We start from the raw sequence: 54,821 nt of genomic DNA on the forward strand, positions 1-54,821 counted from the left end.
CTCGCGCTCTTTCCGCCGGTCAGCGGCGGGGCGAGATAACCGCCCCTGCGTGGATTCTCCGGACGCGTCGAATAAAAACGGGTGACGGCGCCGCGCCGATCAGTCGTCTGCGGGCGCGGCCGAGTCGCCGCTGGAGACGCCCGTCCCCGGGCCGACGTCGATGTCCAACTCGTCGAGTTTCTCGTCGGGAACGACCCCGTCGACCCAGCCGCGGACGTCGTAGTACTCCGCTTTCATCTCGTCGAGTTCGACCAGGCTGCCCTCGATGCCGCCCTGTCCGGGCACCGCGCCGTCGGCGCCCTCGACGAACCGCTCGGGCAGGTCGTCGTCGGCGCCGTCGAACCCACAGAGGTTGTTGTAGTACCGCTCGAGCGCGTAGATCCGCTCACCGGCGGTCATGAGTTCCTCCTCCGTCACGTCCCGGCCGGTCATGCCGTTGTACTGGAGGACGTACTCCTCGACGCCCTCGGCGAAGGCGTTGAACTTGCAGATGTCGAAGCTATCGGAGATCGCGTGCATGTCCTGGAAGGTCGCCGTGAGCTCGCCTTTGCCCTCCCATTCGACGGGGTCGACCTTCTCGGGGATGCCGAGGATCTCGGCGGCCGGCGTGTACCCGCGGAGGTGACACGCGCCGCGGTTCGACGTCGCGAAGGCGATGCCCATCCCCTTCATGCACCGGGGGTCGTAGGCCGCGATCGTCTGGCCCTTCACGTCGAGGGAGTTGTCGTGGGCGTCCATCCGGTCGGCGACGCGGCGCGGGCCCTCCGCGAGGAGGTCGGCCAACTCGCCGTCGCGGTTGGCGACCCGCGAGAGCATCTCGATCATCTCCTCGGAGTCGCCCCAGTCGATCCCGCCGCCGAGATCGTCCAGTTTGCCCTCCTCGCTCATCTCCATGGCCATCGCGAGCATGTTGCCGGCCTCGATGGTGTCCATGCCGTGGTCGTTACAGCGCTGGAGCATCAACGCGATCTCGTCGCGGTCCGTGTGCCCCGAGTTCGGGCCGAGCGCCCACGCGGACTCGTACTCGTAGGACTCCGTGCGGACGTTCATCTCCTCGCCTTTGTGCATCACGTCGACCTCGACTTCCTTCTTGCAGGCGACCGGACAGGAGTGACACGTCGGCTCGTCGACGAGGATGTTCTCCCGGACGTTCTCCCCGGAGACGGCCTCGGCGTCGAAGTCCTCGTCCCCGAAGCCGCCGTCGCGGGCGTCGCCCGTCGAGGTGAACTTCCCGTTCCGCGTCGGAAGCCCCGACATCTCCTCGGTCGCGTTCATGAGGACGTTCGTCCCGTACAGCGACAGTCCGCCCTCGTTGGGGGCGGTGACGTCCGACTCCTGGATGAGCTCCATCGCCTGCTTGTGGCCCTTCCTGAACGTCTCGGGGTCGGCGGGTTTCGGCATCTTCGTCGAGGACTTGACAACGACCGCCTTGAGCTTTTTCGACCCCATGACGCAGCCGGTGCCGCCCCGACCCGAGGCCCGGTCGTCCTCGTTCATGATGCAGGCGTACCTGACGCCGTTCTCGCCGGCCTCGCCGATGCCCATCACAGAGAGGTTCTTGCCGTACGAGCCCTCTACCTCCTCCTCGAGGGCGTCGCGGGCGTTGTGGAAGCCCTCGCCCCAGAGGTGCGAGGCGTCCCGGAGTTCGACCTCGCCGTCCTCGACGACGGCGTAGACGGGCGAGTCGGCCTCGCCCTCGAACAACAGCCCGTCGAAGCCGGCCCACTTGAGGCGCGCGCCGGACCAGCCGCCGTGGTGTGAGTCCGTCACCGTCCCCGTCAACGGCGACTTGGTGCAGACGGCGATCCGGCCGCTCATCGTGACCTGCGACCCCGTCAGCGGGCCGTTCATGAACGCGAGCAGGTTCTCCGGTCCGGTCGGATCGACGTCGGGGCCCTGATCGAAGACGTACTTCACGCCGAGGCCGCGCGCGCCGATGTACTTCTCGGCGTCGTCGTCGTCGATCGGCTCGTACTGTACCTCCTCGCTCGAGAGATCGACCCGAGCGACGCGGTCCTGGAATCCTCCTAAGTCTGTCATGATAATTCCTGCTATCGACTAGGTAGGGCCCGAGAATAGTAGTTTTTATCCAGGCGGCGTAACGGGTATCAGTTACGACCCACGGTACCGTGGCGCTTCATTCCCGACCGCACGGTTCATCACCGACGCCCTCGAGGTCCGGCTGTGCCCGCCGCGCCCGCACCCTTGCTCCGGTACGCCGCCGCGTGTCTCTGTGCGATCGCCGTCCTCTACGCCTCGGTGATCCCCGTCTCCGAGGGGGTCCCGCGGACGGCGTTCGGCGTCGAGACGACCATCCTCGTACACGTGGCGGCCTACGGGCTCCTGTGCGGTCTCTTCGGGTTCGCCCTCCTCGCCGCCGACCGCCGCGCGCTCGCCGCCGCGATCGCTCTCGCGGCGCTGTACGGGGCGTGCATCGAACTCCTCCAGGGGCTCATCGCCCACCGGACGGCCGAGGCCGCGGACGCGCTGTCGAACGCCGGCGGCGCGGTCGTCGGCGCGGTGCTTTGGCGCGTCCTCGCGCCGTCGTTCGGCGTCGGCCGAACGGACGACACGACCTGACCGGTGCGCCGGAAAAGTGGGGTATTTACGCCTCGGTCGGCTACCGTGGACAATGAGCCAGCCGACGCCGGAGGTCTACGAGACGGGACGGGGGATGGACGCCCACAACGAGGTGATGCGGGAGATACGGGGGCGCAACGACGAGAGCTACGACCCCGCGGAACCGACGCGGGTGTGGCTCGACGAGGACAACACCCCGGACGGCGTCCGGCGGTCGCTGACGATCATCCTCAACACCGGCGGGTGCCGCTGGGCGCGCGCCGGCGGCTGTACGATGTGCGGGTACGTCGCCGAGTCCGTCGAGGGCGGCACCGTCAGCCACGAACACCTCATGACCCAGATCGAGCGCTGTCTGGACCACGAGGCCGCCGCGGCCGAGGCCCCGGCCGAACTCATCAAGATCTACACCTCCGGGTCCTTCCTCGATGAGCGGGAGGTCCCCGCCGAGACCCGGCGGGCGATCGCCGACGCCTTCGCCGAGCGCGAGCGGATCGTCGTCGAGTCGCTGCCCGACTTCGTCGAGCGCTCGAAGCTCGCCGACTTCCTCGAGCGGGGGCTCTCGACCGACGTCGCGGTCGGCCTCGAGACGGCGACCGACCGGGTCCGACACGACGCCGTCAACAAGTACTTCGACTTCGCGGACTTCGAGGACGCCTGCGCCGAGGTCCGGGCGACCGGCGCTGACGCCGACGCGGAAGGGGCCGCCGCCGGCGTGAAGGCGTACCTCCTGATGAAGCCGCCGTTCCTCGCCGAACCCGACGCGGTCGCCGACATGAAGCGTTCCGTCCGGCGCTGTGCCGCCGTCGAGGGCTGTCACACCGTCTCGATGAACCCGTGTAACGTCCAGCGACACACCATGGTCGAGGAGCTGTACCACGACGGCGGCTACCGCCCGCCGTGGCTGTGGTCGGTCTGTGACGTGCTCGGATCGACGGCCGGCGTCGACGCGCTCGTCGTCTCCGACCCCGTCGGACACGGCTCGGACCGCGGCCCGCACAACTGCGGGGAGTGCGACGACCGCGTCCAGCGTGCGATCAAGGACTTCGATCTCCGGCAGGACCCCGACGTGTTCGACGAGGTGTCCTGCGACTGTGCGGCGACCTGGGAGTACGTCATGGACGCGGAGACGGCGTACAACCAGCCGCTGGTGCGCTGAGTTGTCGGTGCCGCGGCGTTCCCGGCGGCGAACGGAAACCGTTTTCTTCCTGACTGAACATTCATTCAACGTGCGTCCCTCCGAGCCCCGCCGGTCCCACCGCCCCGACGAACGACGCCGACCGGCGGGCGCCGGATGAGCCGGCCGTCGGCGCGGGACCGGGCGATCAACGTCACCGACGGCGCGCTGCTCAAACCGCTCGTCGTCCTCTCGGTCCCGATCGTCCTCACGAACACGCTGCAGGTCGGCTACAACCTGGCGGACACGTTCTGGGTCGGCCGCCTCGGCCAGCCGGCGGTCGCGGCGCTGTCGTTCTCGTGGGCGATCGTCTTTCTCGTCATCGCGCTCTCGCTCGGGTTCTCGGTCGCGGGGACGGTGCTCGTCGCACAGCACAAGGGGGCCGGCAACCTCGATCGCGTCAGCCGCGTCGCCGGTCAGACCGTCTCCGTCGTGTTGGGCGTCTCGGTGCTGTTTTCGATCGTCGGGTTCGCCCTCGCGCCGACGCTTCTGGGACTCGTCGGGGCCACCCCCGGCTCCGAGGCGTTCGGTCTGGCCGTCGCGTACACCCGGACGATGTTCGTCGGGATCCCCTTCGTGTTCGGCTTTTTCATCTTCCAGTCGCTGTTGCAGGGCTGGGGCGACACCCGAACGCCGCTGTATCTCATGGCCTTCGGTGTCGGGCTGAACGTCCTTCTCGACCCGTTTTTGATCCTCGGCTTCCAGGACAACGTCCTCCTCTCGTGGGTCGGCCTCGAGGGCGTTCAGGCGGCCCTCTACGCAGCGACCGGCTTTGAGGGGTTCGGCGTCCAGGGCGCGGCGTACGCGACGATCCTCTCGCGGGGGATCGGGGCGATCGTCGGGATCCACCTGTTGCTCTCGGGGGCCGTCGGGATCGAACTGTCGCTCGCCGACTTCCGGCCGGAGGTGAAAACGGTCCGCTCGCTCGTCCGGATCGGCGCGCCCGCGAGCGTCGAGATCTCGACGAGCGCGCTGAGCGTGACGATCCTGACCGCCCTCGTCGCCATCGCCGGCTCCGACGCCGTCGCCGCCTACGGCATCGGCTCTCGGATCACCTCGATGGTCGTCCTGCCGGCGCTGGGAGTTGCCCGTGGCGTCGAGACCGTCGTCGGACAGAACCTCGGCGCCGGGCAACCGGACCGCGCCAGACGCGGCGTCGCCGCGGCCGTCGGCATCATCGCCGTCGCGCTCGCGGGTTTCAGCGTCGCCATCTACCTCTCGGCGGACCCGATCGTCGGCGCGTTCATCTCCGGGGCCGGCGCGTCCCGCGTCACCGCGATCGGCAGCGAGTACCTCCGGATCGTGGGGGCGTCCTACGTCTTTTTGGGCGCGTTCTACGTCGTCCAGGGCGGCTTTCGCGGCAGCGGCAGCACCCGCACGGCGATGGCGTTCGCCTTCGTCGGGTTCATTATCCTCCGGTCGGCGGCCGCCTACGCGTTGGCCGTCCCCGTCGGGTGGGGCGCGACCGGCGTCTGGTACGGCGAGGCCGTTTCGAACCTGCTGATGGCGCTTCTGGTCGGCGCGTACTTTCTCCGGGGGCCCTGGCTCGGTCGCGTCATCGACGCCCCCGACGCGGAGGGACGATCGAGTTGACCTCTCCGGGCCCGCTCTGATCCGCCCCGGCCGCGCGTCGGCTCAGGCCCGCAGCGGCTGTCGCTCGCCGTAGGTCAGCGTCCGCCAGAGCCACTCCACCGGACCGAACCGGAACCGACGGAGCCACGCGACCGAGAGGACCACCTGCAGCACCCAAAAGGCGAGGACCATCCCGAGCGCCTCGGCGCGGCTCACGGAGCCGAACAGGCCGATCCCGTGGCCGTAAAACACCGTGGTCGCAACGACCGTCTGGAGTAGGTAGTTCGTGAACGCGGTCCGGCCGACCGCGGCGAACGCCCGCGTGAGGGGACCGTCGGGCCGCCGCCGAACGTACAGGGTCACGACGCCGACGTACCCCCCGGCGACGAGGAAGCTCCCCCAGTAGTTGAACTGCCGCCAAAACAGCGCCACCCCGGCCCCCCAATCGGCGCTCTCGATGTAGTACACGCCGAGGAGGACGACCCCGACGCCGACGACGCCACCCCCCACGAGGCGGTAGTACAGCCGATCGGACCGCTCGCCGGTCAGCACGCCCCACCGGTACAGCGCCATCCCGACGAGCATCGTCCCGCCGACCCGCCAAAAGGCCTGCCCGATGAAGCCGCTCGTCTGTCTGGTGAACGCGGTCGGCACCCGGTGGCTCAGCTGCTCGATCCAGCCGCCGCGGTACGTCGAGACCTCGCTTCGGATCGCGGCCTCCGCCGGCGCCCACTGCCCGCCGATCGCCTCCGGTCCGACCGCGAGCCCGACGGAGACCTCGATCGCCGAGAGCACGAACAGGAGCACGAACCCGATCCCGGCCTGCTTCGAGGGCTCCCAGTCCCAACACGCGACGAGCACGAGCGCGCACAGCCCGTAGGGAACGAGGACGTCGCCGTACCAAAGGAGGTAGGCGTGTCCCAGCCCGATCGCGATGAGAAGCCCCGTCCGGCGGTAGTGGAGCCACATCGCCGACCGCCCCGAGCCGCGTTTGCTCTCGATGAACAGCACGATCCCCGCCCCGAACAGCGCCGAGAACAGCGTGATGAACTTCAACTCGGCGAGTACGTGCCCGGCGAGCCAACTCCAGTAGTTCAGGCCGCTGAAATCGCCGTACGCCGTCGGGTTGAGAAGCGTCACCTCCGGCATCGAGAACAGCCGGACGTTGATAACGAGGATGCCGAGCACGGCGACGCCGCGCAGCGCGTCCAGACTCGCGATCCGCTCGGAGGGCGGGGTCGGCCCCGGTTCGTCGGTCACGGAGTTGCTACACTGTCGGGTCGGCGCGTCGAATAGCTTTCCGTTCCGGCCGACCAACACGCCGCCGGGACGCGTCGGGGCCGTCTCAGTGGAACCCGATGTTCGCGGGATCGTCGTCGCGGTCGAGCGTGACCTCGAGAACGCCGTTGTTGAACGCCGTCTCCGCCGAGTCGTCGTCGACGTAGCCGGGCAGGTCGACCCGCACCCGCGAGCGCCGGGATCCGTCCGCGACGCGGATCGCGAGCGTCCGACCGTCGCAGTTGAGGCTGATGTCGTCGCGGTCGACGCCCGGGACGTCCGCGACGACCGCGATCGAGTCGTCGTACTCGTGGATGTCGACGGCCTCCGTCCCGCCGTCGACGCTGACCGCCCGACCGATCCCGCCGAACGCGCCGTCGAAGGGGGTCCCGTCGTCGGGGTTTCGTCTCATTGCTTTCTGTAGGGTCGTCGGACGAATAAGCCCTCGGTGTCCGGCCGTCTCGGCCGTTTCGGGTCGCTCCGGCGCGCTCACTCGAACGCCCGGAGGATCCCCTGGCCGTCGGTCGGCCCGATGTCGGGCAGCGAGGCCCGCTCGGGGTGCGGCATCAACACGGCGACGTTGTCGCTCTCGCCGAGAACGCCCGCGACGTTGTCCTTCGACCCGTTGGGGTTGGCCGCGTCGGTCGCCTCCCCGTCGGCGTCGCAGTACCGAAAGAGGACCCGGTCGTCGGCCCGCAGCGCCTCGAGGCCGTCGTCGCCGATCTCGAACCGCCCCTCGCCGTGGGCGATCGGAAGCTCGATCACGTCCCCGGGCTCGAAGGCCGCCGTCCAGGGCGTCTCGGCGTTCTCGACGCGGAGCCGAACCGGCTCGCACTGAAACCGGGCGCTGCGGTTCGTCGTGAACGCCCCCGGCGCGAGCCCGCTCTCGGAGCCGATCTGCGCGCCGTTGCAGACCCCGAGGACGGGCGTTCCGGCCTCGGCCGCCGCCCGCACCTCGGCGAGGATCGGCGTCCTGGCGGCCATCGCGCCGGCGCGGAGGTAATCGCCGTAGGAGAACCCACCCGGGATGACGACGCCGGTCGGATCGTCCGGGAGGCCGTCGGCGTGCCAGACGATCTCGCAGTCGATCCCGAGGTGTTCGAGCGCGCGAACGGCGTCGCGATCGCAGTTCGACCCGCCGAAGCGAACGACCGCGACGGTCACGAGGTGGCCTCCGTGTGCGGGTCGACCGCCGGGACGCCGAACCCGGAGGCGGTCACGATGGAGCCTCCGTGACCTCGATCTCGTAGTCGTGGATGGTCGGGTTCGCGAGCAGCCGATCGGCCATCTCGGCGGCCCGGGACTCGGCCGCGGCGGCGTCGTCGGCCCGCATGTCGAGTTCGAACCGATCGGCCGAGCGGAGGTCGTTGAGCTCGAACCCGAGCCGTTCGAGCGCCCGTTGGGTGGTCTCGGCCTCGGGGTCGAGGACGCCCCGCTTGAGACGGACGGTGACGGTCGCGGTGTAGGCGGCCATACGTTCCGAGGCGTGTTCGTCGGTAAAAACCGTTGTGGGACTCGCTCGGCCGTCGGCGCTCCGGTGCGAGACGCGGCGTTCGGCGTTTCAGCCGCCGTACTCCTCGAGGTACGCCGACCGGCAGTTCGGACAGAGGTCCCCCGGGATCAGCGAGGAGCCCTCCGGGTTCCACGCCCGCGAGCAGCCGTCACAGCGGAGCGTTGCGGCGCCGCCCTCGCCGGTGTCGGTGTCGTCCCGTCCGTCGCGGTCGGGAGATGTCTCGTCGCCGGCGCGAAACTCCGGCCACTCGGTCGGCGCCCGGCCGTCGGCCTCTTCGGAGTCCTCGGAGTCGTCGGTGAGGATCACCGCGTCGTGCGTGACCGCCGCGTCCGACCCGGATTCCGGTCCGGGCCCGTGCTCGGACTCCTCGGGCGGATCGGGGTCGCCCCCCGACGGCCGATCGATCACCGCCGTCGTCCACCCGCTCGCGCCGTCGGCGTCCGCCTCCGCTGGCTCGGTTTCGCCCTCCGCTTTGTCGCCTTCGGCGTCGGCTCCCTCGGCGTCGCGGGACGCCGCCGCGCGCCCCTTTATCGCCGTGTTCTCGGCGAGTATCTGTCGCGCCCCGCAGTCCAGACACGTCTTGACCTCCCTCGTCGTCACGATCACCTCGCTGCCGCGTTGCTCGCGCTCGCGCTCGCGTTCGGGCGCGCCGAAATCGTGGCTGAACAGACAGCCGAATCCCATCACCGTCCTATTGGCGGACTCGTATAAAAAGCCCTTCCCCGGGCCCGTTTTGTCCCCGCCCGCCCCGCGACGGGCCTCCGGGGGCGGAACGTCGGCCTTTTTTAGTGCCCTCCCTCAGGGACGGGTATGACGATCCGGTCGATCCGACGGAGGCACCGCCAGTGAGCAGACAGTACACCGAACTCACCGTCGTCGGCGAGGACGACACCGGCCTCATCGCCCGCGTGACGACGCTGCTTTTCGAACGCGACATCAACATCGAGGACCTCGATCAGGCGGTCCGCGACCGGGTCTTCCGGATGACGATGACCGTCGACACCGCCGAGATGACCTGCACGCCCGAGGAACTCAGAGGGGCCCTCTCGGAACTCGGCGCGGAGCTCGGCGTCGACATCCAGGTCCGGTTTCCCGCCGACCGCGAGACGAAGACCATCGCCGTCCTCGTCACCAAGGAATCGCACTGCCTGGAGGCGCTGTTCGAGGCGTGGGCCGACGGGGACCTCGGAGCGGAGATAAGCGTCATCATCGGCAACCACGACGACCTCGAGCCGCTCGCAGAGCACTACGGCGTCGATTTCCACGACATCGGCGACGACACCGGCACACCCGACGAGGAGCGACTGCTCGGCCTGCTCGAGGAGTACGGGACGGACCTCATCGTTTTGGCCCGGTACATGCGGATCCTCAGCCCGAACGTCGTCTTCCGGTACGAGGACCGCATCATCAACGTCCACCCCTCGCTTCTGCCCGCGTTCCCGGGGGCGGAGGCGTACCGCCAGGCCAGAGAGGAGGGCGTCCGCATCGCCGGCGTGACCGCCCACTACGTGACGACCGATCTCGACCAGGGGCCGATCATCACCCAGCGGGCGTTCGACCTGCCGCCCGGGGCGTCCGTCGAGGAGATCGAACGCCGCGGCCAGCCCCTTGAGGCCGGGGCGCTGCTCGAGGCCGTCCGTCTCCATCTCGACGACGCCGTGTCGGTGTACCACGGTCGGACGGAGCTACGCGACGACGCCGACCCCGAGCGCTACCAGTTCGGGCTCCCGGACTCGCTCGAGGGGTCGCTTCCGGACCGCCCGGTCGACGGGCTCGGCGAGGTCGCCGCCGACGCCGAGGAGTAGACGCGGCCGCTCGACCGTCTGCGGCCGCGCCGCCGGACCGACCCGTTCGGATCCGGTCGCCTCAGGCCCCGCTACCGTTGTGGTCGTCGTCGCGTTCCTCCGGCGGCTCCCGGATCTTGCCGAACGCCCAGATGAAGCTGAACAGGATGGCGAACGTCAGGAGGATGCTCAACACGACCACAGCCATCGCCGGGTCCGAAAGCGCCTGTGCGGGGTACATATTTGCCGCTTCCGCGTCGGATAGTAAAAACGCTGCGGGTCTCTCGGCTCCCGCCGCCCTCGGTCACAGGCCCTCGATCGCCTCGACGGCCTCCTCAAGCGGCGGCGCGCCGAACAGCTCCCGATCGAGGTACGCGTCCGCCCCCGCGGCGTACATGTCCCGGGCCGCGTCGATGACGCGTTCCTCGAGGGGCTCGGGCGCGACCGAGCAGAGCCCGCGCCAGTCGGCGACGCCCTCGCGTTCCGCCCGCGCTTTCGCCTCCGAGACGGCCTCGACCCACCCCGGTTGGGTCCGTTTGTGGTACTGCCGGAGGACCTCCTTCGAGAGCTGGCGGCCGTCGTACGAAAAGCGGTTCTCGTCGAAGGTGCCGACGACGTCGGCGACGCGGATCTCGCCGTCGTGGTACAGACACTCGATCTTGCCGTCCTCGTGGGTCAGCCCCGCCGCCGCCGCTCTCCGCGTGACGATGTCGTTCACCGCTCTCGCGATCGATTCGAGCGCGTCGATCTCGGCCTCGCCGGCGATGTAGGCGGCGTTCTCCCGGGAGAGATACCGGTCGGACTCCTCGTATTTCGTCGAGAACTCGATCACCGCCTCGGGGAGCTCGACCGGCTCCGCCGGCCACCCGTCGTAGTCGAGACCGAACGCCCCGGGGTCGGCCCGCGAGCGGAGCGACGAGCCGACGGGGACGGTGTTCCGGAAGACGATCTCGAGGGGTATCAGGTAGTTCTCGCCGGCGGCCTCGTGGTACGCCCCGTAGTCGTAGTCTCGCCCCTCCCGCGGGAGCTCCGGAACCCGCGTCAGGTCGATCGCCATCTCCCTCGGCGGATCGACGGCCTCGGCGAGGTCGACGACCGCCCCGCCGCGGACGACCCCCCGGTAGTGTGTCGGGATCCCGGCCGCCTCGAGCGCCTCAAAGTTCGCCGCCCCCATCGCGCACAGCGACGCGCCCTTGTTCGGGATCGCGTCGGGCATCGTTCCCCAGTCGAACACGGAGTAGTCGTCGGTGAAGACGAACGCACCCGCCCCGAGTTCCGCCTCCGTCGCCGGCCTCTCAACCCGGAACTCTTTGACGCTTGTCATCATCGGTGCTGACTCCGCGCGGCCGCAAAGGCGTTTCCATCCCCCGCGGGCCCGCTCGCCCCCGGTGGTTTATATCGTCGGCGCCGACGGTGCGGTATGGACGCGAGCGCCTTCGCCTCCCGCATCGACCACACCGTTCTCGGCCCCGAAACGACGCTCGCCGACGTCCGGACGGCGCTCGACGAGGCCGACGAGCACGGCATGAACGCCTGCGTGCCGCCGTGTTACGCCGCCGAGGCGGCCGAGTACGCCCCCGAAACGACGCTCGTCACCGTCTGTGGGTTCCCCCACGGCCAGCACACGCCGGCGAGCAAGGCCGCCGAGGCCGAGCGGGCCTGGACGGACGGGGCCGACGAGATCGACGTCGTCGCGAACGTCGGACGGCTCCGCAGCGGCGACCCCGAGGCCGTCGAGGCCGAACTCGACCGCGTCGTCGCCGCGGTCCCGATCCCGGTGAAAATCATCGTTGAGGCGCCGCTGCTCTCGCGGTCGGAGCTCGAGGCGGTCTGTGAGGCCGCCGTCGCGGCCGATGCGGCCTTTCTGAAGACCGCGACCGGCTTCTCCGGCGGCGCGACCCTCGAGGCCGTCGAGCGGATGGCGGCGCATCTCCCGGTCAAAGCCAGCGGCGGGATCGGCGATTTCGACGCCGCCCGGGCGATGCTTGAGGCCGGTGCCGAGCGGATCGGCGCCTCGAGCGGCGTCGAGATCGTCGAGGGGTTCGACCCTGCGGCGTTCGAGCCGTGAGCCCCGAGGACAGATACAAGTCCGTCGCGCCCGGATGTTCGGTATGGAGTTTGAACCCAACGTCGGCGGCCGCGACCGACTCGCTCGGGCCGCCCTCGCCGTCGTGTTGACCGTCGTTGCGCTCCGATCGCTGCGGGCGAAAAAGCCGACGGCCGGGCTGCTTGCGCTCGTCGCCGCGGTCGGCTTCGGCTTCAACGCGACCACGCGCTTCTGCGGGATGAACCGTCTCCTCGGCGTCGACACCACGGAGTAACCCTCCCGGCGTCGAGGGCGCCCCCGCGTTCGGTCCCGTCTTCGCTTCCGGTGTTGCCCGAACGCGTCGGGCCCGGAGCGGTCGCCCTTCGTCGGATCCGCCCGTGGTTTTAATACCGCGAGCGCACACGCCAACGGTATGTCGACGTTCGCGGACCCGGCCACGGGCAGCAGCGACGCCGCACAGCCGTACCGGTTTCTGGACACCATCTCGTACGTCCGCGTCCCGGGCGCCTCGACCGGCGGACGGTGCTCGGTGGTCGAGATGCGGCTCAGAGACGGCCACGCCCCGCCGATGCACGTCCACGAGGACGCCGACGAGACGATCCACGTGCTGGACGGAACGGTCGCGGTGCACACACAGAAGGGCTCGCGCTCCGTCGCCGCCGGCGGATCGGCCGTCCTCCCCCGCGGCGAACCGCACAGCCTCCTCGCCGAGGAGCGCTCGACGGTCCTGGTTTCGACGTCGCCCGCGGGCTTTGAGGAGTTCGTCACGGCGGTCGGGGAGCCGGCCGAGGACGCGGTCGTCCCGACGACACCGCCCGCGGAGGAGGCGATCGGGCGGGTGAACGAGTTGGCCGGCGACCACGGCATCGAGATCGTCGGCCCGCCGCCCGCCTGAGCGCCCGCCGAGCGCGGCCGTGGGCGACGAAACGCCGCCCTTTTGATCGCCGGCCCGCTATAAGAGGTATCCGATGGCCACCTACCACATCGAAACGTACGGCTGTACGTCCAACCGGGGTGAGAGCCGGGCGATAGAGCGGACGCTCCGCGACGCGGGCCACCACCGTGCCGAGAGCCCCGAAGGGGCGGACGTGGCCATTCTCAACACCTGCACCGTCGTCGAAAAGACGGAGCGGAACATGCTGCGCCGGGCCGAGGAGTTGGCCTCCGAAACCGCGGACCTCATCGTGACGGGCTGTATGGCGCTGGCCCAGGGCGACGCCTTTGAGGACCTCGACGCGCGGGTGCTTCACTGGGACGACGTCCCCGCGGCGGTGACGAACGGCGAGTGTCCGACGCCGACGCCGGACGCCGAACCCGTCCTCGACGGCGCCGTCGGCATCCTGCCGATCGCCCGCGGCTGTATGAGCAACTGCTCGTACTGCATCACGAAGTTCGCGACCGGCCGGGTCGACTCCCCGCCGATCGAGGAGAACGTCCGGAAGGCGCGCGCGCTCGTTCACGCCGGCGCGAAGGAGATTCGCGTCACCGGCCAGGACACCGGCGTCTACGGCTGGGACGACGGCGAGCGCGAGCTCCCGGAGCTGCTCGATCGGATCTGCGCGATCGACGGCGAGTTCCGGGTCCGACTCGGGATGGCAAACCCCGGCGGGATCCACGGCATCCGCGACGAGCTCGCCGACGTCTTCGCCGCCAACGAGAAGCTGTACAACTTCCTCCACGCCCCGGTCCAGTCGGGCTCCGACGACGTGCTCGCGGCGATGCGCCGCCAACACCGCGTCGAGGTGTTCGAGGAGGTCGTCGAGACGTTCGACGACCGGCTCGACCGCTGGACGCTCTCGACGGACTTCATCGTCGGGTTCCCGACCGAGACGCCCGCGGACCACGAGCGATCGATGGCGCTGCTCGAGCGGACCCGACCCGAGCGGATCAACGTCACGCGGTTCTCGAAGCGCCCCGGAACCGACGCGGCCGAGATGAAGGGCCTCGGCGGGACGATCAAAAAGGAGCGATCGAAGGAGATGTCGGCGCTGAAACGCGAGATCTGCGCCGACGCGCACGCCTCGATGGTCGGCGACACCCGCGAGGTACTCGCGGTCGAGGAGGGCACCGGGGACTCGTTGAAGTGCCGCGATGGGGCCTACCGGCAGGTGATACTCACCGACGCGAGCGAGCGCGGCGTCGAGATCGGCGACGTCCTCGACGTCGAGATCACCGACCACGAGCCGATGTACTGCTTCGGCGAGCCGGTCGCCTCCCGGCGGAAACACCCCGCGAGCGGAGCGTAGCGGCGCCGACCGAGCCGGTCACCCGCCCTCGGAGCGTCGCTCGCTCGTCTCTTTCCACTCGCCGATCCCCGCCGGATCGAGGTGCAGATGGACGTCCCCGACGTCCTCGAGCCCGCCGAGGGTGGCGACGAGTTCGGTCTCGATGTCGTGGGCCTCGACGAGCGTCAGCCCGCCGTCGACCTCGACGTGGGCCTCGACCTCCAGGTCGGTCCCGTCGTAGAAGACGACGAGGTCGTGCACCCCGGACACGCTTGGGTGGGCCCGCAGTGTCTCGGTGATCCGCCGGCGCTGTTCGTCGCTCGGCGCCGCCCCGATCAGATAGGAGACGTTCTCCCGGCCGATCTCGACGCCCTGGTAGACGACAAGCGCGCTGACGAGCCCGCCCGCGACGGCGTCGAGTTCGGGCACGCCGACGAGCACGCCGACGACCCCGACCAGAGCGGCGACGGACGTGTAGATGTCGTTGCGGCAATCGACGGCGAGGGCGGCCAGCGCCGCGGAGTTCACCGTCGCGTTGATCCGGGTGGTGTAGCGGTACAGGAGGTACATATCGACCATCGCAAAGCCCAACGCGGCGATCAAAAGCGGGCTGAACCGCACCGTCGGCCCGGCGATCAGCCCCCGCACGGAGTCGTACAACAGGTTCAGGCCGAGCAACACGACCACGCTCCCGACGAAAAGCGCCGCGAGGGGCTCGATCCGCTGGTGGCCGTGGGGGTGGGTCGCGTCGGGGTCGGCGTAGACGTTGCGGCCCCAGACCAACACGACGGCGCTGGCGACGAGATCGGCAACCGAGTGGGCGGCGTCGGCGAGCAGCGCCACCGACCCGAACGCGACCCCGGCGGCCGCCTCGACCGCGATCTTGACGGCGTTTCCGAGGACGTTGGCGACGCTCGCGCGCACGAAGCCGCGCCTGGCCGCCGCGCCCTCGGCCTCGTCGCCCGGGACGGCGGCCCCCGTCTCGCTCATCGTCCCGTCTACCGGAAGCCGGCTGATAAGTCATCGGATTCGGCGGACCGTCCCCTCCGCGCCCCCGGGTTCGCGGCTCTCAAAACTCGACGAACACCGAGCCGCTCTCGAGGGTCCGGGTCCCTTCGCCGCCGGCGAACGCCGCGCGCAACTGCTCGTAGCTCTCCGCGACGGCCTGAACGATGACCTTCGCGTCCGAGCAGACGGGCATGAAGTTGGTGTCGCCGGCCCACCGCGGGACGACGTGGGTGTGGAGGTGGTCGTCGATGGATCCCCCCGACGCCGACCCGAGATTGAGCCCGGCGTTGATCCCGTCGGGGTCGAACGCCTCCGCTATCGCCGCCATCGTCCGGCGCTTCAGCCGGGCGTGATCGAAAAGCGTCTCGTCGTCGAGGTCGGTGTAGGCGCCGGTGTGTTCGCGGGGGATCACCATGGCGTGCCCCGGGTTGTAGGGGTAGTTGTTCAACAGCACGAACGCGCGCTCGGACTCGGCGACGACGTACGCCTCGGCGGCGTCGGCGCGCTCCGGTAACACGCAGAACGGACAGCCCTCGATGTCATCGGACCCGTCGCGTTCGACCCACTCCATGCGCCACGGCGCGAACAGTCGGTCCATGCGTCGGCTGCGGCCGGCGGGCGATTAAAGCTTTCAGGCGGAGCCGCGGCGACGCCGGGCGCCGATCGCGGTCGCCGTGGCCCCGTCTGAGCAAAGGAAATATATAAATCCTTCGGCCGTTCGGCGCGACGCCGATCGACCGACGCAGCGCGAGTCTTGAACCGTCTCCGGCGAGCAGAGCTCGTTTTACCGACGGCCACGCGGGCGCTATTAAGTGCGTGAACGGTTCGAAACCGTTCGGGTCGCGCGCCGAACGGTCCGAACCGTCTCGCCGTTTTATGCACCGATCGGCGCTTCGAACGCACATGTCGACCCGAACCGACGACACGGCGATGGCCGAACGGTGTGAGGCGTGCGGGAGAGAGACGCGACACGACGTCTCGGTGACCCTCCGCGTGGAGAGCACGAAAGCGGAGAACGCGGAGTACTCGCGGGAGCCCTACCGCGTCTCGACGTGCCGCGTCTGCGGGGCCGAGCGAACCATCCGGATGAACAACGCCTGAGACGGGGCCCGGGCGTGACCGCCCCGCAGCGCCGACGCGACAGGTCCCTCTGTGGGCCGATCCGGGGGGTATCGGTCCCTACCGCGGACGCGTCGTCACCTCACAGCCGTCCTCGGTGACGATGACCGTGTGTTCCTTCTGGCTGACGAGACAGCCGTCGTCCTCCTTCAGTACCGGATAGCCGTGGACGACGTTCTGGCGTTCGAGCCGCCGCAGCGCCATCTCCGAGCGACGGGTGTCGAGCCACCGCCGCGCGAACGGGAGCGTCTTGAACTCCTCGACGATCTGTTCGAGGGCCTGTCTCGCGTCGCGGTTCCTGACGCTCGCCTCCCGCTCGAGGGCGAAGATCTCCTCGTCGGAGCCCTCGGTGACCTTCCCGCCGCCGTCTGTGGCGAACGGCTCGATCGCGACGACGTCGCCGACCTCGAGTTCGACCCCGGACTCGACCGCGCGGTTCGGGATGTTCGGGTCCGTGTGTTGCTCCCAGTGTCCGAGGCCGTGCCCCGAGAGGTTCACGACGGGGTTGTAGCCGTAGCCGTCGATGACCGACTCGATCTCCGCGCCGATCTCGCCGGTGTGGACGCCCGGCTCGATGACCTCGATCGCGGCCGAGAGCGCCTCCGCCGGCGCTTCGGCGAGTTCGGGGTGCCCGGAGAGATCGACCGTCACCGCGGTGTCCGCGAGCCAGCCGTCGACGTGGACCCCGATGTCGAGGTTGATCATCTCCTCGCCGAACGTCTCGTCGTCGCCCGGTTCGGGCGTGGCGTGGGCCGCCTCCTCGTCGACGCTTATGTTCACGGGAAAGGCCGGCTCGCCGCCCAGTTCCCTGATCCGTTCCTCGGCGTACTCCGCGATTTCGAGGTGGCTCGCGCCGACCTCGACGCGGTCGGCGGCCTCGGCGCGAACCCGCGCGAGGATCTCGCCCGCCTCGCGGTGTTTCGAGCGCTGCTCGTCGGTGAGATCGGGGCTCATGGGCCACCTTCGGCGGGTTCGATCAAAGGGGTTGCGTTCGTCCGCCGGATCCTCCCTCCCGGCCTCCCGCCGGCGCCGACAACCGCAACGCTTTCGACCGGGCGCCCGCCTGTGTCCGGTAGTGGTACTCCCGGCCGACTTCGGACTCCCCCCGCTCGCGCATCTCGTGACGCTCGCCGTCGGCCTCGCGGCGGCGCTCGGGGCGCTGTACGTCCGGCGACCGCGGGTGACGGCGGCGAGCGTTGCGGCGCTCGCCCCGTGGATGGCCGCCGGCGGCACCCTCTACGCGCTGTATCAGGCCGAGGCGGTACCGGCGGCCGTCGCCCCCTTTTTCGGGTCGCCGACTGTGTACGGCACCGTCGCCGTGCTCGCCGGATCGCTCTGGGCCGCCCTCGCCGACCGCCGGGCCGACGGCTGGGACACCTCCGGCGCACCGGCCGTACTCGCCGGGGTCGGCGCCGCGGCGCTCGTCGCCGCCCTCGGTGCTGCGGTCCTCGCCCCCGAGCCGACGGTCGGAGCCACGACGCCGCTCGGCTCCGGGCTCATCCTCGCGGTTTCGACCGTCCTCGCGGCGCTCGCTTGGGCCGCTCTGGGCCGGATCACCGACGTGACGGCGACCGGCGCGGTCGGCCCCGTCGCCGTCTTCGGGCACGCCCTCGACGGCGTCTCGACGGCAGCCGGGTACGACCTGTTCGGGTTCGGCGAACAGACGCCGCTGTCGCGGATCATCCTCGAGGCGGCGGGCGCGCTGCCGACCGCCGAACTCCTCGGGGCGGGGTGGCTGTTCGTCGCGGTCAAACTCGCCCTCGGCGCCGCCGTCGTCGCGGTGTTCGACGGGTACGTCCGCGAGGAGCCCACGGAGGGGTATCTCCTCTTGGGGCTCGTCGCCGGCGTCGGACTCGGCCCCGGCTTTCACAACCTCGTCCTCTTCGTGATCCTGTGATCGCCGCCGGTTACCGGAGGCCGCGGGCGGCCTCCCAGGCCCGCAAAAGCCCCGCGAGCGTCGCGTTGACCGGCGTTTCGACGCCGTGTTCGTCGCCGCGGCGCTCGACGTACCCGTTTATCCCGTCCACCTCGGTCCGGCGGCCGCCGAGGACGTCTTGGTGCATCGACGACGTGTTCTCGGCGGTCGCCGAAGCGACGCGATCGAGCGCCTCAACGGCGGTCGCCGCCGACAGCGCGATCCCCTCCGCGCGGGCGACGGCTGCCGTCTCTCTCGCCGCCGCCGCCGCGACGCCGCCGCCGTCGCCGTCCCGCACCGCCCCGTTCTCGAGTCGGGCCAGGGCCGTCGTCGCGTTGATCCCCGTGTTGACGGCCAGTTTCTCCCAGAGCCGCTCGGGCATATCTGAGGCGACCGTCGTGACGACCCCGGCGGCCTCGAACGCCTCGCCCACCCGGTCGGCCGCCGGTGACTCGCCGCCGCCCGGCGCTCCGAGCGTCACGCGGCCGATCCCCGTACACTCGACGCGCCCCGGGTCGGTCAGGACCGCCCCGTAGGTGCAACTGCCGGCGAGGACCGACGCCCCGACCCGGTCGGCGAGCGTCGCCTCGTTGCCCAACCCGTTCTGGACGGACAGACAGACCTCGACATCACAGTCCGCGAGCGCCCCGGCCGCCGCCGGCGTGTCGAAGGCTTTCACGCAGACGACCGCGAGGTCGGCCCCTTCGGGCGTGTCGGTCCGGGCGCGCGGACGCGTCGTCGTCTCGACCGCCCCCGAGACCCGGAGCCCGCCGCCCTCGATCGCCTCGACGTGCCGCGGTCTGCCGACGAGCGTCACCTCGTGGACGCGGGCGAGAATCCCCCCCAGGAGGCTCCCGAGGCTCCCGGCACCGAAGACGAGTATCTTCATGCCGCCGCTTTCGGCCGCCGGTAGAAAACGCTGTCCCGACCCCGAGGCCCGATCGGTGGCCGCCGGCTACTCCGTCGTCGTCTCCTCGATGTCGATCTCGCCGTCGTGGATGTCGATCCCGTCCTGTGCGACCTTCTCGGCCAACACCGCACACTTGATGCGCATCGGGCTGAGTTCGACCCCGAGCATGTCGATGATGTCGTCGCGGTCCATCTCCCGGACCGACGCGAGCGTCCGCCCCTGGAGTTCCCCCGAGAGCATGCTCGCGGAGGCCTGGCTGATCGCACAGCCGTCCCCGACGAAGCTCACGTACTCTATCGTCTCGTCGTCGTCGGCCAGTTGGACGAACATCTTGATCGTGTCGCCGCACATCGGGTTCTCGCCGACGTGTTCGATGTCCGCGTCCTCGAGTTCCCCGTAGTTGCGGGGGTTCTTGTAGTGATCGAGGATCTGCTGGCGGTACATGTCCGATCCGAGTCCCATTGGTGTCATATAAGACGCGTGAAACGCAAAAGGCCACCGGTCGCGGGGAACCGCGACGCGGCTCAGGCGAACAGCTGTCTGGCGTCGTCGACCGCCTCGACGAGCCTGTCGATCTCGGCTCTCGTGTTGTACACATAAAACGACGCCCGCGCCGACGCCGTTGCGCCGAGCACGTCGTGTAACGGCTGCGTGCAGTGGTCGCCGGCCCGGATCGCCACCGCGCTGTCGTTGAGGATGCTCGAGAGGTCGTGGGCGTGGACGCCGTCGAGGTTGAACGCGACGAGGCCGCCGCGGTCGTCGCCCGGCGGGCCGTACACCTCGACGTCGTTGCGCTCGGTCAGCCGCTCGTAGGCGTACTCCGCCAGTTCGGCCTCGTGGCGCTGGATGCGCTCCATCCCGATGTCGTCGAGGTACTCACAGGCCTCCGCTAAGGCGATCCCCTGGCAGATGACGGGCGTTCCGGCCTCGTACTTCCAGGGGAGCTCGTTCCACGTCGAGTCCTCGAAGTCGACCTTCAGGATCATCTCGCCGCCGTAGAGGTACGGCTCCATCCCCTCGAGGATGTGCTCTTTGCCGTAGAGAACGCCGATCCCGGTCGGCCCGGCCATCTTGTGCCCGGAAAAGGCGAGGAAGTCGGCGTCGATCTCCGAGACGTCGACCGGGCGGTTCGGAACCGATTGTGCGGCGTCGACGAAGGCGTACGCGCCGTGGTCGTGGGCGATGTCGGCCAACTCCGAGACCGGATTGATCGTCCCGAGCGTGTTCGAGACGTGGACGACCGAGACCATCTCGGTGTCGTCGGTGATCAACTCGCGGGCGGCCTCCATGTCGAGTCGGCCCTCGTCGGTGATCGGGATGTACTTGCACTCCGCGCCGGTCCGCTTTGCGATCTGTTGCCACGTGACGAGCGAGGCGTGGTGCTCCATCTCGGTCAGCACCACCTCGTCGCCGGGACCGAGTTCGTTCAGCCCCCATGCGTACGCCACGAGGTTCATCGACTCGGTGGTGTTCTTCGTGAAGACGATCTCCTCGCGGCCCTCGGCGCCGATGAACTCCGCGACCCGGTCGTGGGCCTCCTCGTAGGCGATCGACGCCTCCTGGCTCAACTGGTGGATCCCCCGGTGGACGTTGGCGTTGTACCGGCGGTAGTACTCGGCGATCGTCTCGACGACCTGTTCGGGCGTGTGGCTCGTCGCGGCGTTGTCGAGATAGACGAGGCGGCTCCCGTCGAACTCCCGTTCGAGGATCGGAAAGTCCTCCCGGATCCTCTCCACGTCGAGCGTCTCGGCCTGCTGACTCATTATCCGATGTTGGGCTTCGAGACGGGTTACTCCTTCGGTCAGGGCGACCCGCGACGTCCGATCTCGCCTCAGGCCTCGGGCGCCGGTTCGCTGGACTCGGAGCCGCTCGGCTGGCGCTCCCCGGAGGTCGGCTCCGAGGGCTCCGTCGGCCCCGTCGGTTCCGACACGCCGGCCGCAGGGCGATCACCCGTGACGAGGAAGTCGGCGATGTTGCCGATCAACACGTCGTTGTCGGCCCGCTGTGCGTTCTCCGGCGAGAGGAAGTCGGTGTCGCCGATCCTGACGACGCTGCCGCTTCGGACGAGCACCGGCGCGTCGGTCTCGGCGCGGGTCGTCGAGAGTTCGCTCCCCGCTATCGGCCGGAGTTCGGCGGTGCTCGTGGCCGCTCCGACGGGCGTCGCAAGCGGGAACACGGCCCGGTCGACGCCCTCGGTCAGCCCGGCGTCGGTGCCGGGTTCGGCGTACACGCGCTGGTAGTTCAGGTCGTTCTCGGCGGTGTTGTAGACGTACCCCGGCTTCGTGGTCACCCCGAGACGCGAGTCGAACGCCGCCGCCGCGGGCTGGCCGAACTCGTCGCCGGGGTCGCTCGCCGCGAGGAGCGTCCCCTCGCCCTCGACGAAGGACTCGATCGCGTCGACCTCCGCCTCGGAGTAGTCCGTCCGGAAGGTCACGAAGGCGTCGGCCTCCTGTAGCTCCGCGCCGAGTTGCGTCTCGCCGTTCGCCCCCGACGGTTCCTGTCGGGGCCGCTGCTCGCCGCCGCCCTCGGGCGTGTACACCCGCACCTCGTGGCCGTTCTCCGTGAGCGCGTTCACGAGCGGCCGGATGTCCCGGTCGGCGACGTCGGGACCGCCGAACCCGAGCATCGCAAACGGGGTCGCGGGCCGCTGTCCGGCCGCCTCGATGCCGGGATCGACGAGGATCGTCTTCGGGGGCTCGCTGCTCGACATCGTGACGTTCGCCTCGCCGGGCGTCCGGTCGCTGATGAGGTCCTCCTCGAGGTAGTGTTCGTTCTCGATCTCCGGCGCCGGCGCGGCGCCGTCGGCGGTCAACAGCCCGAGCGCCGCCGCGCCCCCGACAATGACGCCGACGGTCACGACGAACGCGAGCGCGAGGGTTCCGACGCGGTTCACGACGCCTCACCCCCTGCGCTGGGGTCCGCGCTCGGTGTCGCCGATCCGCCTGACTGCCCGGAGCCGTCCGATCCGACGCCCGCCGCGTCGGCGGTCTCGAGTTCGCTCCCCGAGAAGCGCTCTACCGTGTCGACGTGCGGGACGGAGCCCAGGTGGACGTAGGCCATCCCCATCGGCTCGACATCGCCGTATCCGGGATCGTTCGCGTGGATCGCGACCACCTGCTCGTCGGTCCGGATCAAGAACGGAAGGCCCTCATCGGGCCCGGTCTCGCGCGTATCGACCCGGTACTCGCCCAGTTCCGCCTCGGTCGCGGCCGCGTGGATCGCCTCGTTCAGCGAGCCGATCTCGTCGGCGAACCCGTTTTGCACCGCCACGGTCCCGAGGTACACGTCGGCGTTGGCGACGTCCTCGCGGGGCATCTCGAAGCGGTCGCCGCGCTCGGCCATCATCGCGTTGATGAACGTGTCGGCGAGCGTCTGCTGTCGCGCCCACGATTCGATCTCGTTCGAACCCACCTTGTCGGGGCCGCTCGGACCCGCAACCGGCGGCGAACTCTGGGGGGCCGGCGCGTTCAGCCCGATGCTCCCAACGACCGACGTCGGGAGCACGTAGATCCGGTCGGCGGGGGCCATCGCGTAGTACCCGCCGGAGGCGCTCGTCGCCTGTACGCTCGCGATCACGGGCATCTGCTCGCTCGTCCGCTGGACGGCCTTGTACATCCGCTCGGAGGCGGCCGGCGCGCCCCCGGGCGTGTCGATCTTCAACACGACCGCACCGACGGACTCGTTGCTCCGTATCTCCGCGAGTTCCGATTCGACGTCGTCGGCCAGGGCGGCGTTGACCGGCCCCTCGATCTCGACGACAGCGACCGTATCGCTCGGCTCGTTCGTCGCCGAGTACGCGACCGGCGCGAACACGGCGCCGATCACCGCGGCGACCAACACGACGGCGACGAGCCGCTGTCGCGCCGTGAGAGAGCCCAAAGAATCGTTCGGGGACATTCCGCCCGAGGGTAGCGGTGTCCCGGACTAATAGTATGGGGTAGCTGAAACCGACGCTTCACGTTGTGGCTCGGTACCGTCCGACGATCCGACCCCGCTCCGGGCCGCCCCGCCCTGCGTTCGGGCTCCGGAGACGGGACAGGGAGCGAACGTCACATCCGGAGGTACTGCGCGTGCACCGTCCCCTCGAACTCGAGGACGTTCGCCTCCTCGACGAAGCCGTGCTCGATGGCCGTTTCGACCGACTCGGCGCCGACGAGGTTCGCAACGGCGGCCTCGGCGAGGCTCGCGGCGACCGCGTCGGCGCTCGCCTCCTCGCCGTCGTAGAACTCGGCGTCGACCGTCAGGGACAACTCGCCGCTCTCGAAGGTCTCGCCCAGGACGTCCTCGTCGCAGACGGACACCAAGAGCCCCTCCGGGGTCGAGCGCTCGTTGAGAAGCATCACTGTTCTTCGACGAGGCGGCCCTCGGCCGCGCCGCGGATCTCCTCGGCCTCCTCGGCCAGTTCCTCGGCGCGCTCGTCCTCGCCGATCTCCTCTAAGGCCCTCGCCTTCTGTTCGAGCACGTCCGCGCTGCGTTGGCCGAGCCTGAGCGCGTTGTCGAAACACGAGACGGCGTCCTCGGCGAGGCCCCGCTCCAACAGGAAGAACCCGCGGTTGTACCAGCCCTGCGGGAACCGGGGGTCGATCTCGACCGCGCGTTCTGCGTGTTCGAGCGCCTTCTCGCCCTGCCCGGAGTTCCACAGCGCGTACGCGAGGTTCGTCTCCGCCGACGCGGCGTGCTCGGAGTCCGAGTCGATCCGAAGCGCCTCCCGGTAGGCGTCGATGGCGGGCTGGAACTCCTCCAGTTCGGCGTGCGCGACGCCCTTGTTGATCCACGCCTCCTGTTTGATCCCGCCGTCGTCCGCGAACTGGACGACCCGATCGAAGGCGTCGACGGCCTGCTCGTGGCGGTCGATCCGCATGTACTCCAGGCCGACGTCCAACAGCTCCTCGACGTCGACGTCCTCGGCGGGGATCTGTCTGCGATCGAGCGTGTCGGCGACGACCCGGGAGTCGATCGGGTCGACGGCTCCGGGGTCGACGTCGAGTTCGGGCGGGTCCAGATCGAACCCCTCGTAGGGGTCGCCGAAGCCCTGGCCCTCCGAGAACTCGTGGTCCCGTGGTTCGTCGTCGGTCATAATCCACGTTTGTCCGTGAGCACTCCTAAGCGTTGTGTTGTCCCGAAACGCCCGACAGCGCGGAGGCCCCCGGTCGAACGCCGCTCCTCGCGTAACCTTCGCCGCTGCCGATCCGATCGCCCCGCCGAGGACCCGTCTCGCGCCCTCTGACGCCGGCGGCACCGACGCCTCTGAGTCGGGCCTCTCGCCGTTTGCCCCATGGCCCGCCGAATCACAACCCTCACCTACCGCCGCTCCGAGGCGTGCGTATGCACCTCGGAGTCATCGGCCTCGGTCGGATGGGACGGATCGTCGTCGACCGCGTGCTCGCAGACGGACACGACGTCGTCGCCTTCGACCTCGACGACGAGGCGGTCGCCTCGGCGGCCGAGGCCGGCGCGACCCCCGCGGATTCGATCGCGGAGTTGGTCGGAGCGCTCCCCGAGCGCAAGCGCGTCTGGCTGATGGTCCCGGCGGGCGAGGCCGTCGACGCGGCCCTCTCGGATCTCGACGGCCTGCTCGACGGCGACGACGTCGTCGTCGACGCCGGCAACTCCCACTTCGAGCGATCGATCGATCGCGGCGAGACGCTCGAGGCCGCCTACCTCGATTGCGGGACGTCCGGCGGCCCGGCGGGGGCGGAACTCGGGTTCTCGCTGATGATCGGCGGCCCCGCGGCGGCATACGAGGCGATGGTCCCCGTCTTCGACGCCGTCGCGACCGGGCCGGAGGGCCACGCCCACATGGGTCCCCAGGGCGCGGGCCACTACGTCAAGATGGTCCACAACGGCGTCGAGTACGCCCTCATGCAGGCCTACGGCGAGGGGTTCGAACTCCTCACCGAGGGCCGTTATGACCTCGACGCGGAGTCGATCGCCCGCACGTGGAACAACGGCGCGGTGATCCGGTCGTGGCTGCTCGAGCTCTGCGAGGAGGCCTTCCGCGAGGAGGGCAACGACCTCGGCGATGTCGACGACCACGTGGCCGGCGGTTCGACGGGGGCCTGGACCGTCCGGGAGGCCCTCGAACAGGAGGTCGCCGTCCCGATCATCTACGAGGCGCTGGGCGAGCGCTTCGACTCCCGCGTCGAGGACGGGAAGTTCTCGCGGCGACTCGCCAACCGGCTCCGGTACGGGTTCGGCCGCCACGAGGTCAGACGGCGGGACTGATCGCCGGCGCTCCGATCGCGGCGAGTGGGGCCGCCGGGGCAAGTATTGCCGTAACTCACAGTTATAGATGCGTTGGGAGGTATGCGTGACGTACATGAACAACGAGGAGCAGTTGGGCTTCGGCACGCGGTGTCTCCACGTCGGGCAGGGCCCCGACCCGGCGACGGGGGCCGCCGCGCCGCCGATCTACCAGACGTCGTCCTACGAGTTCCCGGACGCCGACACCGCGGCCGCCCGCTACGCCCTCGAGGACGAGGGCAACGTCTACTCGCGCATCTCGAACCCGACCGTCCGGGCGCTGGAACGGCGGTTGGCCTCCATAGAGGGCGGCGTCGACGCGCTCGCGACCGCCTCCGGGATGGCCGCGCTGGACGCGGCGACGCTCGTTCTCGCGTCGGCCGGCGACAACGTCGTCTGCGCCGCCTCGGTGTACGGCGGTACCCACGCGTACCTCTCGCACACCGCTTCCCGCCGCGGGATCGAGGTCCGGTTCGTCGACACGCTCGACCCGGCGGCGTACGCCGAGGCGATCGACGAGGACACCGCATACGTCCACTGCGAGACGATCGCCAACCCGGCGCTCGTGACGCCGCCCCTCGAGGCGATCGCCGACGTCGCCCACGAGCGGAACACGCCGCTTTTTATCGACAACACCTTCGGCACGCCGGCGCTGTGTCGGCCGTTCGAACACGGCGCCGACATCGTCTGGGAGTCGACGACGAAGTGGATCCACGGGTCGGGGACGACGCTCGGCGGCGTCCTCGTCGGCGACGGCTCCTTTCCGTTCGACGCACACCCCGAGAAGTACCCCGAGATCGCGGCCCCGAACCCCGCCTTCGACGGCGTCACGTTCACCGAACGCTTCGGCGACCGGGCGCTCGTCGCCGCCGCCCGCCAGCGCGGGGCCCGGAGCCTCGGCGACCAACAGTCGCCGTTCGACGCCTGGGTGACGATGCAGGGCGTCGAGACGCTGCCCCTGCGGATGGAGCGACACTGCGAGAACGCGATGGCGGTCGCCGAACACCTCGTCGAGCATCCGGCCGTCTCCCGGGTCGATTACCCCGGCCTCGGGACCCACGAGACCCACGACCTCGCCTCGACGTACCTCGAGGGCGGCTACGGGGGCATGATCGCCTTCGGGCTCGAGGGCGGGTACGACGCCGCCAAGCGGCTCTGTGAGGACACCGAGATCGCGACGTTTCTCGCCAACATCGGCGACGCGCGGACGCTCGTCGTCCACCCCGCCTCGACGACCCACGCGCAGTTGAGCGAGGCCGAACAGCGTGCCGCCGGCGTCGCACCGGAGACGGTCCGGCTGTCGGTCGGCATCGAGGACATCGAGGACGTGCTCGCCGATCTCGATGAGGCCCTATGACGGCGAGAGCCCTCCCGAAGTGGGGTGTGACGCCGTGACCGACGGCCCCGAGACCGTCTCGCTCGGCGAGTTCACCTTCGAGTGCGGGGAGTCGATCCCCGAGTTGGAGATCGCCTACGAGACCTACGGCGAGTTCACCGGGGACAACGCCGTGTTGGTCTGTCACGCGCTCACCGGAAGCGCCCACGTCGCCGGCGGCCGCCGCCGGACCGACACGGCGGGACAGGCCCACGCGTGGTGGGACGACATCGTCGGCCCCGGCAAAGCGGTCGATACGACCGAGTACTACGTCGTCTGTGCGAACGTCCCCGGGTCGTGTTACGGCTCCTCGGGGCCGCCCTCGGAGAACCCCGAGACCGGCGAGCCGTGGGGTACGGCGTTCCCGGCCGTCACCGTCGCCGACTGGACGCGGGCACAGCGGCGGCTCCTCGATCACCTCGGCGTCCCGCACCTCCACGCCGTCATCGGCGGCTCCGTCGGCGGGATGAACGTCCTGGAGTGGGCCAAGCGACACCCCGATCACGCCGACCGCGTGATCGCCATCGCCGCGGCGGCGCGGCTCGACCCCCAGTGTCTCGCGCTCGACGCCATCGCACAGCGGGCGATCACCACGGACGAACACTGGTCCGGCGGGGACTACTACGGCGACGAGCCGCCGACCGAGGGGCTCGCGCTCGCCCGCCAGATCGGACACGTGATGTACCTCTCGAAGTCGTCGATGGCCGACAAGTTCGGCCGGCGCTCCGCCGGCATCGACGCCGGGCGCAACACCTTCGAGATGGACCCCGCGGCCGGGTTCTTCCCGTACCGGGAGGTCGAGTCGTACCTCGATTACCAAGGCGAGAAGTTCGCGACCCGCTTCGACGCCAACGCGTACCTCTATCTGACGCGGGCGATGGACAACTACGACCTCGCCTCGGGGTACGAGGACGACACCGACGCCCTGGCGGCGTTCGACGGCGAGGCGCTGTTGCTCTCGTTCACCGGCGATTGGCACTTCACCGTCGCCCAATCCGAGGCCCTCGCGGAGGCGTTCAGGGCCACCGACACCGACACGGCCCACCACGTCGTCGACTCCGATCACGGCCACGACGCCTTCCTCGTCGAACCCGACCGGGTCGGGCCGCCGGTGGCCGACTTCCTCGGGGCCGGCGTCGACGGGAAAGCCGTCACGGACACCGCCGACACCGCCGACGCCGACGAGTTCGCGCCCGTCCATACGAGCCTCTTTTCGGAGTGAACCTCCCCGGCCTCGCCGCCCGCGTCAGTACCCCTCGACCAGCCGTTTCAGCTGCTCGGGCGGCACTGCGCCGCGGGCCGCGTGCTCGCCGTGGGTGAACGTCGGCACGCCCGTAACGCCCTCCTCGTGGGCGCTCTCGAAGCGCTCGCGCATCCGCTCGCGCAACGCCTCGTCGCCGAGCGCCGTCCGGACCGCCGCGGCGTCGACGCCGACCGCGGACGCGACGTCGACGAGGACCTCCTCGTCGCCGATGTCGCGCCCCTCGGCCCAGAGCGCCTCGAACACCGCCTCGTCGAACGCCAGCCACGTCTCGTAGTCGTGGGTCTCGCGAACGTGGACCGAAACGATCTGCGCCGGGAGCGAATCGACGTCCGCGGCGATCGATTGGGCCATCTCGACGTCGTATTTCTCCGCCAAGCGCTCGACGTTCTGTCTGGCCTGCTCGAAGTACGCCTCGTCCTTTCCGTCCTCGACGGAGTGATCGATTTTCCCGTCGGCCGTGCGCTTCTGGGACCGGAGGTCGAAGGGCCGCCAGTCGATCCGGAGCGACTCGCTTCGCTCCGTCTGGTAGCGCGCCAGCGACTCCCGCCCGAGATAACAGAACGGGCAGACGTAGTCCGAGTACACCGTGATCGACGACTCATGTTCGCTCATGGGCGCCCCTACGTCGCCGCGGTACAAAACCGTGTTTCACTCGCTCGGACCCGACCCAGTCCCGACGACGGTTCGTGTGCGACGCCTCCCGCCGGCGCGATCAGGCGACCTCGCCGTCGCCCTCGCGTTCGGGTTCGGGTTCCGGTTCCGGCGTCCCTCCGGTTTCGGCGTCCTCGCGGCTCCGATCGGCGGCGAGTTCGCGGTCGATGTCGTCCTCAAACGACGACACCGCCTCCACGGTCAGGACGCTCCCGCCGCCCGGATCGACGACCATCACTTCCTCGCCCTCCTCGATGTCGCCGTCCATCGTCCGGGCCTGATAGTACGGGTTGAACCCCCCGCCCTCGAGTTTTATTTCGCCGTCGTCGCCGGTGATGCGCTGCGTGACGCGTCCGGTCTTGCCGCGCAGCGACGCCGAGTCGCTCGTCTGACCGCTCCCCTTGCCGCCGTAGAAATCGAACTGCCGATAGCCGTACAGCGCCGCCCCGCCGGCGACGAGGACGATCGCCGCAAGCACCAACGGCAGCGCCGCCCCCGGGATGAGCCCGCCCAAAAACAGGCCGACGATCCCCGCCGCGAGCAGCGCAACGCCGACGACGATGAAGTGCGCGCCGGGGGCGAACGCCTCCATGATCACGAGCGCCGCCCCGACGAGAACGAGAAAGAACGGCACCGATAACCCGAACAGTTCGGCCATACCTCTTGTAGGACGTCGCGGTGGTTAACGCTTCGCCCGGCGAGCGTCGAGACCGTCCGCCGGGGGCCGATCGTCCCGGCCCCGCCCCCGGCCTCGGGTTATCCGACGAGGAGCCGGGAGACGACAAAAAGCGTGAACGCGACGCCCAACAGGACGAACACGGTGTTTTCGAGCGACGGATCGCCGGGTTCGATCGGCTCCGCGTTCGATTGCTCGCTCTCGGCGTCGGCCGCCGCCTGCGCCTCGCGCTCCTCGATGTCCTCGAGCGTGAACTGCCACTCCCGGGCGTCGGCTCCGCCCGCCTGCGGCTCTCCGTCGGTCCCGTCGCGGCCGTCCTTCGGGGACCCGTCGGCTCTGTCGGTCATGCGGGCAGTAGCCGGGACGCGCTCAAACCGTTGGCGGTCACCGGACCCTCGTTCCCGGTTCGGCGCCCCCGTGTGTCGTCAACAGGTCCGCCTCCTCGCCGGCCGCGAGCAGCATGCCGTCGGACTCGACGCCGAACAGCTCCGTCTTCTCGAGGTTCGCGACGACGACGATTCGGGTCCCGGGCAGCGAGTCGAGGTCGTGGAGCCGTTTGATCCCGGCGACGATCTGGCGGCGCTCGACGCCGACATCCACCTCCAGTTTCGCGAGGTCGTCGGCGCCCTCGATCGGCTCCGCCGAGCGGATCTCCCCGATCCGCACGTCGAGCTCCTCGAACGTCTCGAAGCTCACCCGCTCGTCGGCGATCGGTTCGAGCGCCGACCCGTCGTCCGCGTCCTCGTCCGCGGCTCCGCGTCCGTCCTTTCCTCCGTTCTCGCTCCCGTCGGAGCCCTCCGCCGGCGCTTCGGCGTCGCCCTCGGCCGCCTCGATGCGGGCCTCGAGCTGTCGGTTGAGCGCCTCGATCTCGTCGTCCTCCAGGCGGTCGAACAGCTCGCTCGGCTCGCCGAACGCCTCGGGCGGCGCCGAAAGCGCCGCCTCGAGCGTGGCCTCGTGGACGCTTCCGTCCTCGCCTAGCTGTGACCACAGCGTTTCGGCCTTCTCCGGTAACACCGGCTCCATGAGCACGGCGATCGCCTTCGAGAGCTGCACGCAGTCGCGGATGACCCGCGCCGCCCGCTTTGGGTCGTCGTCCGTGAGCTTCCAGGGCTCGTGCCGCTGGATGTACTCGTTGCCGAACGACGCTAGTTCGACCGGCGCCCGCCCGAGCCCCCGGACCCGGTAGTCGTTGACCGCCGTCCGAAAGTCCGCCATCGCCGCCTCGATCTCGCCTTCGACCTCGTCGCTCACCGCGGCCTCCGGCGTTCCCCCGTAGTTGCGCTCGGCGAACAACAGCGACCGGTACAGGAAGTTCCCGAGCGTGCCGACGAGTTCGCTGTTGACCCGCTCGCCGAGGCGGTCCCACGAGAAGTTCACGTCGGCCGTGAACTCGCTGCCCGTGACGATGTGGTACCGGTACAGATCCGGGTGTAGCCCCGACTCGACGTAGTCGTCGGCCCAGACCGCCCGGTCCCGCGAGGTCGAAAACGCCTCGCCGGCGAGGTTGACGAAGCCGCAGGCGAGTATCGCCCTGGGCTCGTTGAACCCCGCACCGCGGAGCATCGCCGGCCAAAACACCGCGTGGTGCTGGATGATGTCGTGACCGATGAGGTGGACGATCTCGCCGCCCTCCGGGGCCGACGCGGTCGGCTCGGCGCGGTCCCGCCAGACGGCCTCCCAGTCGTACTCCTCGGCCCCGACGCGCTCGGAGTACTGCTTCGTCGAGGAGACGTACTCGATCGGCGCGTCGACCCAGACGTACAACACGAGCTCCTCCTCGCCGTCGTCCTCCGCGGGGTAGTCGACCCCCCAGTCCATGTCGCGGGTGATACACAGGTCCTTGAGTTCGCCCTCGATCCACTCCCTGGGCTGGTTTTTCGCGTTCTCCGTGCCCTCAAGGCGGTCGATAAAGCCCGCGAGGTACTCCTGGAAGTCCGCCAGCCTGAGGAACTTGTGCCTGCGCGTCCGGTATTCGGCGGGGTTGCCGGTGATCGTCGAAACGGGGTCCTCGATCTCGCCGGGCTCGAGGTGTCTCTGACAGCCCTCGTCGCACTCGTCGCCGCGGGCCCGCTCGCCGCAGTACGGACAGGTCCCCTCGACGAACCGATCGGGGAGCGGCTGGCCGGCCTCGGCGTCCCACGCCACCTCGATCTCCTTTTCGACGACGTGATCGCCGTCGATCCACTCCCGGACGAACGACCGGGTCATCTCCGTGTTCGTCGCGTCGTGGGTGTGCCCATAGTTGTCGAACTCCACGTTGAACTCCGGGAACGTCTCCTCGTACTGCTCGTGGTACTCCGAGGCGAACGTCTCGGGGTCGACGCCCGCTTCGGCGGCGTTGACCGCGATCGGCGTCCCGTGCATGTCCGACCCGCAGACGAACGCGACCGACTGGCCGAGCCGTTCGAGCGCCCGCGAGTAGGCGTCGCCGCTGACGTACGTCCGGAGGTGTCCGACGTGGAGGTCGCCGTTGGCGTACGGCAACCCGCAGGTGACCACCGCCGGGGACTCCGTCGGGAACTCCTCGTGCATACACGACAGCCCGGGCCAGGGCGGTAAAACACTCCCGCTCTCGGAGCGTCCGATCGCCCGGAGGACCCCGCCGGCGTCGGTATCGAGCGAAATAATCGTGCGTGCGTTCTATACGCACCCCTCCGTAGCCGAACCGACCGATGAGCCTGCGACGCGGCATCGAGGCGATCCGACGGCGGCGAAAGGAGTTCGTCGTGTTCAACGCCGACCCCGACGACCCGATCGTCGACGACCTCGCGTCGTACTTCGCGGCCCAGAACGTGCGCGTCGGCGCTGCCTCGACCGCCTCCGGCGCTCCCGAGATCGCCGCCCTCAGCGACGCCGAGACCGTACTCGAAACCGTCGCCGTTCCGACGCTTCGGGAACTGGTCGGGGGAGCGCCGACCGAGCCCGACGGCGTCGGGGTCGACGACGCGGCGTACGAGCCCGTCCTCGAGCACCTCAAGGAGACCACGTTCACCTCCTACGACCGCGAGCAGCTCTTCTATGCGTCCCGCGAGATCGAAGACCGAGCCAGACGCGTCGGGACCGGGACGAGTCGGCCCGCCTCGCACAGCGGCTCAGCGCCATGAGCGACGAGTTCCACGAGCGGGTGAGCGTGTTCAAACTGGCGGCCGACGAGAGCGCCGAGCTGGCCGAAGAGACCTAACCCGGTCGGCGCGCCCGTCTCGCGGTCTCGATCCGGGTGCGAGGACGGTTCGGCGCCCGCCGCCGGTCACCGGACCGAATCCAACAGGAGCTTCTGTTCTTTCCGCTTGACCTCGTGTTGGACGTCGCGCACCGCGTCGATGTTCGCCGAGATCGAGGAGACGCCCTCGTTGACCAGAAACCGGACCATCTCCGGTTTCGATCCCGCCTGCCCGCAGATGCTCGTCGCGATGTCGTGCTCCCGGCAGGTCTCGATGGTGTTGCCGATGAGCCGGAGGACGGCCGGGTGCAGCTCGTCGAACCGATCGGCGACGTGCTCGTTGTTCCGGTCGATCGCGAGGGTGTACTGCGTGAGGTCGTTCGTCCCGAAGGAGGCGAAGTCGATCCCGGTCTCGGCCAGTTCCTCGACCGAGAGCGCCGCCGCGGGCGTCTCGATCATGACGCCCCACGAGCGCGTCTCTGGATCGACCCCCGCCGACTCGAGGAGCTCCCGCGCCCGGAGGACGTCCTCGGCGTCGTTGACCAGCGGGAACATGACCTCGACGTTGTCGTAGCCCATCTCGAAGAGCCGCCTGAACGCCTCGAGTTCGTGCCCGAACAGCGCCGGCCGATCGAGGCTCCGGCGGATCCCCCGGTACCCCAACATCGGGTTGTGCTCGTGGGGCTCGTTCTCGCCGCCCTCCATCTGTCTGAACTCGTCGGTCGGGGCGTCGAGGGTCCGAACGCGGACGGGCCGGGGGTAAAACGCGTCCGCGACCCCGCGGACGCCGTCGACGATCTCGTCGACGTAGGCGTCCTCGCCGTGGTCCTCGATGTACCGCTCCGGGGTCTTGTTCGTCGAGAGGATCATGTGCTCCATCCGGAGCAGCCCGACGCCGTCGGCACCGGTCGCTGCGGCGCGCTCGGCGGCCTCCGGGATGGAGACGTTGACCTTCACCTCCGTCGCGGTCATCGGCTTGACCGGGCTCTCCGGGCGGACGTCATCGACGGAATCGGTCTGGGCGTCGGCCTCGACGGCCCCCTCGGTGACGCGTCCCTTCTCGCCGTCGATGGTGACGACCTGCCCGTCCTCGAGCGTTTCCGTGGCGGTCCCGGCACCGATGACGGCCGGCGCGCCGAGCTCGCGGGCGACGATCGCCGCGTGGCTCGTCATCCCGCCCTCGTCGGTGATGATCCCGCTCGCGCGCTTCATCGCCGGCACCATGTCCGGCGTCGTCATCTCGGTAACGATGATGTCCCCCTCGCTGACCTTGTCGAGTTGATCGAGCTTGCGGACGATCCGCACCGGCCCGGAGGCGATCCCGGGGGAGGCCCCGAGCCCGTTCAGGATCACGTCGCCGTCGCCGTCCCCGGCGCCGTCCGAGCCCTCCCCGTCGGCCGCGCCCTCGTCGATCGTCGTGATCGGCCGCGACTGCAGCATGTAGATGTCGTCGCCGACGATCGCCCACTCGATGTCCTGTGGGCTCTCGTAGTGCGTCTCGGCCCGCTCGCCGAGTCCGACGAGCCGCCCGAGTTCCGCCTCGTCGAGGACCTGCGCGTTCCGTCTGTCTTCCGGGACCTCCAGTTCGACGGTCTCGCCTGTCTCCTCGTCTTTCGACATCATGAGCTTCTTTTCGGCGATCGTCGTCGACACCACGTCGCCGGTCTCGCGGTCGATGACGTAGTTGTCCGGCGACACGGACCCGGAGACGACGGCCTCCCCGAGCCCCCAGGCGGCCTCGACGATGAGCTTCGGTTCGCCGCTCGAGGGGTGGGAGGTGAACATCACGCCGGACTTATCGGCCGCGACCATCCGCTGGACGACGACGGCGATGTCGACGATGTCGTGGGCGAAGCCCTGCTCGTTGCGGTAGTAGATCGCCCGCTGGGTGAAAAGCGACGCCCAGCACTGCTTGATGCGCTCGATGAGGCTCTCGCGCGTGATGTTGAGAAACGTCTCCTGTTGGCCGGCGAAGGAGGCGTCCGGGAGGTCCTCGGCCGTCGCCGAGGACCGGACCGCGACGAACGCCGTCCCGTCGTCGAGGCTATCGTACGCCGCGAGGACGTCCGAGCGGACGTCCTCGGGCATCTCGGTCCCGAGAATGAGCTCCTCGGCTCTCGACTCCGCCTCGGCGAGGGCGGCGGAGTCGTCGGAGTCGACGTCGACGGCGTCGAACAGCTCCTCGTCGATGCCGGTCCCCTCGATGAACCGGCGGTACGTCTGTGCGGTCACGACGAACCCGGGCGGGACCGGCAGCCCCGCGGCGGTCATCTCGCCGAGAGATGCCCCTTTTCCGCCGACCATCCCGATGTCGCTGGATCCGATCTCGTCGAGCCAGAGTACGGGTTTGCCGGAACTCTCAGTCCCGTGTGCTGTCATTGCGCTTCGTTTCAGCGCCCCCTAACTTAGACCATTCGTTCGGCGCGAGCGGACGGCCGCCGCCCTCGGGGGTGCTCCGACGACCGATCAGACCTCGATGATCCCGTCCGAACCGCGGTCGGGCACCGCGATCGTCCCGTCGAGCGCCGTCACCGCGGTCCCGCCGACGGACACGGGGTCCGACCGGGCGCGGACCCGGACCCGCCCGGGGCGCTCGAGGAAATGCCCCTGTTCGAGGACCATCTCCGCGGGCAACCCGCCGTCGAACGCCTCGAACGCGCGGAGGTACGCGCCGACCGCCCCCGACGCGGTCCCCGTCACCGGGTCCTCCTCGATGCCGATCCCGGGCGCGAACATCCGCCCGTGGGCGGTCGCGTCCTCCCCGAGCGTATCGAAGGTGAACGCGTAGACGCCGGCGACGCCCAACGAATCGGTCAACGCAGTAAGGGCCTCCGGGTCCGGGCTCGCACCCGAGAGGGCGCTGAGGAAGTTCACCGGCACGACGAGAAACCCGAGCCCGGTCGAGGCGGTCGCGAGCGGCAGATCGGCGCCGATATCGGCGAGCGTCGCCGGGTCGACGCCGAGCGCCGACGCGACCCGTTCGTAGCCCGGATCGACCTCCTCGGTTTCGGCGACGTCGCCCGCCAGCCAGACGGTATCGCCGTCGAGTTCGAGTTCCGACACGCCGGCGTTCGTCTCCACGGTGTGCGCCCCCGCCTCCAGGCGGCCCTCCTCGGCCAGCCAGGCGTGTGCCGCGACGGTCGCGTGCCCGCACAGCTTGACCTCCTCGGTCGGCGTGAAGTAGCGGAGCCGGCGATCGGCCGCCTCGCTCGGCAACAGAAACGCCGTCTCCGAGGCGCGTAGCTCCCCGGCGATCGCCCGCATCTGTTCGTCGCTCAACCCCTCGGCGTCCGGAACGACACCGGCCGCGTTCCCCGAGAGCGGTTCGGCACTGAACGCGTCGACGAGCAGGGCGCGTCGGGTCTCCATGCGGAGGCGTTCGTCCGAGGGGATATTAAACGGGCGGCGTCGGTGCGATCCCCGCCAGCACCCGCGCTGTGATCTCCCCGCGCCGTGATCGGTCCGCTCTATCCGGTTCTACCGGCGGAACTGGCCGATTGCTTCGGGGCTTGACCCCGAGGCGATTCACCAGTACGCCTCGTGGACGGCCCGCCCCGCCGCGTTCGAGACCGGCCCGACGACCGCACAATCGAGGATCTCGTCGGCCCGGGTCGCGGGCTCGCGGCCGGTGAACTCGACGACCTCCCCGGCGCTGACGCTGTAGACGATCCGGCCGAGCCCGGCGTACCGGATCCCGCCGCTGCACATCGGACACGGCTCCGTGCTCGTGTACATCACCGACTCGGCGCGGGCCGCCGCGTCGAGTTCGCGCCTGGCCCGGTAGGCGAGGTGTAACTCCGGGTGTCGCCGGATGTCGTCCTCGGTGACGACCCGGTTCGACTCGCGCATGACGATCTCGTCGTCCCGAACGAGGACGGACCCGAACGGTCGATCCCCGCGGTCGGCGGCGTCGCCGGCGAGTTCGATGGCCTCGGCCATGTGCGATTCGTGATCGAACGTCTCGAACTCGGACATACCCGAACGCTCGGGTGACCGGCGTATAGACGTTCCGACCGGTCGGGGCGGGGCTCAGTCGTCGGCCGGCGCGGGCTCCTCGGCGCCGACCGCGCTCGGGTCCCGGATCCAGAGGTCCCCGAAGAGGTCGTCCTGTTCGAGCCTGATCCGCCCGCGGTGGGCCAAGAACAACAGCCCGAGGAACGTGTTGACCGCCGTCCCGCCGGCGGTTTCGATCTCCGCGAACAGCACCTCCTCGCGGCCCTCGTCGTACTGCCGCTGCACCCGGCGGTAGACGTCGTTGATGACGTCCTCCATGTGCTCGTCGTGGGTGCGGCCGGTCACCTCCTCGGCCGTCGGCTCGTCGTCCATCCGGAACTCGTCGGTCCCGTGGTAATCGAGCGTCTGCGTCCCGCGCGCGAACCCCGAGGGCGACTCCGAGGTGTCGTACTCCCTGGAGGACTTCCACCAGGTGTCGCGCTCTCTCTCCCGGAGGTCCCTGACCAGTTCGTCGAGCGTCTCGGGCATCCCCCGGGCGCGCTTTCGGTCGATCCGGCGATCGATCTCGTCCTCCAGTCGCGCGAACGGGTCCGCCTCCGCGGCCGGGTCCGCTGGTCGCCGTCCGCCCCCGCCCGGGGCGTCCCACGGCTCGGGCTCCGGCCCCGGACCCGCGCCCGGTTCGGCCTCCTCGTCGGGGTCGTTCCACATCGCGTCGCTTTTCATCCGCAACAGCACCGACGCATAAAACAGCGCCCTGCCGCCGGTCCGGAGGTCGGCCTCGTCGAGCCGATTGAGGAACTTGTCGGTGACGGTCACCACGTCGATATCCCACGGGTCGATCTCGCCGTCCTCGGCGAGTTGGACGAGTAACTCGACCGGCTCGAGTTCCTCGTCGTCAGCCTCCCGGAGATCGGAGACGTCGAACGACGAGAGCACGCCCTCGGCCGACGGAACGGGCCCCTCCGCGCGTTCGCTTTCGTCCCCGTCGGCCTCCCGGTCGCTCTCGTGGCCCGCGATGTTCAGGGGGATCTCTTCGGTCGCGTCCTCGCCGTCGCCGGCCGATCCGTCGGCCCCCTCAGTCATCGGCCGGCACCCCCTCCGCGGACAGATCGATCCCCGTCACCGCCGAGACGTTGTCGTCCTGCATCATGACCCCGATTGCCCGCTCGGAGCGCTCGAGCAGGGCCGCGCGGTGCGAGACGACGACGAACTGCGCGTCGCCGGCCAGCTCCTCGACCATCTCGCCGACCATCTCGGCGTTGGCGGCGTCGAGGAACGCGTCGATCTCGTCGAGCGCGTAAAACGGAGCCGGGTTGTACCGCTGGATGGCGAAAATGAAGGCGAGCGCGGTCAGGGACTTCTCGCCGCCGGACATCGCGTCGAGCCGCTGGACCGGCTTGTCGCCCGGCTGGGCCTTCATCGTGAGCCCGCCGTCGAAGGGGTCTTCTGGGTCCTCGAGGACGAGTTCGCCGCTGCCGTCCGAGAGCCGCGCGAAGATGTCCCGGAACTGCTCGTTGATGCCATCGTAGGCGTCCATGAACGTCTCGCGTTTGCGCGATTCGTACCGATCGATGCGCTCTTTGATCTCGTCGGCCTCCTTGACGAGCGTCTCCCGCTTCCCTTCGAGCTCGGAGAGATCGGATTCGACCTCGTCGTACTCCTCGATCGCGAGCATGTTGACCGGTTCGAGCGCCGACATCTCGCCTTCGAGCCGCGAGATCTCGCTGCGGACCGTCCCGTGGTCCGGGATCTCCTCGGGGTCGTACTCGCCGACCTGCGATCCGAGCTCCTCGACCTCCCACTCGAGGCGGTTCGCCTCGCCTTCGAGCTCCTTGAGGGCCGACTCGACGCCGGCGACGGCCTCCTTCTGTTCGTCCCGCGCCGACTTCGCGTCCGCGAGTTCGTTCTTCAACGCCCCGCGGTCCTCCTTGAGGTCCGCCAGTTCGTCTTCGAGTTCGGCGACGGCCGCCTCCTTTTCGGCCAGCCGCTCGCGCTCGGCGTCGATCTCCTCGTCGAGCTCGGCGACGCGCGTTTCGGCCTCGGCCTTCCGGTTTTGGGCCGTCTCGATCTCGTCGTGGAACTCCTCGATGGCCTCCTCGGCGTACTGCTTTTCGAGTTCGAGCTCGTTGCGCTCCCCGTCGATGTCGCTCATCCGCTCTTCGAGGTCGGCGATCTCGCCGCGGATCGCCTCGGCTCGCTCCGTGAGCTCCGGGATCTCTGAGTCGGCGATCTCGGCCTCCAGCTCCTCGATGTCGCCCTCGACGGCGGCGATCTCGTCGTCCGTTTCGTTGATCTCCGCCTCGATCGACTCCATGCGCTCGGCGACCGACTCGCGTTCGTCCTCGATGTCTGCGAGCTCCGAGTTGAGCCGTTCGATCCGCTCGTCGGCGTCCTCGCGGTCGCCCTCGAGCGATTCGATGTCGGCCCGGATGTCCCGGACCTGTTCGGTCGCCTCGGTCTGGCGGTCCCGGGCGTCCTCGAGGCGCGATTCGACGTCCCGCAGCTCCTCGCGGACCGACCGCTTTCGCTCCTGGAGCTCCGTGATGCGCTCGGCGACCCGCTGTAGCCGACCCTTCCCGCTTTTCCTAAAGGCGTACCGCGATCCCGAACTCGAGCCGCCGGTCATCGCGCCCGACTTCTCGACGAGGTCGCCCTCGAGCGTGACGAGGCGGTACTCGCCCATCAGCTCCCGGGCGGTGTCCATGTCATCGACGACGAGCGTGTCGCCGACGACGTACGAGAACACCCCGCTGTACCGGCGGTCGAACTCGATGAGGTCGTAGGCGAACCCGACGACCCCCGGTCGGTCCGGCGCCGAGGGCAGCGAGCGCTCGTGCATCTCCGTCATCGGGAGGAACGTCGCCCGCCCGGCGTTGCGCGACTTCAGGTGTTCGATACACCGATCGCCGACGCCGTCGTCGTCGACGACGACGTTCGCGAGCCGACCGCCCGCGGCCGTCTCACACGCCGTCGCGTACCCCGAGTCGACGCCGCCGAGCTGTCCGACCGTCCCGTGGACCCCCTCGAACCCCGCGTTCAGAACCGTCGTCACCGCCCGCCCGTAGGAGGCGTCGCCGCTCTCGTCGGCCCGCGCCTCGAGTTCGGCGTACTCCTGTTGTCGCTCCGAGAGCTCGTCATCGAGTGATTCGAGATCGTCCTGCAGTTCGCTCTTTTCGGCTTTCAGGTCCTCGACGACCTCGGTGATCGTCTCGCGGTTCGTCTCCGCTTTCTCGAGTTCGTTCCGGAGATCCGACAGCTCCGCGTCGATCCGCGGGAGCTCGTTTTCGGCCGCCTCGATCTCCGAGCGCTTCTCGCGTTCGGCCTTGCTGCGGCGGCGCGACTCGTCGAGCAGCCGGTCCTGTTTGCGCTGTAGCTCGTTTCGCTCGTCTTTGAGCTCCTGGACGGCCTCGCGGCGCTCCTCCAGTTCCGTTCGGACCGTCTCGTACTCGCTGTCGACCGCCTCGATCTCCTCTTCGAGCGACTCGAGGTCAGCCTCGCGCTCGGAGACGTCAGCCTTCAGCGAGGATTTTTCGACCTTGAGGCTGCGGATATCCGCCTCGAGGTCCTCGATCGTCTCCTGTTTGCGGTCGACCTGGACGAACGCCTGGCGGCGCTTGGACTCGGCGTCCTCGATGCGCTCGGTCTCGGTCTCGATCCGGCCTTCGAGCCGCGAGATCTCGCCTTTGATCCCCTCGATTTCGCGTTTGATCTCGAGCTGTTCGTCCTCGCCCTTCCGCTCGATCTCGGCGTTGAGATCCGCCAGGTCCTCCTCGAGGCGCGTGACCCGCCCCTGGCGCTCGTCGAGCTCCCGCCGCGTTTTTTCTACCCGCTCGCGTTTCGCCTCGATCTCCGCTTCGGTCGCCTCGAGTTCCGCCCGCTTGTCCTCGAGTTCGGCGGCCTTCAGGTAGCCCTCGTACTCCGCCTTCTCGTCCTGTAGGTCCCTGTACTCCAAGGCGGCCTCCCGCTCCGCCTCGAGTCGGTCGAGCCGGTCGCGCTTTTCGTCGATGCGGAGTTCGGCCTCGTCGACGCGCTCTCTGACCGTTTCGAGCTCCTCGAAGGCGTCGGCCTTCTTCGCGTCGAACTGCGCGACGCCGGCGATCTCGTCGATGATCTCCCGGCGGGCCCCGGCCGTCATCGTGATGATCTCGGTCACGTCGCCCTGCATCACGACGTTGTACCCCTCCGGGGTGACGCCCGCCTGCGCGAGCAGGTCCTGGATGTCCGAGAGGTTGACCGACCGGCCGTTGAGATAATAGTACGAGTAGTAGGTGTCCTCGTCGGTCTGTTTGACCCGCCGCCGGATCGACACCTCGTCGGTGTCGCCGACCTTCTCCGAGCCGGCCGCCGAGACGATCTGCTGGCGCGACAACGTCCTGTCGGCGTTGTCGAGGATCACCTCGACTGAGGCCTCCCGCTCGCCGGTGAACCCGTCGGTCTCGTCCTCGTGGCCGGGGTTGTAGATGAGATCGGTCAGCTTCTCGGCCCGGATCCCGGAGGTCCGGGCGAGCCCGAGCGCGAACAGGACCGAGTCGATGATGTTCGACTTTCCCGACCCGTTCGGCCCGCTCACCGTGGTGAAATCCTTGTACAGCGGGATACGGGTCTTTCGCCCGAAGCTCTTGAAATCGTCGAGGACGAGCTCTTTGATGTGCATAGCGCGGGCGTCAGGCGACGATGATGTCGTCGCCGGACTCCGATTCGGACTCCGCGTCCTCCCCGGAGCCGTCGGTCGCCGTCTCCCCTCCGTCCGTCGGTTCGGTTCCCGCCCCGGCCCCCTCCGGCGCGCCCGCTTCGTTCGATCCGGCCTCGCCGGGCCGGCGACGCTCGAAGACGTCGAGTTCGACGCCCGTCTCGTCCTCGATGGCCGCCAGTCGCTCTTTGGTCTCGACGAGTTCGTCGGTCAGCCCCTCGATCGTCGCCTCGAGCTCGCGGACCTTCGCCTCCAGTTTCTCCACTCGGTTCCCGGACATACAGCCGGGTGGGTCCCCCGAACGTATAAATGTGCGTCAGACGTTGCCACTGCGTCCCGCCCCCGGCGCGTCCCGGCTGCGCTCTCGGCGCCCGCTGTCGTCAGGCTAAAGACTCCGCGCGAAAAGCACACGGCAATGACCGCACAGACCGCAGAGCAACGAGACCGCACGGCCGTCATCGGCCTGGAGGTCCACGTCCAACTCGAAACGGCGACGAAGATCTTCTGCGGCTGCTCGACCGACGCCGACCCCGACGAGGACCCGAACACCCGGACCTGTCCGGTCTGTCTCGGCCTCCCCGGCGCGCTGCCGGTGTTGAACGAGGGGGCCGTCGAGGCCGCCGTCAGGATCGGCAAGGCGCTCGGCTCGGAGATCCCCGAGGAGACCCGCTTTCACCGGAAGAACTACTACTACCCGGACCTGCCGAAGAACTTCCAGATCACCCAGTACGACGCCCCGATCTGCGACGGCGGCGAGTTGGCCTTCAGCGTCGACGGCGAGCGCCGGACCGTCGGCATCGAGCGCGCGCACTTAGAGGAGGACCCGGGCAGCATCTCCCACGCCGGGGGGTCGATCGACACCGCGGAGTACACGCTCGTCGATTACAACCGCGCCGGGACGCCGCTCATGGAGATCGTCACCGAGCCGGACTTTCGCAGCGCCGCCGAAGCGCGGGCCTTTCTCGCGAAGCTCACGGAGGTCCTCGAGTACCTCGGCGTCTTCGACGTGACCCGCGACGGGAGCCTCCGGGTCGACGCGAACCTCTCGATCGTCGAGCGCGCCGCCGACGCCGACGCCGACGCCGAGATCGACGAGGCGGCCCTCGGGTCCGCGAACCGGACGGAAATAAAGAACATCTCCAGCCACAAGGGGGCCGAACAGGCGCTGGCCTACGAGGAGACGAGACAGCGAAACGCCATCGAGCGCGGCCGGGAGGTCGAACAGGAGACGCGCCACTGGGACGAGTCTCGCGGCATCACCGTCTCGATGCGATCGAAGGAGGCAGAGAAGGACTACCGGTACTTCCGCGAGGGCGACCTCCCGCCGCTTCGGGTGGCCGACTGGACCGAGCGGATCGAGATCCCCGAACTCCCGGACGCGAGACGCGAACGCTTCGGCGAGGAGTACGGGCTCGACGACGAGGCGGCCGCGAAGCTCACCTCGACGAAGCAGGTCGCCGACTTCTACGAGCGGCTCGCGGGATCGTTCGACCCCGAGACCGCGGCGACGTGGGTCGCCGACAACCTGCTCGGGGAGCTCAACTACCGGGACCTGGAGATCGCCGACGTCGAGGGTCGCCTCGGGGAGTTCGCGCGGCTCGTGGCGTTAGTCGACGACGACGAGATAACCGTCAAAAACGCCGAGGAGGTCGTCCTCCGACGGATGCTCGACGACGGGCTCGACCCCGATGAGATCATCGAGCGCGAGGACCTCGGCAAGACGGACGACGACGCCGTCGCGGCCGCCGTCGGCGACGCGATCGAGGAGAACCAGGAGGCGGTCGAGGACTACCACGCCGGCGAGGACGGGGCGCTCAACTTCCTCGTCGGACAGGTCATGCAGAAAACCGGCGGCAGCGCCGACCCCGGGACGGTCAACGAGCTCCTCCGGAAACGACTCGAGGGCTGATCGCCGGCACCGGTTCACCTCCTGTCTCGGTCCTCGGTTTCCGTTCTCGGTTCGGTTCGACCTCTCGGGCCCGCTCAGATCTCGCCGGCGTCTTCGGGGCCCGCCGCTTCGGCTTCGGGGCTTTCCGGCGCCGCCCCGGACCCGCCCGACGCCCCCGTTTGGGCCCGCGGATCGACGGACAAAAGCGCGGCGAGCAACAGCAGCCCGATCGCCTCGAGGGTCTTCGAGACCACCGAAAGCGTCACCCGACCGGCCTGGTTCGCGCCGGTGGCGATCCCGACCATCGGCTCGACGTAGTGCGTCCGGACCACGCTGACGACGCCGAGGTGCGCGCCGCCGCCGTCCGCGCCTGCGCCGTGCTCGTCCCCGCCGTGTTCGTGGCTGCTGTGTTCGTGGCCGCCACCATCGCCGCCGGTCGCGCCCTCTCCGACCGTCGCCCCGTCCTCGAGGGCGATCCCGTGTTCGAGGACGGTGTGCCACACGAGCCACCCGAGGACGTAGACCGACAGCATGCCGATCCCGAGCAGGTACGCGCGGCGGTGTCCGATCCGGCCGGCCGCCACCCCGGCGATGCCGACGAGTATCGCCCCGCCGGAGAGCACGAACAGCCACGGCTCCGGCTGTTCGAGCGCCCGGCCGGCCGCGAAGTACGCCCACAACAGCCCGGCCTCAGAGAGCTGTGCGAACTCGGCGCCCCCGACGATGAGGTGGATGACCGCGACGGCACCGACGACCTGCAGGGAGACGAACCGGAGCTTGCGGGCCGACGCTTCCTCCATGTCCGCGCTTGGGCGCGGGGTCAAAAGAGCATACCGGATCGCGACACGCCGCGTTGGACCGTCGCGACGACGCCGGCTCGCGCCCCCGGAGCCCCCCGCGATCCGGGCGGGCAGTGCGCGCGCAGTCGTGCGATTCGCCCCGGCTGACCGACGAAAGGTTAACAAACAGAGTCGGCGTAACTCCGGTAGCGTGGAACTCATCGTCACCGAAAAGGACAACGCCGCGCGCCGGATCGCCGAGATCCGCTCGGGCGACACCGCCTCGACGGAGCGACGCAACGGCGTCAACGTGTACCGCTGGGGCGACAAGCGCTGCGTCGGTCTCTCCGGGCACGTCGTCGGGGTCGACTTCCCCTCGGAGTACGCCGACTGGCGCGACGTGCAGCCGGCGGAACTCGTCGACGCGGAGATCGTCAAGACGCCCACACAACAGAACATCGTCCGGACGCTCAAAGGGCTGGCGCGGAGCGCCGACGCGGTGACGATCGCCACGGACTACGACCGCGAGGGCGAGCTGATCGGCAAGGAGGCCTACGAGCTGATCCGCGAGGAGACGGAGGCCCCGATCGATCGGGTCCGCTTCTCATCGATCACCGAAAACGAGGTCGCGAACGCCTTCGAGAACCCCGACGAGCTGGATTTCGATCTCGCGGCCGCTGGCGAGGCCAGACAGGTCATCGACCTGCTGTGGGGGGCGGCCCTCACCAGGTTCCTCTCGCTTTCGGCCGGACAGCTCGGCGAGGACTTCATCTCGGTGGGTCGGGTCCAATCGCCGACGCTGAAGCTCATCGTCGATCGGGAACGCGAGATACGGGCGTTCGATCCCGAGGACTACTGGGAGCTCTTCGCGGACGTCCGGAAGGACGACACCGCCTTCGAGGCCCAGTACTTCAGCCGCGAGGACGGCACCGAACAGGAGCGCGTCAAAGACGAGGCGGACGCCGAGGCGGCGTACGAGCGCCTCCGCGCCGCCGAAACGGCGACCGTCGAGTCGGTCGCGAGGCGCTCGCGGACGGACGACCCCCCGGAGCCGTTCGACACGACCCGGTACATCAGCGCCGCCGGCTCGGTGGGCCTCTCGGCGCAAAACGCGATGAGCGTCGCCGAGGAGCTCTACACCGCGGGGTACATCACCTACCCCCGGACCGACAACACCGTCTACCCGGACGATCTCGATCCGGAGGCGCTGCTCGCGTCGTTCACCGAGCACTACCGCTTCGGCGACGACGCCGCCTCCCTCCTCGAGGCCGACGGGATCGAGCCGACCGCCGGCGACGAGGAAACGACCGATCACCCGCCGATCCACCCCACCGGCGAGATCCCCGACCGCGGGGACCTCTCGGACGACGAGTGGGACGCCTACGAACTCGTCGTCCGGCGCTTTTTCGCGACCGTCGCCGACCCCGCCGAGTGGGAGCACCTGAAGGTCGTCGCCGACGCGGACGGCTGCTCGCTGAAGGCCAACGGCAAACGGCTCGTCACCCCGGGGTACCACGACGTGTACCCCTACCGCTCGACCGCCGAGAACCACGTTCCGGCCGTCGAGAACGGCGAACGCCTGGCGATCGAGGACACCCGGATCGAGGCGAAACAGACCCAACCGCCCCGCCGCCGCGGGCAGTCTCGGCTTATCGAGGAGATGTCCGACCTCGGCATCGGCACGAAATCGACCCGACACAACACGCTCCAGAAGCTGTACGACCGGGGCTACGTCGAGGGCGATCCGCCGCGCCCGACGAAGCTCGCAACGGCCGTCGTCGAGGCCGCCGAGAAGTTCGCCGACCGCATCGTCGACGAGGGGATGACCGCCCAACTCGAGGCCGACATGCGGGCGATCGTCGACGGCGAGAAGGACCTCGAGGAGGTGACCGACGACTCCCGGGCGATGCTCCGGCGGATCTTCGAGGAGCTCCACGACTCCCGCTCGGAGATCGGCGAGCACCTCCGGGAGTCGATGAAGGCCGATCGGACGCTCGGGCCCTGCCCCGACTGCGGTGAGAGCCTGCTCGTCCGGCGGTCCCGGCAGGGATCGTACTTTGTCGGCTGCGACGGGTTCCCGTCGTGTCGGTACACGCTGCCGCTGCCGAACAGCGGCGAGCCGACCGTCCTCGAGGACGCCTGCGAGGAGCACGGCCTCAAACGCGTCAAGATGCTCGCCGGCCGGAGCACGTTCGTCCACGGCTGCCCGCAGTGCAAAGCCGAGGAGGCCGACGAGACCGCCGACGAGGTCATCGGCGCGTGCCCGGAGTGTGGGACCCCTGACCGCGACGGCGACGGCGGCGAACTCGCCATCAAGCGGCTCCGGAACGGCTCGCGTCTCGTCGGCTGCACCCGCTATCCGGACTGCGAGTACTCCCTCCCGCTCCCGCGGCGCGGCGACATCGAGATCACCGACGACACATGTCCGGACCACGACCTCCCGCACCTGCGCGTCGTCGACGAGGGGGACGGGAACGAGGACGACCCCTGGGAGCTCGGCTGTCCGATCTGCAACTACGCGGAGTACCGCGAACGGCAGGCGGCCTCCGGGCTCGAAGACCTCGACGGCGTCGGGGCCAAGACCGCCGAGAAGCTCGCTGCGGTCGGCATCGAGTCCCTCGAGGACCTCCGCGGCATCGACGCCGACGCCGTCGCCGGCGACGTCCAGGGCGTCTCCGGGGACCGCCTCCGCGAGTGGCAGGCGAAAGCGAACGCGAGCGTCGCCGCGGACTGACAGGCCGTCCTCGCCCCGTTTTGTCGCCGCGCCCGACGCGGAATGTCGAAGCGGTTTTAGCTACCCACCGACACGTGGCGTGTATGACCGCGCCTTGGGCGGAGTGGGACCACGTCGTGAAAATCGATCCCGACAAGACGCTCGTCGAGGGCGAGACGTTCGAGGACGTCTGTGCCACCGGCACCGACGCCCTCGAGATCGGCGGCACGACGGGGATGACCGAAGAGAAGATGGGACGGGTCGTCGAGGCGACCGCGGCCTACGACGTCCCCGTCTACATCGAACCGTCGAACGTCGGCGCGGTGGTCCATCGCGACGGCCTCAGCGGGTATCTGGTCCCGGTCGTGCTCAACGCCGGCGACATGTTCTGGGTCACCGGCGCGCACAAGGAGTGGGCGAGACTGGACAAGGAGATCGACTGGGACTCGACGTTCACCGAGGCGTACATCGTCCTCAACCCGGACTCCTCTGTTGCGACCTACACCGACGCCGACTGCGACATCGACGCCGACGAGGTCGCCGCCTACGCGGAGGTCGCCGAGCGGCTGTTCGGCCAGCGGATCATCTACGTCGAGTACTCCGGGGTCTTCGGGGACGCCGAGATCGTCCGGGCCGCCGCCGACGCCGTCGAGGACGCGGCCGTGTTCTACGGCGGCGGCGTCCGCGACTACGACACCGCCTACGAGATGGGCCGCCGCGCCGACACCGTGGTCGTCGGGGACCTGGTCCACGACGTCGGCGTCGACGCCGTCAGGGAGACCGTCGAGGGCGCCGCGGACGCGAAATCGGAGCCGATCGACGGCGCCTGACCGGCCGGCGCCTCGCCCGCCAACGCTTAAGCCGACGCGTCCGTATTCTCCGGTTATGTTCGATCCCGACGACCTCGAAGCGATCCGGGAGGGCCGCGACCGGTGGGACGAAGAGACCTACGGCCCGACGGTCGAGCGCTTCGGGGAACGGAAATCGGAGTTCACGACCGACACCGGCGGACAGACGATCGATCCGCTGTACACCCCCGCGGACGTCGCGGAGACGGACTACGACGAGGACATCGGCTTCCCCGGCGAACCGCCGTACACGCGCGGCGTCTACTCGACGATGCACCGGGGGCGGATGTGGACGATGCGGCAGTACGCCGGGATGGGAACCGCGGCCGAGACGAACGAGCGGTTCAACTACCTGATGGACGAGGGCCAGACCGGCCTCTCGATGGCGTTCGATCTCCCCACGCAGATGGGGTACGATTCGGACTCGGTGATGGCCGAGGGCGAGGTGGGTAAAAGCGGCGTCGCGATCGATTCCCTGGACGACATGGAGACCGTCTTCGACGGGATTCCGCTGGACGAGATCTCGACGTCGATGACGATCAACGCCCCCGCGTCGGTGCTTCTCGCGATGTATATCGCCGTCGGCGACCGACAGGGCGTCGACCGCGAGGAGCTCAGAGGCACGATCCAAAACGACATTCTCAAGGAGTACATCGCCCGGAACACGTACATCTTCCCGCCGGAGCCGTCGATGCGGATCATCACCGACATCTTCGAGTTCTGCGCCGAGGAGGTCCCGAACTTCAACACGATTTCGATCTCTGGGTACCACATCCGGGAGGCGGGCGCGACGGCCGCCCAGGAGCTCGCCTTCACGCTCGGCAACGGGATCGAGTACGTCCAGGCGGCGGTCGACGCCGGGCTCGACGTCGACGAGTTCGCACCGCAGCTGTCGTTCTTCTTCAACGCCCACAACAACGTCCTTGAGGAGGTCGCCAAGTTCCGCGCGGCCAGGCGGATGTGGTACCGCATCATGGACGAGCGCTTCGACGCGGAGAACCCGGCCTCGAAGCAGCTGAAGTTCCACACCCAGACGGCCGGATCGACGCTGACCGCCCAGCAGGTCGAAAACAACATCGTCCGCGTCGCGTATCAGGCCCTCGCCGCCGTGCTCGGCGGGACCCAAAGCCTCCACACCAACGGCAAGGACGAGGCGCTCTCGCTGCCGACCGAACAGTCGGTCCGGACCGCCCTCCGGACCCAACAGATCCTCGCACACGAGTCCGGGGCGGCCGACACGATCGATCCGCTCGCCGGGTCGTACTACGTCGAGAGCCTCACCGACGAACTCGAGGCCGAGGCGTTCGACCTCATCGATAACGTCGACGAGCGCGGCGGGATGCGGAAGGCGGTCGAGAGCCAGTGGGTCCAGCGCCAGATCCAGGACGTCGCATTCGAGCGCCAACGCGAGATCGACAGCGGCGAGCGGATCATCGTCGGCGTCAACGAGTACGAGGTAGACGAGGACCCAAAGGAGGACATCGAGGAGGTCAGCGAGGCCGAACAGCGGAAACAGCGCGAACGCCTCCAGGAGCTGCGCGAGACGCGCGACGAGGAGGCCGTCGAGGACGCCCTCGCGGGGCTGAAAGACGCCGCCGAGAGCGGCACCAACGTCATGCCGCACATCATCGACGCCGTCAAAGCGTACGCGACGACCGGCGAGATCTGCGACGCGATGCGAGACGTCTTCGGCGAGTACCAGGGCTGACCGGGGCGGCCGCCACGGTCCCGCCCTGCTCCGACGAGCAACGGCCGGCTTCGGGGTGGTCTCCGGCCCTCTCGTTTTTATCCGCCGGCGACGACATCCGGGTATGCGCTTCGATCACGCCGGCATCGCAACGGACGACGCCGAGGGGCTCGCGTTCCTCTATGAGGACGTGTTCGGCTGTACGATCGCCCACGAGGAACGCTTCGAGGAGCTGGAGATCGTCTTTCTCGAACTCGAGAACGGCTACTTCGAACTGCTCGAACCGCAGGGCGAGGGAACGATCGCGCGGTACCTCGAAACCAACGGCGGCGGGATCCACCACCTCGCCCTCGAGACGACCGACATCGAGGCGGCCCTCGAGACCGCCGAGGCGGCCGGCGTCGAACGCATCGACTCCGAGCCCCGCCGGGGGGCCTGGGGCCACCGCGTCGCGTTTCTGCACCCCGAATCGACCGGCGGCGCGCTGATCGAGTTCGTCGAGCACTGAGTGACCGGCGTGTCTCACCCGGCCCCTTCGCCCGCCCCACTCTCCGCCCTCTCCGCCCCCGAGCGGCCGCCCGCTCAGCCGAAGTTCTCCGCTTTCAGCCCGTCCGCGTCGCCGCCCGCCGCTTCGACCGCGCGTTCGGCGTCCGCGAGGAACTCGCCGAACCCGTACACGAACGCCTGCTCGCCGGGCCCGTGGGTGAGGACGTCCGCGACGGCGCCGGCGAGGTCCCCGCGCTCCTCGAGTACGAACACCGTCGCGCCGCCGGCGGCGAGCGCCGCGAGTCGGTCCTCGTGGAGTGGTTCGTCGTCCCGGTAGACGATCGCCGCCGTCCCGCCGTCCGCGAGCGCCCGCTCCGCGATCGCAACGGCGGGGCCGATCCCCGGGCCGCCGGCGAGGACGACGACGCGGGACTCGTGCTCGTAGTGGTCGCTTCCGAACGGCCCGCTGATCGTGAGTTGATCGCCCGCCCGCAACGAGAGCAGGTACTCGCTGAACGCGCCGCCGTCGGTCGGATCGTAGCTGACGGTCAACTCGAACGTCCCGTCGGTGTCCGGCGAGGAGACGGTATAAAACCGACTGACGCGCTCGCCCTCGAGCGTCGCCGATAGCCTGACGAACTGTCCCGGAAGCGCGTCGAACCCCTCCGGCGTCGCCACGTCGATGGCGACGGCGTCGGTGCCGATCTCGCGTACCCCTGCGACCGTCGTTTCGAGCGAATCCATACACGTATGGGCCGCTCCGCGGGCAAGGCGCTTTCGAAGCCGGCGGTCTCGACGCGGCGCTCGTTGTCGACGCGACCCGGCGTCATCACGGCTCAGAGCGCGCGTTTCGGCGATATTCGGCCGCGAACCGCGGTGTTCAGAAGGCTTAACGTCCGTCACGCAGAAACCCGATGTAGCATGTCAGAGGACCTGAACTGGGCCGTCGGCGGGGAAGCCGGTGACGGGATCGACTCGACTGGGAAGATCTTCGCCCAGGCGCTCTCCCGTGCGGGGCGTCACGTCTTTACCTCGAAGGACTTCGCATCGCGGATCCGCGGCGGGTACACCGCATATAAGGTACGGACGTCGGTCGACCGCATCGAGAGCGTCGTTGACAGACTCGATATCCTGATCGCACTCACACAGCGGACCGTCGAGGAGAACCTCGACGAACTCCACGACGATTCGATCGTCATCTACGACGGCGAACGGTCGATGATGTCGGACTTCGAGGCCCCGGGCGAGATGCGCGGGCTCGACGTCCCGCTGAAGCGACTCGCCGAGGACGCCGGCGGGGCGATCATGCGCAACATCGTCGCCCTGGGTGCGGCCTGTGCGGTCTCGGGGTTCAAGATCGAATACCTCGACGAGTCCTTAGAGAAGCGCTTCGGGAACAAAGGCGAGGCGATCGTCGAGAACAACAAGACGGCGGCCCGCCTCGGCGCGGAGTACGTCGACGAGGAGTACGACTTCTCGACGCCGTACGACCTCGAGACGACCGACAACGACTACGTCCTGTTGAACGGCGACGAGGCGATCGGAATGGGCGCTCTCGTCGCCGGCTGTCGGTTTTACGCCGGCTACCCGATCACGCCCGCGACGGACGTGATGGAGTACCTGAAGGGCCGCATCGAGGACTACGGCGGTATCGTCGTCCAGGCCGAAGACGAGCTCTCGGCGATCAACATGGCCCTCGGCGCGGCCCGCGCCGGCGCGCGCTCAATGACGGCGACGTCGGGCCCCGGGATCGATCTGATGACGGAGACGTTCGGCCTCGTCGCCACCTCCGAGACCCCGCTCGTCATCTGTAACGTCATGCGGTCGGGGCCCTCGACGGGGATGCCGACGAAACAGGAGCAGGGCGATCTCAACGGGATGCTCTACGGCGGCCACGGCGAGATACCGCGGTTCGTCCTCGCGCCGACGACGATCTCCGAGTGCTTCCACAAGACGATCGAGGCGTTCAACCTCGCCGAGAAGTACCAGATCCCGGTGTATCTCACCGGCGACCTCGCCCTCGCGGTCACCGAACAGACGTTCCCCCCCGAGGAGTTCGACATGGACGCGGTCGAGATCGACCGCGGCAAGGTCGTCGACGAGGGGACGATCGACGAGTGGCAAAACGAGACGGGGCAGTTCAAACCGCACGCCGTCACCGACGACGGGGTCAGCCCGCGGTCCTTCCCCGGCACCGGCGGCGGCGCGCACATGTCGACCGGCCTCGAACACGACGAGTTGGGCCGGCGGACCGAGGACACGGAGATGCGCATCGAGCAGGTCGACAAGCGCGAGCGGAAGGTCGAGACCGCCCGCGAGGCCGAAGACTGGAGCTACCGGGAGTTCGGCGACCCGGACGCCGACACGCTCGTCGTCTCGTGGGGCTCGAACGAGGGGGCGATGCGCGAGGCGATCGAGCGCCTCGACGCCGACGGGACCGACATCCGGTTCGTCTCCGTCCCGTACATCTTCCCGCGTCCGGACCTCTCTGCGGAGATCGAGGCCGCCGAGGAGACGATCGTCGTCGAGTGCAACGCGACCGGGCAGTTCGCCGACATCGTCGAACACGACGCGCTCTCGCGCGTCAAGCGGGTCAATAAGTACAACGGCGTCCGGTTCAAGGCGGACGAACTCGCCGAGGAGATCGAGGCGGCTCTCGGCGGAGCGGCGGAAGCGGAGGTGGAGGCCTGACAATGAGCTCTGACATCAGATTCACCGATTTCAAATCGGACAAGCAACCGACGTGGTGTCCCGGCTGCGGCGACTTCGGGACGATGAACGGCATGATGAAAGCCCTGGCGAACACCGGGAACGATCCCGACAACACGTTCATCGTCGCCGGCATCGGCTGTTCCGGTAAGATCGGCACGTACATGCACAGCTACGCGCTTCACGGCGTCCACGGCCGCGCGCTGCCGGTCGGGACCGGCGTCAAGATCGCCAACCCCGAACTCGAAGTGATGGTCGCGGGCGGGGACGGCGACGGCTACTCGATCGGCGCGGGCCACTTCGTCCACGCCGTTCGCCGGAACGTCGACATGTCCTACATCGTCATGGACAATCGGATCTACGGTCTGACGAAGGGTCAGTTCTCGCCGACCTCCCGCGAGGACTTCGAGACCTCGACGTCGCCGGACGGCACCAACCAACAGCCGGTCAACCCGCTTGCGCTGGCGATGGCCGCCGGCGGGACGTTCATCGCACAGTCGTTCTCGTCGGACTCCCAGCGACACGCCGAGATCGTCCAGAAGGCGATCGAACACGACGGGTTCGGGTTCGTCAACGTCTACTCGCCGTGCGTGACGTTCAACGACGTGGACACCTACGACTACTTCCGCGACACGATCGTCGACGTCGGCGACGAGGAGTTCGATCACGACCCCACGGACTACGACGCGGCCAAGGAGCTCATCCTCGATCGCAACAAGGAGTACCAGGGCGTCATCTACCAAAACGAGAACTCGGTCGGCTACGAGAAACGCGAGGGCGTCGAGGGGCCGATGACGGACGTCCCGGACGGCGCGCCCGAGGACGCGATGGACCTCGTCCGCGAGTTCTACTGACGCCGGAGAACCCCCGGCGTCGCCCGCTTCAGAAGTCGGTGTCGACGTTGCCGTCGGCGTCGAGATACACGATCCCGTCGAAGAGCCGCTTGAACGCCTCGACGTCGGCCTCGTCGTGGACCTCCTCGGAGAGGTGAAACAGCCCGACGGCGTCGTACTCCACGAGCAACTCGAGGAGCTTCTCGACCGTCTCCAAGGCGCGATCCTCGTCGGCGTAGTACGCCAACTCGGTCACCGAATCGAGGCTGATACGGCGCTTCCCGTCGTGTTCCTCGAGGAACTCCCGGGCCACGTCGGTGATCCCCTCGAGATCGTCGGGCGCGGAGACGTAGTGGACGTGCTCCGAGGAGCGCCGCGAGTAGCCGCGCTCGACGGACAGCGTGTCGAGGATGTCCGCCTTGGTCTCGTCGACGTCGTAGTACTCGAGTTTCTGCTGGACCTCCCGGGCGGTCGTCCGCGTCGAGATCACGAGGAGCCGGTCGGTGTCGGTCTTCAGGAAGTCGGTGTCGATGCGGTCCGTCTCGCCGGTGCTCGGGTGGATGAGAAGCAGTCCCGTTCCCCCGGGGATCGTCGACGGTGCGTTCTCGATCGCGATCTCGTAGTCCATAGAGACTCTCGCGGGCGGGGCCGTCTTAATTCTTGCAGACTGCGCCGCCCGCCGGAGCCGAGTCCGAACCGGAACGAAACGAAACAGAACGGAACGAGCGGGCCGAGAGGGAATTGAACCCCCGACCGTCTGGTTAAAAGCCAGACGCTCTGCCGGACTGAGCTATCGGCCCTCACCACGCGTTTGCTCCGGCCGGCGATAAACTCTTTCGATCGACGGCCCCCCGCTCAGAGGTACTCGCCGAGCGCCCGGTCGAGGACGTCGCTCGGATCGCTTCCCTGCAGTGCGGCGTGGCGGCGGAGCCGCAGGTACGTCTCCGGCGGAAGCGACACCGCCAACCGCCCGAGGTCGATCCCGTCGACGTCGAGCGCCGCCTCGACGCTTGCCCCCTCGTTGACGCGGGAGGCGATCTCCCGTATCTCCCGGACCGTGAGGTCGTGATCGAGCGCCGCCCACGCGAGCAGGTAGCGCGACTCCCCGGACACCCGAGCGATGTGTTTCGCCGCCGTCGGGGCGATCTCGCCGAGCGCGACGTACCGACGGATCGACCGCGGCAGGTCGTGGACGCGGGCCCACTTCCGGATGAACGAAACCGTCGTCTCGCCCCCGGCGCGCTCGGCGGCCGTCTTATACGAACCGGTCCCGCGGACGAGCGCCGCACAGGCCGCCGCACCGCGCAGCATGTATACGTTGTCCTCGCCCCCGGCGCTGTTGGCGGCGAAGCGAGCGACGGTGTCGGCCGCCCCCGCGAGACTCTCGGGGTCGTCGGGGTCGAACCGGACCGCCTCCTCGCCGGCGACCGCCGGGTCCTGCCGGATGACCGGCTCGCCGACGGGCGACTCTCGGTCGGTTGGGTGCTCTCCCCCCGGTTGATCACTCATCGACGCATGGTACGGCGACGGGGATCAAAAGCGTCCCGAACGGCTCTCCCCCCAGCCTGCCTCGCCCTACTCCTCTGCGTCGCGCTCGTCGGACATATGCTCCCAGATCTCGGTGCACCCGCAGCCGTCGTCGACGTCCTCGAGGTGGCTCCTGTCGACCCCTTCGCCTTCGGCGTCCTCCGTTTGGCCTGTCATCGAGACCCCTTACCGTGCGGCTCAGGAGCGACGTCG

55 protein-coding genes and 1 tRNA gene (1 of these 56 only partly in view) are annotated in these 54,821 nt (G+C 69.1%); 22 read left to right on the forward strand and 34 right to left on the reverse strand.

The window, feature by feature from the left end; all coding sequences use genetic code 11:
- Positions 1-39, forward strand: the final stretch of a protein-coding gene (locus Q0916_RS08330) for a ubiquitin-like small modifier protein 1 (protein WP_299236527.1). It extends 246 nt beyond the left edge of the window; the window shows 39 of its 285 coding nt (coding positions 247-285); the start codon falls outside the window, past its left edge; it ends in the stop codon at positions 37-39.
- Between the two features lie 60 nt (positions 40-99).
- Here Q0916_RS08330 and Q0916_RS08335 read toward each other — a convergent pair whose 3' ends face one another.
- On the reverse strand, positions 100-2,040 hold the full coding sequence (locus Q0916_RS08335) for an aldehyde ferredoxin oxidoreductase family protein (RefSeq protein WP_299236529.1): 1,941 nt from the start codon (positions 2,038-2,040) through the stop codon (positions 100-102).
- A 144-nt stretch (positions 2,041-2,184) separates the two neighbouring features.
- On the opposite strand from Q0916_RS08335, the gene Q0916_RS08340 reads away from it, so the two are divergent.
- The 3 genes from Q0916_RS08340 (at position 2,185) to Q0916_RS08350 (ending at position 5,347) form a co-directional block, all read left to right on the forward strand.
- On the forward strand, positions 2,185-2,580 hold the full coding sequence (locus tag Q0916_RS08340) for a VanZ family protein (RefSeq protein WP_299236532.1): 396 nt from the start codon (positions 2,185-2,187) through the stop codon (positions 2,578-2,580).
- 52 nt (positions 2,581-2,632) lie between these two features.
- Complete coding sequence (locus tag Q0916_RS08345) at positions 2,633-3,736, forward strand: archaeosine biosynthesis radical SAM protein RaSEA (RefSeq protein WP_299236534.1); 1,104 nt, start codon at positions 2,633-2,635, stop codon at positions 3,734-3,736.
- 135 nt (positions 3,737-3,871) lie between these two features.
- Positions 3,872-5,347 (forward strand): MATE family efflux transporter, encoded by a 1,476-nt coding sequence (locus Q0916_RS08350; protein ID WP_299236536.1) that lies wholly within the window; start codon positions 3,872-3,874, stop codon positions 5,345-5,347.
- A 42-nt stretch (positions 5,348-5,389) separates the two neighbouring features.
- On the opposite strand, the gene Q0916_RS08355 is transcribed toward Q0916_RS08350, so the two are convergent.
- From Q0916_RS08355 to Q0916_RS08375, 5 genes are all read right to left on the reverse strand, one after another.
- Positions 5,390-6,586 carry a DUF418 domain-containing protein gene (locus tag Q0916_RS08355; protein ID WP_299236538.1) on the reverse strand — a complete coding sequence of 399 codons (1,197 nt, stop codon included), beginning with the start codon at positions 6,584-6,586 and terminating at the stop codon, positions 5,390-5,392.
- An 85-nt stretch (positions 6,587-6,671) separates the two neighbouring features.
- Positions 6,672-7,016 (reverse strand): Hsp20/alpha crystallin family protein, encoded by a 345-nt coding sequence (locus Q0916_RS08360; RefSeq protein WP_299236540.1) that lies wholly within the window; start codon positions 7,014-7,016, stop codon positions 6,672-6,674.
- 77 nt (positions 7,017-7,093) lie between these two features.
- Positions 7,094-7,768 carry a phosphoribosylformylglycinamidine synthase I gene (gene purQ, locus Q0916_RS08365; RefSeq protein ID WP_299236542.1) on the reverse strand — a complete coding sequence of 225 codons (675 nt, stop codon included), beginning with the start codon at positions 7,766-7,768 and terminating at the stop codon, positions 7,094-7,096.
- A 52-nt stretch (positions 7,769-7,820) separates the two neighbouring features.
- A complete protein-coding gene (gene purS, locus Q0916_RS08370; protein ID WP_299236544.1) occupies positions 7,821-8,078 on the reverse strand; it encodes a phosphoribosylformylglycinamidine synthase subunit PurS in 258 nt (85 codons plus the stop codon).
- A gap of 87 nt (positions 8,079-8,165) precedes the next feature.
- A complete protein-coding gene (locus Q0916_RS08375; RefSeq protein WP_299236545.1) occupies positions 8,166-8,801 on the reverse strand; it encodes a DUF7093 family protein in 636 nt (211 codons plus the stop codon).
- A 161-nt stretch (positions 8,802-8,962) separates the two neighbouring features.
- Between Q0916_RS08375 and Q0916_RS08380 the strand changes: the two genes are divergently transcribed.
- Positions 8,963-9,922, forward strand: coding sequence for a formyltetrahydrofolate deformylase (locus Q0916_RS08380; RefSeq protein WP_299236547.1), 960 nt, complete (start codon positions 8,963-8,965; stop codon positions 9,920-9,922).
- 61 nt (positions 9,923-9,983) lie between these two features.
- Here the strand turns inward: Q0916_RS08380 and Q0916_RS08385 are convergent, their stop codons facing one another.
- Both Q0916_RS08385 and Q0916_RS08390 read right to left on the reverse strand, forming a co-directional pair.
- A complete protein-coding gene (locus tag Q0916_RS08385; RefSeq protein ID WP_299236549.1) occupies positions 9,984-10,142 on the reverse strand; it encodes a hypothetical protein in 159 nt (52 codons plus the stop codon).
- A 63-nt stretch (positions 10,143-10,205) separates the two neighbouring features.
- Positions 10,206-11,225 (reverse strand): phosphoribosylaminoimidazolesuccinocarboxamide synthase, encoded by a 1,020-nt coding sequence (locus Q0916_RS08390; RefSeq protein ID WP_299236551.1) that lies wholly within the window; start codon positions 11,223-11,225, stop codon positions 10,206-10,208.
- Between the two features lie 96 nt (positions 11,226-11,321).
- Here Q0916_RS08390 and deoC point away from each other — a divergent pair, with 96 nt between their 5' ends.
- The 4 genes from deoC (at position 11,322) to Q0916_RS08410 (ending at position 14,194) form a co-directional block, all read left to right on the forward strand.
- Entirely contained in the window at positions 11,322-11,969 is a 648-nt protein-coding gene (gene deoC, locus Q0916_RS08395) for a deoxyribose-phosphate aldolase (protein ID WP_299236552.1), read from the forward strand.
- 43 nt (positions 11,970-12,012) lie between these two features.
- On the forward strand, positions 12,013-12,222 hold the full coding sequence (locus Q0916_RS08400; protein ID WP_299236554.1) for a YgaP family membrane protein: 210 nt from the start codon (positions 12,013-12,015) through the stop codon (positions 12,220-12,222).
- Between the two features lie 138 nt (positions 12,223-12,360).
- Positions 12,361-12,843 carry a cupin domain-containing protein gene (locus Q0916_RS08405; protein ID WP_299236556.1) on the forward strand — a complete coding sequence of 161 codons (483 nt, stop codon included), beginning with the start codon at positions 12,361-12,363 and terminating at the stop codon, positions 12,841-12,843.
- A 73-nt stretch (positions 12,844-12,916) separates the two neighbouring features.
- Complete coding sequence (locus Q0916_RS08410; RefSeq protein WP_299236558.1) at positions 12,917-14,194, forward strand: tRNA (N(6)-L-threonylcarbamoyladenosine(37)-C(2))-methylthiotransferase; 1,278 nt, start codon at positions 12,917-12,919, stop codon at positions 14,192-14,194.
- 18 nt (positions 14,195-14,212) lie between these two features.
- Here the strand turns inward: Q0916_RS08410 and Q0916_RS08415 are convergent, their stop codons facing one another.
- Positions 14,213-15,163 carry a cation diffusion facilitator family transporter gene (locus Q0916_RS08415; protein ID WP_299236559.1) on the reverse strand — a complete coding sequence of 317 codons (951 nt, stop codon included), beginning with the start codon at positions 15,161-15,163 and terminating at the stop codon, positions 14,213-14,215.
- Between the two features lie 79 nt (positions 15,164-15,242).
- Positions 15,243-15,779 (reverse strand): HIT family protein, encoded by a 537-nt coding sequence (locus Q0916_RS08420; protein WP_299236561.1) that lies wholly within the window; start codon positions 15,777-15,779, stop codon positions 15,243-15,245.
- A 305-nt stretch (positions 15,780-16,084) separates the two neighbouring features.
- On the opposite strand from Q0916_RS08420, the gene Q0916_RS08425 reads away from it, so the two are divergent.
- Positions 16,085-16,282, forward strand: a complete 198-nt coding sequence (locus Q0916_RS08425; RefSeq protein ID WP_299236563.1) for a hypothetical protein — start codon at positions 16,085-16,087, stop codon at positions 16,280-16,282.
- A 78-nt stretch (positions 16,283-16,360) separates the two neighbouring features.
- Here the strand turns inward: Q0916_RS08425 and map are convergent, their stop codons facing one another.
- Positions 16,361-17,254: a type II methionyl aminopeptidase gene (map, locus tag Q0916_RS08430; protein WP_299236565.1), complete on the reverse strand. Its 894-nt coding sequence runs from the start codon at positions 17,252-17,254 to the stop codon at positions 16,361-16,363.
- 121 nt (positions 17,255-17,375) lie between these two features.
- Between map and Q0916_RS08435 the strand changes: the two genes are divergently transcribed.
- Positions 17,376-18,197: a DUF63 family protein gene (locus tag Q0916_RS08435; protein WP_299236567.1), complete on the forward strand. Its 822-nt coding sequence runs from the start codon at positions 17,376-17,378 to the stop codon at positions 18,195-18,197.
- A 10-nt stretch (positions 18,198-18,207) separates the two neighbouring features.
- On the opposite strand, the gene Q0916_RS08440 is transcribed toward Q0916_RS08435, so the two are convergent.
- From Q0916_RS08440 to Q0916_RS08470, 7 genes are all read right to left on the reverse strand, one after another.
- Complete coding sequence (locus Q0916_RS08440) at positions 18,208-19,104, reverse strand: ketopantoate reductase family protein (protein ID WP_299236569.1); 897 nt, start codon at positions 19,102-19,104, stop codon at positions 18,208-18,210.
- A 66-nt stretch (positions 19,105-19,170) separates the two neighbouring features.
- A complete protein-coding gene (locus tag Q0916_RS08445; RefSeq protein ID WP_299236571.1) occupies positions 19,171-19,587 on the reverse strand; it encodes an iron-sulfur cluster assembly scaffold protein in 417 nt (138 codons plus the stop codon).
- A gap of 62 nt (positions 19,588-19,649) precedes the next feature.
- Positions 19,650-20,888: an aminotransferase class V-fold PLP-dependent enzyme gene (locus Q0916_RS08450; RefSeq protein WP_299236573.1), complete on the reverse strand. Its 1,239-nt coding sequence runs from the start codon at positions 20,886-20,888 to the stop codon at positions 19,650-19,652.
- 68 nt (positions 20,889-20,956) lie between these two features.
- Complete coding sequence (locus Q0916_RS08455; protein ID WP_299236574.1) at positions 20,957-22,018, reverse strand: hypothetical protein; 1,062 nt, start codon at positions 22,016-22,018, stop codon at positions 20,957-20,959.
- Complete coding sequence (locus tag Q0916_RS08460) at positions 22,015-23,022, reverse strand: S49 family peptidase (RefSeq protein ID WP_299236576.1); 1,008 nt, start codon at positions 23,020-23,022, stop codon at positions 22,015-22,017. The genes Q0916_RS08455 and Q0916_RS08460 overlap by 4 nt, the downstream gene beginning before the upstream one ends.
- A gap of 152 nt (positions 23,023-23,174) precedes the next feature.
- Positions 23,175-23,465 (reverse strand): DUF424 domain-containing protein, encoded by a 291-nt coding sequence (locus Q0916_RS08465; protein ID WP_299236578.1) that lies wholly within the window; start codon positions 23,463-23,465, stop codon positions 23,175-23,177.
- Positions 23,465-24,202: a tetratricopeptide repeat protein gene (locus Q0916_RS08470; RefSeq protein ID WP_299236580.1), complete on the reverse strand. Its 738-nt coding sequence runs from the start codon at positions 24,200-24,202 to the stop codon at positions 23,465-23,467. The genes Q0916_RS08465 and Q0916_RS08470 overlap by 1 nt, the downstream gene beginning before the upstream one ends.
- A gap of 248 nt (positions 24,203-24,450) precedes the next feature.
- Between Q0916_RS08470 and gnd the strand changes: the two genes are divergently transcribed.
- The 3 genes from gnd to metX all read left to right on the forward strand — a co-directional run bounded on the left by gnd (position 24,451) and on the right by metX (position 27,965).
- A complete protein-coding gene (gene gnd / locus Q0916_RS08475; RefSeq protein ID WP_299236582.1) occupies positions 24,451-25,350 on the forward strand; it encodes a phosphogluconate dehydrogenase (NAD(+)-dependent, decarboxylating) in 900 nt (299 codons plus the stop codon).
- Between the two features lie 94 nt (positions 25,351-25,444).
- Positions 25,445-26,725 carry an O-acetylhomoserine aminocarboxypropyltransferase/cysteine synthase family protein gene (locus Q0916_RS08480; protein WP_299236584.1) on the forward strand — a complete coding sequence of 427 codons (1,281 nt, stop codon included), beginning with the start codon at positions 25,445-25,447 and terminating at the stop codon, positions 26,723-26,725.
- Positions 26,712-27,965 carry a homoserine O-acetyltransferase MetX gene (metX, locus tag Q0916_RS08485; RefSeq protein WP_299236585.1) on the forward strand — a complete coding sequence of 418 codons (1,254 nt, stop codon included), beginning with the start codon at positions 26,712-26,714 and terminating at the stop codon, positions 27,963-27,965. Before Q0916_RS08480 ends, metX begins: the two co-directional genes overlap by 14 nt.
- Positions 27,966-27,989: 24 nt before the next feature.
- Here the strand turns inward: metX and Q0916_RS08490 are convergent, their stop codons facing one another.
- The 4 genes from Q0916_RS08490 to metG all read right to left on the reverse strand — a co-directional run bounded on the left by Q0916_RS08490 (position 27,990) and on the right by metG (position 31,866).
- Positions 27,990-28,619 (reverse strand): DsbA family oxidoreductase, encoded by a 630-nt coding sequence (locus Q0916_RS08490; protein ID WP_299236586.1) that lies wholly within the window; start codon positions 28,617-28,619, stop codon positions 27,990-27,992.
- A gap of 100 nt (positions 28,620-28,719) precedes the next feature.
- Complete coding sequence (locus Q0916_RS08495; protein ID WP_299236588.1) at positions 28,720-29,316, reverse strand: NfeD family protein; 597 nt, start codon at positions 29,314-29,316, stop codon at positions 28,720-28,722.
- A gap of 98 nt (positions 29,317-29,414) precedes the next feature.
- A complete protein-coding gene (locus Q0916_RS08500; RefSeq protein ID WP_299236591.1) occupies positions 29,415-29,681 on the reverse strand; it encodes a DUF7312 domain-containing protein in 267 nt (88 codons plus the stop codon).
- A 37-nt stretch (positions 29,682-29,718) separates the two neighbouring features.
- Positions 29,719-31,866: a methionine--tRNA ligase gene (gene metG / locus Q0916_RS08505; RefSeq protein WP_299236593.1), complete on the reverse strand. Its 2,148-nt coding sequence runs from the start codon at positions 31,864-31,866 to the stop codon at positions 29,719-29,721.
- 140 nt (positions 31,867-32,006) lie between these two features.
- Here metG and Q0916_RS08510 point away from each other — a divergent pair, with 140 nt between their 5' ends.
- Positions 32,007-32,438, forward strand: coding sequence for a hypothetical protein (locus Q0916_RS08510; protein ID WP_299236595.1), 432 nt, complete (start codon positions 32,007-32,009; stop codon positions 32,436-32,438).
- Positions 32,439-32,581: 143 nt separating this feature from the next.
- Here Q0916_RS08510 and ppsA read toward each other — a convergent pair whose 3' ends face one another.
- The 6 genes from ppsA to Q0916_RS08540 form a co-directional block, all read right to left on the reverse strand.
- Positions 32,582-34,873, reverse strand: a complete 2,292-nt coding sequence (gene ppsA / locus Q0916_RS08515) for a phosphoenolpyruvate synthase (RefSeq protein ID WP_299236597.1) — start codon at positions 34,871-34,873, stop codon at positions 32,582-32,584.
- An 87-nt stretch (positions 34,874-34,960) separates the two neighbouring features.
- Positions 34,961-35,863, reverse strand: a complete 903-nt coding sequence (locus Q0916_RS08520; RefSeq protein ID WP_299236598.1) for a PhzF family phenazine biosynthesis protein — start codon at positions 35,861-35,863, stop codon at positions 34,961-34,963.
- Between the two features lie 156 nt (positions 35,864-36,019).
- Positions 36,020-36,469, reverse strand: a complete 450-nt coding sequence (locus Q0916_RS08525; protein WP_299236600.1) for a nucleoside deaminase — start codon at positions 36,467-36,469, stop codon at positions 36,020-36,022.
- Positions 36,470-36,523: 54 nt separating this feature from the next.
- Positions 36,524-37,531 carry a segregation and condensation protein A gene (locus tag Q0916_RS08530; RefSeq protein ID WP_299236601.1) on the reverse strand — a complete coding sequence of 336 codons (1,008 nt, stop codon included), beginning with the start codon at positions 37,529-37,531 and terminating at the stop codon, positions 36,524-36,526.
- Complete coding sequence (gene smc, locus Q0916_RS08535) at positions 37,524-41,102, reverse strand: chromosome segregation protein SMC (protein ID WP_299236602.1); 3,579 nt, start codon at positions 41,100-41,102, stop codon at positions 37,524-37,526. Before smc ends, Q0916_RS08530 begins: the two co-directional genes overlap by 8 nt.
- 10 nt (positions 41,103-41,112) lie before the next feature.
- Positions 41,113-41,418 (reverse strand): DUF7518 family protein, encoded by a 306-nt coding sequence (locus Q0916_RS08540; protein WP_299236603.1) that lies wholly within the window; start codon positions 41,416-41,418, stop codon positions 41,113-41,115.
- 135 nt (positions 41,419-41,553) lie between these two features.
- On the opposite strand from Q0916_RS08540, the gene gatB reads away from it, so the two are divergent.
- Entirely contained in the window at positions 41,554-43,047 is a 1,494-nt protein-coding gene (gatB, locus tag Q0916_RS08545) for an Asp-tRNA(Asn)/Glu-tRNA(Gln) amidotransferase subunit GatB (RefSeq protein ID WP_299236604.1), read from the forward strand.
- Between the two features lie 74 nt (positions 43,048-43,121).
- Here the strand turns inward: gatB and Q0916_RS08550 are convergent, their stop codons facing one another.
- Complete coding sequence (locus Q0916_RS08550; protein WP_299236606.1) at positions 43,122-43,826, reverse strand: hypothetical protein; 705 nt, start codon at positions 43,824-43,826, stop codon at positions 43,122-43,124.
- Between the two features lie 190 nt (positions 43,827-44,016).
- On the opposite strand from Q0916_RS08550, the gene Q0916_RS08555 reads away from it, so the two are divergent.
- From Q0916_RS08555 to mce, 4 genes are all read left to right on the forward strand, one after another.
- Positions 44,017-46,539 (forward strand): DNA topoisomerase I, encoded by a 2,523-nt coding sequence (locus tag Q0916_RS08555; protein ID WP_299236608.1) that lies wholly within the window; start codon positions 44,017-44,019, stop codon positions 46,537-46,539.
- A gap of 83 nt (positions 46,540-46,622) precedes the next feature.
- Positions 46,623-47,348, forward strand: coding sequence for a phosphoglycerol geranylgeranyltransferase (locus Q0916_RS08560; RefSeq protein WP_299236609.1), 726 nt, complete (start codon positions 46,623-46,625; stop codon positions 47,346-47,348).
- 55 nt (positions 47,349-47,403) lie between these two features.
- Positions 47,404-49,074 (forward strand): acyl-CoA mutase large subunit family protein, encoded by a 1,671-nt coding sequence (locus Q0916_RS08565; RefSeq protein WP_299236610.1) that lies wholly within the window; start codon positions 47,404-47,406, stop codon positions 49,072-49,074.
- Between the two features lie 103 nt (positions 49,075-49,177).
- The gene (gene mce / locus Q0916_RS08570) at positions 49,178-49,561 is read left to right on the forward strand and encodes a methylmalonyl-CoA epimerase (protein ID WP_299236612.1); all 384 of its coding nucleotides are present in this window, start codon (positions 49,178-49,180) and stop codon (positions 49,559-49,561) included.
- 74 nt (positions 49,562-49,635) lie between these two features.
- Here the strand turns inward: mce and Q0916_RS08575 are convergent, their stop codons facing one another.
- Positions 49,636-50,283, reverse strand: coding sequence for an FAD-dependent oxidoreductase (locus Q0916_RS08575; RefSeq protein ID WP_299236613.1), 648 nt, complete (start codon positions 50,281-50,283; stop codon positions 49,636-49,638).
- 177 nt (positions 50,284-50,460) lie between these two features.
- Between Q0916_RS08575 and Q0916_RS08580 the strand changes: the two genes are divergently transcribed.
- A complete protein-coding gene (locus Q0916_RS08580; protein ID WP_299236615.1) occupies positions 50,461-52,230 on the forward strand; it encodes a 2-oxoacid:acceptor oxidoreductase subunit alpha in 1,770 nt (589 codons plus the stop codon).
- Between the two features lie 2 nt (positions 52,231-52,232).
- On the forward strand, positions 52,233-53,102 hold the full coding sequence (locus Q0916_RS08585) for a 2-oxoacid:ferredoxin oxidoreductase subunit beta (RefSeq protein ID WP_299236617.1): 870 nt from the start codon (positions 52,233-52,235) through the stop codon (positions 53,100-53,102).
- A 28-nt stretch (positions 53,103-53,130) separates the two neighbouring features.
- Here the strand turns inward: Q0916_RS08585 and Q0916_RS08590 are convergent, their stop codons facing one another.
- From Q0916_RS08590 to Q0916_RS08605, 4 genes are all read right to left on the reverse strand, one after another.
- A complete protein-coding gene (locus tag Q0916_RS08590) occupies positions 53,131-53,709 on the reverse strand; it encodes a DUF7090 family protein (protein ID WP_299236619.1) in 579 nt (192 codons plus the stop codon).
- 98 nt (positions 53,710-53,807) lie between these two features.
- Positions 53,808-53,881 (reverse strand) — tRNA-Lys (locus Q0916_RS08595).
- A gap of 55 nt (positions 53,882-53,936) precedes the next feature.
- Positions 53,937-54,590: a DUF7119 family protein gene (locus tag Q0916_RS08600; RefSeq protein WP_299236621.1), complete on the reverse strand. Its 654-nt coding sequence runs from the start codon at positions 54,588-54,590 to the stop codon at positions 53,937-53,939.
- 66 nt (positions 54,591-54,656) lie between these two features.
- Positions 54,657-54,785 carry a hypothetical protein gene (locus Q0916_RS08605; RefSeq protein WP_299236623.1) on the reverse strand — a complete coding sequence of 43 codons (129 nt, stop codon included), beginning with the start codon at positions 54,783-54,785 and terminating at the stop codon, positions 54,657-54,659.
- Between the last annotated feature and the right edge of the window lie 36 nt (positions 54,786-54,821).

Origin of the sequence: Natronomonas sp. (assembly GCF_028274965.1) — an archaeon.
Taxonomy (GTDB): Archaea; Halobacteriota; Halobacteria; order Halobacteriales; family Haloarculaceae; genus Natronomonas.

What these genes read in the sequence shown, in the direction of transcription:
- Q0916_RS08500 (WP_299236591.1), bottom strand. Translation starts at nt 29,681, where the DNA reads ATGACCGACAGAGCCGACGGGTCCCCGAAGGACGGCCGCGACGGGACC.
- metG (WP_299236593.1), bottom strand. Translation starts at nt 31,866, where the DNA reads ATGCACGAGGAGTTCCCGACGGAGTCCCCGGCGGTGGTCACCTGCGGG.
- Q0916_RS08445 (WP_299236571.1), bottom strand. Translation starts at nt 19,587, where the DNA reads ATGGGACTCGGATCGGACATGTACCGCCAGCAGATCCTCGATCACTAC.
- Q0916_RS08600 (WP_299236621.1), bottom strand. Translation starts at nt 54,590, where the DNA reads ATGAGTGATCAACCGGGGGGAGAGCACCCAACCGACCGAGAGTCGCCC.
- Q0916_RS08390 (WP_299236551.1), bottom strand. Translation starts at nt 11,225, where the DNA reads ATGACAAGCGTCAAAGAGTTCCGGGTTGAGAGGCCGGCGACGGAGGCG.
- smc (WP_299236602.1), bottom strand. Translation starts at nt 41,102, where the DNA reads ATGCACATCAAAGAGCTCGTCCTCGACGATTTCAAGAGCTTCGGGCGA.
- Q0916_RS08410 (WP_299236558.1), top strand. Translation starts at nt 12,917, where the DNA reads ATGGCCACCTACCACATCGAAACGTACGGCTGTACGTCCAACCGGGGT.
- Q0916_RS08460 (WP_299236576.1), bottom strand. Translation starts at nt 23,022, where the DNA reads ATGTCCCCGAACGATTCTTTGGGCTCTCTCACGGCGCGACAGCGGCTC.
- Q0916_RS08400 (WP_299236554.1), top strand. Translation starts at nt 12,013, where the DNA reads ATGGAGTTTGAACCCAACGTCGGCGGCCGCGACCGACTCGCTCGGGCC.
- Q0916_RS08415 (WP_299236559.1), bottom strand. Translation starts at nt 15,163, where the DNA reads ATGAGCGAGACGGGGGCCGCCGTCCCGGGCGACGAGGCCGAGGGCGCG.
- Q0916_RS08495 (WP_299236588.1), bottom strand. Translation starts at nt 29,316, where the DNA reads ATGGCCGAACTGTTCGGGTTATCGGTGCCGTTCTTTCTCGTTCTCGTC.
- Q0916_RS08350 (WP_299236536.1), top strand. Translation starts at nt 3,872, where the DNA reads ATGAGCCGGCCGTCGGCGCGGGACCGGGCGATCAACGTCACCGACGGC.
- Q0916_RS08470 (WP_299236580.1), bottom strand. Translation starts at nt 24,202, where the DNA reads ATGACCGACGACGAACCACGGGACCACGAGTTCTCGGAGGGCCAGGGC.
- Q0916_RS08450 (WP_299236573.1), bottom strand. Translation starts at nt 20,888, where the DNA reads ATGAGTCAGCAGGCCGAGACGCTCGACGTGGAGAGGATCCGGGAGGAC.
- Q0916_RS08510 (WP_299236595.1), top strand. Translation starts at nt 32,007, where the DNA reads ATGAGCCTGCGACGCGGCATCGAGGCGATCCGACGGCGGCGAAAGGAG.
- Q0916_RS08480 (WP_299236584.1), top strand. Translation starts at nt 25,445, where the DNA reads ATGAACAACGAGGAGCAGTTGGGCTTCGGCACGCGGTGTCTCCACGTC.
- Q0916_RS08540 (WP_299236603.1), bottom strand. Translation starts at nt 41,418, where the DNA reads ATGTCCGGGAACCGAGTGGAGAAACTGGAGGCGAAGGTCCGCGAGCTC.
- gnd (WP_299236582.1), top strand. Translation starts at nt 24,451, where the DNA reads ATGCACCTCGGAGTCATCGGCCTCGGTCGGATGGGACGGATCGTCGTC.
- Q0916_RS08525 (WP_299236600.1), bottom strand. Translation starts at nt 36,469, where the DNA reads ATGTCCGAGTTCGAGACGTTCGATCACGAATCGCACATGGCCGAGGCC.
- Q0916_RS08405 (WP_299236556.1), top strand. Translation starts at nt 12,361, where the DNA reads ATGTCGACGTTCGCGGACCCGGCCACGGGCAGCAGCGACGCCGCACAG.
- Q0916_RS08360 (WP_299236540.1), bottom strand. Translation starts at nt 7,016, where the DNA reads ATGAGACGAAACCCCGACGACGGGACCCCCTTCGACGGCGCGTTCGGC.
- Q0916_RS08375 (WP_299236545.1), bottom strand. Translation starts at nt 8,801, where the DNA reads ATGGGATTCGGCTGTCTGTTCAGCCACGATTTCGGCGCGCCCGAACGC.
- Q0916_RS08335 (WP_299236529.1), bottom strand. Translation starts at nt 2,040, where the DNA reads ATGACAGACTTAGGAGGATTCCAGGACCGCGTCGCTCGGGTCGATCTC.
- ppsA (WP_299236597.1), bottom strand. Translation starts at nt 34,873, where the DNA reads ATGACAGCACACGGGACTGAGAGTTCCGGCAAACCCGTACTCTGGCTC.
- purS (WP_299236544.1), bottom strand. Translation starts at nt 8,078, where the DNA reads ATGGCCGCCTACACCGCGACCGTCACCGTCCGTCTCAAGCGGGGCGTC.
- Q0916_RS08520 (WP_299236598.1), bottom strand. Translation starts at nt 35,863, where the DNA reads ATGGAGACCCGACGCGCCCTGCTCGTCGACGCGTTCAGTGCCGAACCG.
- Q0916_RS08580 (WP_299236615.1), top strand. Translation starts at nt 50,461, where the DNA reads ATGTCAGAGGACCTGAACTGGGCCGTCGGCGGGGAAGCCGGTGACGGG.
- Q0916_RS08385 (WP_299236549.1), bottom strand. Translation starts at nt 10,142, where the DNA reads ATGTACCCCGCACAGGCGCTTTCGGACCCGGCGATGGCTGTGGTCGTG.
- Q0916_RS08490 (WP_299236586.1), bottom strand. Translation starts at nt 28,619, where the DNA reads ATGAGCGAACATGAGTCGTCGATCACGGTGTACTCGGACTACGTCTGC.
- Q0916_RS08565 (WP_299236610.1), top strand. Translation starts at nt 47,404, where the DNA reads ATGTTCGATCCCGACGACCTCGAAGCGATCCGGGAGGGCCGCGACCGG.
- Q0916_RS08585 (WP_299236617.1), top strand. Translation starts at nt 52,233, where the DNA reads ATGAGCTCTGACATCAGATTCACCGATTTCAAATCGGACAAGCAACCG.
- Q0916_RS08425 (WP_299236563.1), top strand. Translation starts at nt 16,085, where the DNA reads ATGTCGACCCGAACCGACGACACGGCGATGGCCGAACGGTGTGAGGCG.
- Q0916_RS08530 (WP_299236601.1), bottom strand. Translation starts at nt 37,531, where the DNA reads ATGACTGAGGGGGCCGACGGATCGGCCGGCGACGGCGAGGACGCGACC.
- Q0916_RS08345 (WP_299236534.1), top strand. Translation starts at nt 2,633, where the DNA reads ATGAGCCAGCCGACGCCGGAGGTCTACGAGACGGGACGGGGGATGGAC.
- Q0916_RS08465 (WP_299236578.1), bottom strand. Translation starts at nt 23,465, where the DNA reads ATGCTTCTCAACGAGCGCTCGACCCCGGAGGGGCTCTTGGTGTCCGTC.
- deoC (WP_299236552.1), top strand. Translation starts at nt 11,322, where the DNA reads ATGGACGCGAGCGCCTTCGCCTCCCGCATCGACCACACCGTTCTCGGC.
- map (WP_299236565.1), bottom strand. Translation starts at nt 17,254, where the DNA reads ATGAGCCCCGATCTCACCGACGAGCAGCGCTCGAAACACCGCGAGGCG.
- Q0916_RS08560 (WP_299236609.1), top strand. Translation starts at nt 46,623, where the DNA reads ATGACCGCGCCTTGGGCGGAGTGGGACCACGTCGTGAAAATCGATCCC.
- Q0916_RS08420 (WP_299236561.1), bottom strand. Translation starts at nt 15,779, where the DNA reads ATGGACCGACTGTTCGCGCCGTGGCGCATGGAGTGGGTCGAACGCGAC.
- Q0916_RS08575 (WP_299236613.1), bottom strand. Translation starts at nt 50,283, where the DNA reads ATGGATTCGCTCGAAACGACGGTCGCAGGGGTACGCGAGATCGGCACC.
- metX (WP_299236585.1), top strand. Translation starts at nt 26,712, where the DNA reads ATGAGGCCCTATGACGGCGAGAGCCCTCCCGAAGTGGGGTGTGACGCC.
- Q0916_RS08550 (WP_299236606.1), bottom strand. Translation starts at nt 43,826, where the DNA reads ATGGAGGAAGCGTCGGCCCGCAAGCTCCGGTTCGTCTCCCTGCAGGTC.
- Q0916_RS08590 (WP_299236619.1), bottom strand. Translation starts at nt 53,709, where the DNA reads ATGGACTACGAGATCGCGATCGAGAACGCACCGTCGACGATCCCCGGG.
- Q0916_RS08440 (WP_299236569.1), bottom strand. Translation starts at nt 19,104, where the DNA reads ATGAAGATACTCGTCTTCGGTGCCGGGAGCCTCGGGAGCCTCCTGGGG.
- mce (WP_299236612.1), top strand. Translation starts at nt 49,178, where the DNA reads ATGCGCTTCGATCACGCCGGCATCGCAACGGACGACGCCGAGGGGCTC.
- Q0916_RS08605 (WP_299236623.1), bottom strand. Translation starts at nt 54,785, where the DNA reads ATGACAGGCCAAACGGAGGACGCCGAAGGCGAAGGGGTCGACAGGAGC.
- gatB (WP_299236604.1), top strand. Translation starts at nt 41,554, where the DNA reads ATGACCGCACAGACCGCAGAGCAACGAGACCGCACGGCCGTCATCGGC.